This window comes from Kocuria soli, from assembly GCF_003797835.1.
GTDB classification, from domain to species: domain Bacteria; phylum Actinomycetota; class Actinomycetes; order Actinomycetales; family Micrococcaceae; genus Kocuria; species Kocuria soli.
Genome location: NZ_RKMF01000005.1, coordinates 56181 through 113851, shown reverse-complemented (window position 1 = coordinate 113851; position 57671 = coordinate 56181). Strand labels below are relative to the sequence as shown.

42 protein-coding genes and 1 tRNA gene (2 of these 43 cut by a window edge) are annotated in these 57671 nt (G+C 65.9%); 29 read left to right on the top strand and 14 right to left on the bottom strand.

The genetic code is table 11. From position 1 onward, the window contains the following. From EDL96_RS05310 to EDL96_RS05260, 11 genes are all read left to right on the top strand, one after another. A protein-coding gene (locus EDL96_RS05310; protein ID WP_233568704.1) for an LCP family protein crosses the window boundary here: on the top strand, positions 1–911 show its 3' portion. Its footprint begins 172 nt before the window's first position; the window shows 911 of its 1083 coding nt (coding positions 173–1083); its start codon lies beyond the left edge, outside the window; the stop codon is at positions 909–911. Positions 912–966: 55 nt separating this feature from the next. After that, positions 967–2238: a glycosyltransferase family 4 protein gene (locus EDL96_RS05305; RefSeq protein WP_123824764.1), complete on the top strand. Its 1272-nt coding sequence runs from the start codon at positions 967–969 to the stop codon at positions 2236–2238. Further along, positions 2235–4112, top strand: coding sequence for a glycosyltransferase family 4 protein (locus tag EDL96_RS05300; protein ID WP_123824763.1), 1878 nt, complete (start codon positions 2235–2237; stop codon positions 4110–4112). The genes EDL96_RS05305 and EDL96_RS05300 overlap by 4 nt, the downstream gene beginning before the upstream one ends. Then, positions 4093–5088, top strand: a complete 996-nt coding sequence (locus EDL96_RS05295; protein WP_233568703.1) for an ABC transporter permease — start codon at positions 4093–4095, stop codon at positions 5086–5088. Before EDL96_RS05300 ends, EDL96_RS05295 begins: the two co-directional genes overlap by 20 nt. Next, positions 5075–6043, top strand: a complete 969-nt coding sequence (locus EDL96_RS05290) for an ABC transporter ATP-binding protein (protein ID WP_233568702.1) — start codon at positions 5075–5077, stop codon at positions 6041–6043. Before EDL96_RS05295 ends, EDL96_RS05290 begins: the two co-directional genes overlap by 14 nt. Then, positions 6040–8019 (top strand): glycosyltransferase family protein, encoded by a 1980-nt coding sequence (locus EDL96_RS05285; RefSeq protein WP_325049534.1) that lies wholly within the window; start codon positions 6040–6042, stop codon positions 8017–8019. The genes EDL96_RS05290 and EDL96_RS05285 overlap by 4 nt, the downstream gene beginning before the upstream one ends. Positions 8020–8144: 125 nt before the next feature. Beyond that, positions 8145–9407 (top strand): UDP-N-acetyl-D-mannosamine dehydrogenase, encoded by a 1263-nt coding sequence (gene wecC / locus EDL96_RS05280; RefSeq protein WP_123824762.1) that lies wholly within the window; start codon positions 8145–8147, stop codon positions 9405–9407. Between the two features lie 94 nt (positions 9408–9501). Then, positions 9502–11754 (top strand): glycosyltransferase, encoded by a 2253-nt coding sequence (locus EDL96_RS05275; protein WP_123824761.1) that lies wholly within the window; start codon positions 9502–9504, stop codon positions 11752–11754. A gap of 7 nt (positions 11755–11761) precedes the next feature. Continuing rightward, positions 11762–17218 carry a heparinase II/III family protein gene (locus tag EDL96_RS05270; protein WP_158609510.1) on the top strand — a complete coding sequence of 1819 codons (5457 nt, stop codon included), beginning with the start codon at positions 11762–11764 and terminating at the stop codon, positions 17216–17218. Next, on the top strand, positions 17218–18108 hold the full coding sequence (locus EDL96_RS05265; RefSeq protein ID WP_123824759.1) for a hypothetical protein: 891 nt from the start codon (positions 17218–17220) through the stop codon (positions 18106–18108). Before EDL96_RS05270 ends, EDL96_RS05265 begins: the two co-directional genes overlap by 1 nt. A 50-nt stretch (positions 18109–18158) precedes the next feature. Beyond that, entirely contained in the window at positions 18159–21041 is a 2883-nt protein-coding gene (locus EDL96_RS05260; protein WP_325049533.1) for a heparinase II/III domain-containing protein, read from the top strand. A 78-nt stretch (positions 21042–21119) separates the two neighbouring features. On the opposite strand, the gene EDL96_RS05255 is transcribed toward EDL96_RS05260, so the two are convergent. The 4 genes from EDL96_RS05255 to EDL96_RS05240 all read right to left on the bottom strand — a co-directional run bounded on the left by EDL96_RS05255 (position 21120) and on the right by EDL96_RS05240 (position 25986). After that, complete coding sequence (locus tag EDL96_RS05255) at positions 21120–21950, bottom strand: hypothetical protein (RefSeq protein WP_123824757.1); 831 nt, start codon at positions 21948–21950, stop codon at positions 21120–21122. A gap of 1 nt (position 21951) precedes the next feature. Beyond that, entirely contained in the window at positions 21952–23946 is a 1995-nt protein-coding gene (locus tag EDL96_RS05250; RefSeq protein ID WP_123824756.1) for a hypothetical protein, read from the bottom strand. A 96-nt stretch (positions 23947–24042) separates the two neighbouring features. Beyond that, complete coding sequence (gene wecB / locus EDL96_RS05245) at positions 24043–25200, bottom strand: non-hydrolyzing UDP-N-acetylglucosamine 2-epimerase (protein ID WP_123824755.1); 1158 nt, start codon at positions 25198–25200, stop codon at positions 24043–24045. Positions 25201–25299: 99 nt separating this feature from the next. Continuing rightward, the gene (locus EDL96_RS05240) at positions 25300–25986 is read right to left on the bottom strand and encodes a response regulator (RefSeq protein WP_123824754.1); all 687 of its coding nucleotides are present in this window, start codon (positions 25984–25986) and stop codon (positions 25300–25302) included. A 185-nt stretch (positions 25987–26171) separates the two neighbouring features. On the opposite strand from EDL96_RS05240, the gene EDL96_RS05235 reads away from it, so the two are divergent. The 3 genes from EDL96_RS05235 (at position 26172) to EDL96_RS05225 (ending at position 28480) form a co-directional block, all read left to right on the top strand. Next, positions 26172–26378, top strand: coding sequence for a hypothetical protein (locus EDL96_RS05235; protein ID WP_123824753.1), 207 nt, complete (start codon positions 26172–26174; stop codon positions 26376–26378). A 106-nt stretch (positions 26379–26484) separates the two neighbouring features. Then, positions 26485–27699 carry a sensor histidine kinase gene (locus tag EDL96_RS05230; protein WP_123824752.1) on the top strand — a complete coding sequence of 405 codons (1215 nt, stop codon included), beginning with the start codon at positions 26485–26487 and terminating at the stop codon, positions 27697–27699. A gap of 109 nt (positions 27700–27808) precedes the next feature. Beyond that, positions 27809–28480, top strand: a complete 672-nt coding sequence (locus EDL96_RS05225) for a hypothetical protein (protein ID WP_123824751.1) — start codon at positions 27809–27811, stop codon at positions 28478–28480. On the opposite strand, the gene EDL96_RS05220 is transcribed toward EDL96_RS05225, so the two are convergent. The 5 genes from EDL96_RS05220 to glgC form a co-directional block, all read right to left on the bottom strand. Then, positions 28477–29256, bottom strand: a complete 780-nt coding sequence (locus EDL96_RS05220; protein WP_123824750.1) for a hypothetical protein — start codon at positions 29254–29256, stop codon at positions 28477–28479. The genes EDL96_RS05225 and EDL96_RS05220 overlap by 4 nt on opposite strands. A 184-nt stretch (positions 29257–29440) precedes the next feature. Further along, positions 29441–31093 (bottom strand): ABC1 kinase family protein, encoded by a 1653-nt coding sequence (locus EDL96_RS05215; RefSeq protein ID WP_233568701.1) that lies wholly within the window; start codon positions 31091–31093, stop codon positions 29441–29443. Between the two features lie 84 nt (positions 31094–31177). Beyond that, entirely contained in the window at positions 31178–32440 is a 1263-nt protein-coding gene (locus EDL96_RS05210; RefSeq protein WP_199732538.1) for a hypothetical protein, read from the bottom strand. Positions 32441–32594: 154 nt separating this feature from the next. Then, on the bottom strand, positions 32595–35276 hold the full coding sequence (gene pepN / locus EDL96_RS05205) for an aminopeptidase N (RefSeq protein WP_123824748.1): 2682 nt from the start codon (positions 35274–35276) through the stop codon (positions 32595–32597). A gap of 111 nt (positions 35277–35387) precedes the next feature. After that, a complete protein-coding gene (glgC, locus tag EDL96_RS05200; RefSeq protein ID WP_456073101.1) occupies positions 35388–36632 on the bottom strand; it encodes a glucose-1-phosphate adenylyltransferase in 1245 nt (414 codons plus the stop codon). A 210-nt stretch (positions 36633–36842) separates the two neighbouring features. Between glgC and glgA the strand changes: the two genes are divergently transcribed. Then, entirely contained in the window at positions 36843–38039 is a 1197-nt protein-coding gene (glgA, locus tag EDL96_RS05195; RefSeq protein ID WP_123824746.1) for a glycogen synthase, read from the top strand. 151 nt (positions 38040–38190) lie between these two features. Then, positions 38191–38276, top strand: a tRNA-Leu gene (locus EDL96_RS05190). A 141-nt stretch (positions 38277–38417) separates the two neighbouring features. Here EDL96_RS05190 and EDL96_RS05185 read toward each other — a convergent pair. Beyond that, on the bottom strand, positions 38418–39524 hold the full coding sequence (locus EDL96_RS05185; RefSeq protein WP_123824745.1) for a hypothetical protein: 1107 nt from the start codon (positions 39522–39524) through the stop codon (positions 38418–38420). 114 nt (positions 39525–39638) lie between these two features. Between EDL96_RS05185 and EDL96_RS05180 the strand changes: the two genes are divergently transcribed. Next, the gene (locus tag EDL96_RS05180) at positions 39639–40106 is read left to right on the top strand and encodes a DUF3237 domain-containing protein (RefSeq protein WP_123824744.1); all 468 of its coding nucleotides are present in this window, start codon (positions 39639–39641) and stop codon (positions 40104–40106) included. Between the two features lie 49 nt (positions 40107–40155). Here EDL96_RS05180 and EDL96_RS05175 read toward each other — a convergent pair whose 3' ends face one another. Beyond that, positions 40156–41364, bottom strand: coding sequence for an MFS transporter (locus EDL96_RS05175; protein WP_233568700.1), 1209 nt, complete (start codon positions 41362–41364; stop codon positions 40156–40158). A 178-nt stretch (positions 41365–41542) separates the two neighbouring features. On the opposite strand from EDL96_RS05175, the gene arc reads away from it, so the two are divergent. Genes arc through pafA form a run of 4 tightly spaced genes read left to right on the top strand, consistent with a single transcriptional unit; the run spans position 41543 to position 46619 of the window. Next, a complete protein-coding gene (gene arc, locus EDL96_RS05170) occupies positions 41543–43303 on the top strand; it encodes a proteasome ATPase (RefSeq protein WP_123824742.1) in 1761 nt (586 codons plus the stop codon). Next, the gene (dop, locus tag EDL96_RS05165; RefSeq protein WP_123824741.1) at positions 43300–44946 is read left to right on the top strand and encodes a depupylase/deamidase Dop; all 1647 of its coding nucleotides are present in this window, start codon (positions 43300–43302) and stop codon (positions 44944–44946) included. Before arc ends, dop begins: the two co-directional genes overlap by 4 nt. 2 nt (positions 44947–44948) lie before the next feature. After that, positions 44949–45161: a ubiquitin-like protein Pup gene (locus EDL96_RS05160; RefSeq protein WP_123824740.1), complete on the top strand. Its 213-nt coding sequence runs from the start codon at positions 44949–44951 to the stop codon at positions 45159–45161. Positions 45162–45164: 3 nt separating this feature from the next. Further along, positions 45165–46619, top strand: coding sequence for a Pup--protein ligase (gene pafA, locus EDL96_RS05155; protein WP_123824739.1), 1455 nt, complete (start codon positions 45165–45167; stop codon positions 46617–46619). A gap of 136 nt (positions 46620–46755) precedes the next feature. On the opposite strand, the gene EDL96_RS05150 is transcribed toward pafA, so the two are convergent. Next, the gene (locus EDL96_RS05150) at positions 46756–47052 is read right to left on the bottom strand and encodes a hypothetical protein (protein WP_123824738.1); all 297 of its coding nucleotides are present in this window, start codon (positions 47050–47052) and stop codon (positions 46756–46758) included. A gap of 206 nt (positions 47053–47258) precedes the next feature. Between EDL96_RS05150 and EDL96_RS05145 the strand changes: the two genes are divergently transcribed. Beyond that, complete coding sequence (locus EDL96_RS05145) at positions 47259–48572, top strand: M20/M25/M40 family metallo-hydrolase (RefSeq protein ID WP_123824737.1); 1314 nt, start codon at positions 47259–47261, stop codon at positions 48570–48572. A 13-nt stretch (positions 48573–48585) separates the two neighbouring features. Here the strand turns inward: EDL96_RS05145 and EDL96_RS05140 are convergent, their stop codons facing one another. Continuing rightward, positions 48586–48819 (bottom strand): DUF5703 family protein, encoded by a 234-nt coding sequence (locus EDL96_RS05140; RefSeq protein ID WP_123824736.1) that lies wholly within the window; start codon positions 48817–48819, stop codon positions 48586–48588. A gap of 51 nt (positions 48820–48870) precedes the next feature. Between EDL96_RS05140 and EDL96_RS05135 the strand changes: the two genes are divergently transcribed. Genes EDL96_RS05135 through mshC form a run of 3 tightly spaced genes read left to right on the top strand, consistent with a single transcriptional unit; the run spans position 48871 to position 51542 of the window. Further along, entirely contained in the window at positions 48871–49227 is a 357-nt protein-coding gene (locus EDL96_RS05135) for a hypothetical protein (protein ID WP_123824735.1), read from the top strand. 57 nt (positions 49228–49284) lie between these two features. Further along, entirely contained in the window at positions 49285–50139 is an 855-nt protein-coding gene (locus EDL96_RS05130) for an undecaprenyl-diphosphate phosphatase (RefSeq protein ID WP_123824734.1), read from the top strand. A 59-nt stretch (positions 50140–50198) separates the two neighbouring features. Then, positions 50199–51542: a cysteine--1-D-myo-inosityl 2-amino-2-deoxy-alpha-D-glucopyranoside ligase gene (gene mshC, locus EDL96_RS05125; RefSeq protein ID WP_123824733.1), complete on the top strand. Its 1344-nt coding sequence runs from the start codon at positions 50199–50201 to the stop codon at positions 51540–51542. 108 nt (positions 51543–51650) lie between these two features. Here the strand turns inward: mshC and EDL96_RS05120 are convergent, their stop codons facing one another. After that, positions 51651–52568 (bottom strand): PAC2 family protein, encoded by a 918-nt coding sequence (locus EDL96_RS05120; RefSeq protein ID WP_123824732.1) that lies wholly within the window; start codon positions 52566–52568, stop codon positions 51651–51653. A gap of 71 nt (positions 52569–52639) precedes the next feature. Between EDL96_RS05120 and EDL96_RS05115 the strand changes: the two genes are divergently transcribed. The 4 genes from EDL96_RS05115 to EDL96_RS05100 form a co-directional block, all read left to right on the top strand. After that, positions 52640–53497 (top strand): HAD family hydrolase, encoded by an 858-nt coding sequence (locus EDL96_RS05115; protein WP_158609508.1) that lies wholly within the window; start codon positions 52640–52642, stop codon positions 53495–53497. Beyond that, positions 53494–54699: a site-2 protease family protein gene (locus EDL96_RS05110; RefSeq protein ID WP_123824730.1), complete on the top strand. Its 1206-nt coding sequence runs from the start codon at positions 53494–53496 to the stop codon at positions 54697–54699. Before EDL96_RS05115 ends, EDL96_RS05110 begins: the two co-directional genes overlap by 4 nt. Before the next feature lie 127 nt (positions 54700–54826). Beyond that, positions 54827–55879 (top strand): tRNA (adenine-N1)-methyltransferase, encoded by a 1053-nt coding sequence (locus EDL96_RS05105; protein ID WP_123824729.1) that lies wholly within the window; start codon positions 54827–54829, stop codon positions 55877–55879. A 192-nt stretch (positions 55880–56071) separates the two neighbouring features. Continuing rightward, positions 56072–57671, top strand: the 5' portion of a protein-coding gene (locus EDL96_RS05100) for an FKBP-type peptidyl-prolyl cis-trans isomerase (RefSeq protein WP_123824728.1). 98 nt of this gene lie beyond the right edge of the window; 1600 of the gene's 1698 nt are visible here — the first part of the coding sequence; the start codon lies at positions 56072–56074; its stop codon lies off the right edge, out of view.

Genomic DNA, 57671 nt, shown 5'->3' with positions numbered 1-57671 from the left:
TGTACGTCAACAACCTCAGCCGCAGCTTCGATGACAATGTCACCGCCTTGCCCTCCGCTTCGGCTTTTCCCGAGGGTGACCGGCCGGCGGACTCGGACGGCACCACCATCCTCCTGCTCGGCTCCGACCAACGGCCCGAGGGCGGCGGTGAGCAAGGCCGTGCGGGTGAGCGCGCCGACTCCATCATGCTGTTGCACATCCCACCGGACGGCGGTGAGGTCTACGTCATGTCCATCATGCGTGACACCTGGGTGGACATTCCCGGGGTGGGTGAGTCCAAGATCAACTCCGCGTTCCAGAACGGCGGGATGCCGCTCATGGTCGAAACCGTCGAAGGGCTGTTCGGCACGCGCGTGGACGAAGTCATGTCGGTGGACTTCGAGGGCTTCGAGGGTCTGACCGACGCTCTGGGTGGCGTGACCGTGGACGTGCCGCAGACGTTCAGCACGGATGACGGCACCACCTTCACCCAGGGCCCCATGGATATGGACGGCGAGGAAGCGCTCAAGTTCGTGCGTGAGCGCCACGCCTTCACGGACAGCGACTACACGCGCGTGGAGAACCAGCGGGCCTACATCCGCGCGCTGCTGGACCGCTTCCTGGATTCCTCGACGTTGACCAACCCCAGCCGTATCCAGGACACCGTGGACGAGATCTCTCCGTACCTCACGGTTTCCGAAGGACTCGATTCCGGCTACATCCGCGGTCTGGTCCCGGAGATGGTCGGCACCAGCAGCTCCGACATCCACATGTTCACCGTCCACACCAACGGCGTCGGGACCTCGGACGACGGCCAGTCGGTCGTCCTGCCCGATTACGACGCCATGAAGGAGATCGGGGACGCCATGGACGACGGCACCCTGGACGAGTACTACGAACAGAACAAGGACAACGACGGGAGCGGCCTGTAAGGCTGCCGCGCGGTCCTCCGGGGCCGACGCGGGAGCCCCAGGACCATCTGCCCCCATGAACGTCCTCCTCCTCACCCACTCCTACTGGCCCGAGCATTCCCCTCCGCAGCGGCGCTGGCAGGCACTCACCCGCCATCTTCGGAATCGCGGGTGGGCACTCACCGTCGTCGCCCCCGTCGCGCATTACAGCTTCGGGCCCGATTACTCGCCGACGACGCGCGGCCGGGTGCTGCGTCGCCAGACTGGCCCGTTGGGTGAACGGATTCTCCGCGTTCCCTTCATCACGGGCCGTGACGACCGGCTCTCCAAACTCTTGGACCAGCTCTTCACCGCAGCGGGAAGCTGCGTGCGTGCCTTGACCTGCCCCAGGCCCGACGTCGTGGTGATCACCGCACCCTCGCTTCCCCTGATGGCAGCCGCCTGGGCCGCTGCCAAATTGCGCCGGGTACCGCTGGTCGTGGAAATGCGTGACGCCTGGCCGAACCTGGTCACGGATTCCGGGGTGGCGCTGGGCCTGGCCCAGTCGGTGATCAACTGGGCCGTGGAGTTCGTCCAGAATCACGCCGACCTGGTCGTGACCGTCACGGAGGGCTTTGCCGAAACCTTGCGGGAGCGTGGGGTCACGTCGGTTGCGACCGTGCGCAACGGCGTGATGCTCTCCCGTACCCCCGCTTTACCCCCCGTCCCGCTCCGGTCCCGCCTGGAGGTGCTCTACCTCGGCAACCACGGTGAGAGCCAGCGACTCGAACGACTCATCGACGCCGCCCGCCTGGTCGGAGAGGACATGCGACTGACCATGGTCGGTCAGGGGTCGCAGAAGGCGATCCTCAAGGCCTACGCACAATCGCGGGGAGTGGATGTGCGTTTCCTCGATCCCGTGTTCCGGGACGAGGTCTTCGCTCATTACGAGGCAGCAGACTCGCTGGTGATCTCGCTACGGGATGACTGGCGCTCCTTCGAGGCGACCATTCCGTCCAAGACGTACGAGGTCATGGCGGTCGGCCGCCACATCACAGGTGTGGTCAAGGGAGAGGCCGCCCGTATCCTCGAAGCGGCCGGCACGGGTCACATCGTCGGCGGGACAGCCGAGGAGATCGCCCAGCTCTGGCGTCGTCTGGCTGAGGACCGTGGGCTGTTGGCGGTTGATGACGCCGGCCGACGGTGGGTGAGTGCCCATGCCGATTACAAAGATCTGGCCGATCAGTACGACGACCTGTTGACCGACCTGCTCGGCGCCACGCCCGGCGACCACGATCTGCAGCCCGCCAACGAGGGCCGGAAGCCGAATGAGCAGAACCCCGACGAGCACCGCGAGTCCGCTTCATGACACTCTCCGCCGAGCCTGTCGGCAAGATCCACTGGGGCCGACACCTCCGCTTGGTCCTTTCGACCGCTTTGGAGCATGTCGGCACGGATCCCGTGGTCTTCGGTCTGCAGGTGTCCCGTCGGCTCCCGTCCTCCTTGTCCTACCGCCTGGCTCGGCCACTGGCCGCCGCGCACCCGTGGGCACCGGGAATGGGTGGCCTCGGTCTGCACATCAGAGGTCGTGACGACGAACTCGAGGAGCTCTTCGACCGGGCTGTGCGCGAACCCGCGGTGCTACGGCGCGACCACCAACGGCGTCGTCGGCTGGCAGAAGTCGCCCAGGCCGTGGACGCCGTGGACCACGCTTTCAGGCTCACCGCGGAACTTCCCGGGGGACTGCGCCGGTCGGCAGGAACGTTGGCGCGTCGGGACTGGTACCTGGGCGACATGGGGTCCGCGGTCGAGAATCTCCAACGTGGGTGGCTCTCCGGACGAGCCACTCGCGCCGAGAAACGACAACTTCTGCGCCTGGTGGACGAACGCGCGCAGTTCCACGGCACAGCCCCTGACCTCCGCAGTTTCCTGGGCTCGGACGAGAATCAGTTGGCCGGCACGTACCAGCCACAACCGCAGACCGTGCTGCACGTGCTGACCAATTCCGTCCCGCACACCTCCAGCGGGTACGCCCTACGATCCCACGCGTTGCTTTCCGCTCAAGCGCGCGCCGGATGGGACGTACATGCGATGACCCGCCCGGGTTACCCGGTACAGGTGGGTCGGATCCAGGCTCGCGACCAGGACGTGATCGACGGTGTCACGTACCACCGGATCAACCCCGGTCGGTTGCCGGAGACCGCCACCGGGCGGCTGGACCTGTTCGCTCGGGAGCTCATGGTCCGTTGCCTGCTCACGCGCCCGGCTGTCCTGCACACCACAACGCATTTCGTCAATGCCATGGTGGTCGGCGAGGTCGCACGGGTGCTCGGCATCCCGTGGGTCTATGAAGTCCGCGGGCAACTGGCCGACACCTGGGCCTCCCGGCGTCCGGCGGCCGCGGAGGCCTCCGAACGGTACCTGAGCTTCACCGGTCGTGAGGCGCAGGTGCTGCGCCAGGCGGACGACGTCGCCGCCCTGGGTGGTGCCATGGCCGAACGCATCGAGGAGATCACCCATGGCGCCGTGCGCGTCGGTGACGTCCGACTGGCGCCCAATGCCGTGGGTCCCGAATACGAGGCGGAGCCCGAGCCGGTGGCCGATGTGCGACGTCGCCTGAGCACCGACCGCTGGTCCGTTCCGGACGCGGGATTCCTGGTCGGAACAGTGACCAGCGTGGTCGACTACGAGGGACTGGATGACCTGATCCGCGCCACCGCGCGATGGCCCGAGGGCATCACAACGGTGATCGTGGGGGAGGGCACGGCCCGTCCGGGCCTCCAGGAACTGGCCCGTCAACTCGGCGTTGCCGACCGGGTGGTCTTCACCGGCCGAGTGACCAAGGCCGAAGCCAAGGACTGGCAGCGTGCCCTGGACGTGTTCGTCGTGCCTCGACGCGACCGAGCAGTCACCAGGGCCGTCACCCCGCTCAAGATCGTGGAAGCCGGAGCCAGCGCGATTCCCGTGGTCGCCTCCCGACTGCCGGCCATCCAGGAGACCGTCCGCCACGGCGTCACGGGACTGCTGGTGCCCCCGGAGAACCCGGCCGAGCTGGCCGACGCGGTCCTGCAATTGTGGGCGGATCGGGGGCTGGCGCATAGACTCGGTCGGGCTGGTCGGGATGCGGTGCTCCGCGATCGGACCTGGTCGGCCGTGGCTGCGGGCACCATCGGACGGTACGACCAACTGACATCGGCAGCATCTCGCGAACGAGGAGGACACCGTGAGCACCCAACAGGATGACGCTTCCTCCGCGTACGCCGGTGAGACGCGACGTTCCCGGCCCACCAAGGCCAAGACCAAGTTCACCGCTCCGGACGCACCGCCCTGGGAGGGCCTGACCCAGGCGGTCGCCCACAGCTCCAACCAGCGGGTCAGTTTTGACACCTCCCGCCTCGTGGCCGTCGGTGCCCGCCCGCCCCTGCTCGAGTACCTGGTGAGCCTGTGGGGATCACGCCACTTCGTGCTCTACGACGCGCGTGTGCGACTGGCCGTGAGCCAGGACCACACCCTGCTGGGGAAGATGTGGCTGGTCCTCAACCCGATTCTGTTCGGCTTGACGTTCTACCTCATCTTCGGCCTGCTGCTGCAGACCAGCCGCGGGATCGAGAACTTCACCGGCTATGTGGTCATCGGCTTCATGATGTTCTTCTACACGACACGCTCGTTCGTGACGGGAGCTCGTTCGATCGCCACGGGACAGAACCTGATCCGGGGATTCTCCTTCCCCCGGGCAGCACTTCCCCTGGCCATCACGGTGCGTCAGGCCCTGAGCCAGGTGTACGTCCTGATTGCCATGGTGCTTCTGGTCCTGGCGATTCCGCCGAGCGAACCCGTGGGCCTGCACTGGTTGTTGATCATTCCCATCTTCATTCTTCAATCAGTGTTCAACTGGGGCTTGGGAATGCTTTTCGCTCCGTTGGTCCACAAGATTCCCGACGTCGGAAACATCCTCTCGGTGGTCACCCGGCTGTGGATGTACGGTTCCGGGCTGTTCTACGACCCTTCACGGTTCACGGACGACCCGACCATCCTGGCCCTGTTCCACCTCAACCCGCTGTACCAAATTCTCCAGATGACCCGCGACATCCTGCTGTACGACGTCGTTCCGTCTCTCGGCCAGTGGGCACTGCTGGTGGTGTGGGCCGGAGGCGTCTGGCTGATCGGGCTGATCGTGTTTTGGACCAACGAAGAAAGCTATGCCAATGAGCGCCGCTGAACCGCTCCCGCTCGACCCTCTGCAGGGGACGGGCGAGGTGCCCGACGTCACCGAGACGGCGGCGCTGCCCGTCGTCGCGGAGAACGGCACGCAGCAGATGCCGGCGATCACCGACGTCCGACCGGCCGTGGTCATCGACGACGTCACCATGGTCTACACGGTCACCAGCACGGGTTCCGACGCGGAGGACCAGGTCAGTGGGCCCCGTAGGGTGCTCCGCAAGGCCTTGGGTCGACCGCCCATCGTGAACAACCAGGCACTCACGGACGTGCGCCTGCTGATCGAACAGGGCGAGTTCGTCGGCTTCATCGGCAGGAACGGTTCGGGCAAGTCGACGCTGATGAACATCGTCGCCGGGCAGATGAACGCAACCCGCGGCCGCGTGTGGGCCGTGGACCGCCCGGCCAAGCTCGGCGTCAACGTGGCCCTGGTCCCGGCACTGTCCGGTGACCGCAACATCCGCCTGGGCTGCCTGGCCCAGGGCATGAATCCGCGGCAGGTGGACGAGGTCTTCGACGACTTGGTGGAGATCGCGGCCCTGGGCAAGGCTCTGCACTGGCCGATGAAGGCCTACTCCTCCGGCATGGCGGCCCGTCTGCGTTTCGCCGTGGCCACCGCCACCAACCCGCACGTGCTGATCCTGGACGAAGCGCTCAGCACGGGTGACGCCCAGTTCCAAGCCCGGGGCCAGGCGCGAATGCACGAGATCCGTGAGAACGCCGGCTGCGTCCTCTTCGTCTCCCACTCGATGAGCGAAATCCGCCAACTCTGCACCCGGGTCGTCTGGCTCGACGACGGCGAGGTGGTCATGGACGGCGACACCGACGAAGTCGTGGACCGCTACGACGAGTACATGAAGATGCTGGCCGCCGGGAACCTGCTGAGCGCCCGCTCCTACCGCGACGAACGCGCCGCCGAGTACCAGCCGCCGACCTGGGTGGGGGCGCACCGGTGACCCTGGAACCGGTCGATTCCTCATCCTCCCCGAACACGCCGGGCAGACCCGCTGCCGGGCTCGGCGGCAAGGCCCAGGGGCTGACTCAGGGCGCTCGCACCGCCATGTGGCACCTGCGCGAAGGCGGCGTGCAACAGTTACGCAAGCACTTGCGCCGTCGTCGTCTTCCGAACACCACGGCCCAGGCCACCGCCTCCGGCGGCACCGGGCTCAGCTTCCCGGAGGCACCGCTTCCGGAAGCGTGGCGGCGACCCTATGAGGACGTCGTCGTGGCCACCATCCTGGACGGGTTCTCCGCGCAGGCCTTCGGGTACGAATGGCAGCAGGTGCCGTTGACCCGCACGGGCTGGCGCACTCAGCTGGAGGAAACCCAACCGGACCTACTGTTTGTGGAGTCGGCCTGGCACGGCAACAACGACCAGTGGCAGTACCAGCTCACCGGCGCCAGTGGGGTCAAGGAACCGTTCAAGGAACTGGTGGCCGAGTTCCGGCGCCGTGGAATCCCCACGGTGTTCTGGAACAAGGAAGATCCGCCGCACTACGAGGACTTCCTGGAATGTGCCAATCTCTTCGACCACGTGTTCACCTCCGACGTCAACCTGATCCCCGCCTACCGGGAGGCCCTTGGCCACGACCGGGTGGCCGTACTCCCGTTCGCCGCGCAGCCGGCCATCCACTCACCGGCCCGCCCGGCGCACGGGTTCCACGAGCGGGACGTTGCCTTCGGCGGCATGTACTTCGCCCACAAGTACCCTGAACGCCGCGAGCAGATGGACCTGCTGCTGGGTGGGGCCGACGACGTCTCCTTCCGCATGAACCGCGGGCTGGAGATCTTCTCCCGCTACCTCGGCGACGACGAGAGGTACCAGTTCCCCCCGCCCCTGGACCGTCGGGTCGTGGGTTCCCTGAACTACCGCCAGATGCTGACGGCCTATCAGGCGTACAAGGTGTTCCTGAACGTGAACTCCGTGGTGGATTCGCCGTCGATGTGCGCGCGTCGGATCTTCGAGATCATCTCCCGCGGGACTCCCGTGGTGTCCACCCCCTCCGCAGCCGTGGGGGAGTACTTCCCCCAGGAGGAACTCCCCGTGGTGACCGACCGGTCCTCCGCGGCAGACGTCATCCGGACCCTCGTCCGCAGTCCCGAGTTGGCCGCGCGGACCGTTCGGCTGGGGCAGAGGCGGATCTGGGCGCACCACACCTACACGCATCGCGCCGCCGAGGTGCTGAGCGCGGCGCTGGGAACCCGACCCGACGGCAAGCCCTGGCTGCCGTCCGACCCCACGGTTTCCGCGGTCCTGTGCACCAACCGTCCCAAGAACCTCCCTGTTGCGCTGCAGACCATCGGCGCGCAGATCGGCGTTGATCTTGAACTCGTGGTGGTCTGCCACGGATTCGGTGCGGACACCGGCGCCGGCGAGCAGTCGCTGACGGACATGGCCACGGCCTACGGGATCGAGAAGCTCAGGATCGTCGACGCCCCGGAAGACTGGACGCTGGGGGAGTGCTTCAACGCGGGAGTGGCCGCCGCCACCGGCGAGGTCATAACGAAGATGGACGACGACGACTGGTACGGACCGAACTACCTCCGCGACCAGTTGGCCATGCTCCGGGTCACGGGTGCAGACGTCGTGGGCAAACAGGCGAGCTTCATGTACGTCGAGTCTTACAACGTGACGTTGCTGCGATTTGCCGAGCGGGAGCACCGGTGGACGGATTTCGTCCTGGGACCCACGCTGATGGCCCGCCGCGAAGTCTTCGAACAACACCCGTTCGAATCCAGAACGACGGGCGAGGACAGCGCTTTCCTGGACTCCGTGGCCAATTCCGGGCTCCGGATCTATGCAACCGATCGATTCAATTTCCGCCAGTTCCGCGGAGGGCACGGTCACACCTGGAATGTTACGGACCAACACGTCGTCTCAACCGGGGTGGTCGTTTCCATGGGGGATTGGCAGGAGCACGTGAGATTATGACGACAAAGCGTTCTGCATTCATTGCTATTGCTTTCTGCCTTCAATAGCTTCCCCGGCAACCCGCCCGTGATCTCGGCCGCCGGTCAAGATCAGTCATGAACGTCTACCCCTAAGGAAAACCTTCCATGGCGCAGAATCTCCAGACAGTCGTTTTCGTCGGCCTCGGTTACATCGGCCTTCCCACGGCCGTGACCCTGGCCAACAGTGGCGTGCAGGTCCGCGGCGTCGACGTGAATCAATCCGTCGTGGACCGTGTGTCTCGCGGTGAGGTCACCATCGTGGAGCCGGGTTTGGAGGAGGAACTCAAGAAGGCCGTCGATTCCGGGAGCCTCACCGCGCACACGGACATGCAGTCGGGGGACGCCTACGTGATCGCGGTTCCCACTCCGTTCAAGGAGAACTACGAGGGCGACACCTCCTTCATCGAGGCCGCAGCCGCCAACATCGCTCCGTTGCTGCAGGGCGATGAACTCGTGATCCTGGAGTCGACCTCGCCTCCGCTGACCACCCGGAAGCTCGCCGAGGTGCTCACCAGCGCCCGCCCCGATCTCACGGTCGATCCGGAGGAAGCGGCGCAGGGCGACAAGAAGCTCATCCACCTGGCCTACTGCCCGGAGCGCATCCTTCCGGGGCGCGCGATGGAGGAACTGATCACCAACGACCGCATCATCGGCGGCATGACCCCGGAAGCCGCCAAGCGCGGACGGGCGGTGTACGAGACGTTCTGCAAGGGCGAGCTCCTGGAGACCGACGACGTCACGGCCGAGATGGCCAAACTCACGGAGAACTCCTTCCGCGATGTCAACATCGCCTTCGCCAACGAGCTCTCCCTGATTTCGGACAAGCTCGGGATCGACGTCTGGGAGCTCATAGAGCTAGCCAACCACCACCCCCGGGTGAACATCCTGCAGCCGGGCCCCGGCGTGGGTGGCCACTGCATCGCCGTCGACCCGTGGTTCATCGTCTCCTCCGACCGCGAGAACTCGAACCTCATCCGGACCGCCCGTGAAGTCAACGACGGCAAGCCCCACTGGGTGATCAACAAAGTCAGGGACGCTGTGTCCCACAAGGCTTCGCCCGTGGTCGCGGCCCTCGGACTCGCGTTCAAGGCCAACATCGACGACCTGCGCGAGTCTCCGGCACTGGACATCACCAAGGAGCTTGCCGGCTCCACGCCCGATGCCACCGTGCTCGCCGTCGAGCCCAATGTCCAGGCCCTCCCGAAGGCACTCGAGGGACTGGCCAACGTCGAGTTCGCGGAATACCGCGACGCAATCGAACGCGCCGACGTCGTGCTGTTGCTCGTGGACCACGACGAGTTCAAGGATCTTCCCGCGACGGCCCTGGCAGGCAAGGCCGTCGTCGACACGAAGGGCCTCTGGCGCTGAGCCCGTGGGGTGCGGGCACCAAGCCCGCACCCCACCGCCTTTCTTTGCCCCTCCGTACCACCCCCTCCCCGCCGGTTAGGACAAGGACCCCACCATGGCACCCCCCATGTACGACGACGCACGACGTCGACTCTGGCACCTGCGTCGGACCACGGCTCAGTGGTTGACCCCCTCCGGACTCGAGGTGCAGGCTACTTCCGCCCCCGACGCCGACGCGAGCCTGGCGGCCGAGACGCTCGCCGAACGGGTGGCCGCAGAGCTCGAGGCCGACCGTGAACGGGAGGCCGAACGCGCGGCTAGTGTGCGGGCACAAGCCCTCGGACGTTCCGCGGAGGCCCGTGACGGTGGAAACTCTGCCGAGGCGGTCGACCATCTCCGTCGGTTGCTGTTGGATCAGCCGCACGATTCGACGGCCTGGCAACTGTACGCACTCCGGCTCATGGAGTCGCGCAACTACGGGGCAGCCTTCGAAGCCCTCAAGAACGCGTTGGCGGAGGACCCGGCCAACCTGGACGCCCTGGAGTTGTTGGTCGACGCCGGCACCGGCGACAAGGAACGTATGCCGGCCGTTCTCGAGGCGTATGACGCACTGGTGGCAGCACTTGAGCAGCGTCCGGACCAGCACCGGCGTTCACTGGACTTCGTCATCCCGTCGTCATTGGACGCGGCCTTGCCGATCCTTGCCGAAAGCCCCGACCGCATCACCCGCGCCGTCGTGGAACAGGCCCTTGAGCCGGAGGCCGCCTGGGACTATCCCAAGCCCGCGTGGTTGTCGGAGGACGAGTACGTCCTTGCCAAGCTGCTGTTCAGTCTGCAACGAGGGCGGCGGACCCGGGCCATCGAACTCATGCACCAGTTGCCGGACCGGGCCGTGTCCCGTTGGTCCCTACGTCTGGCGATCCGTCGTGATCTGAGGGACAACCGGTTGCCAGGTGCCCGGCGGTTGCTGGCGGAGTACCGTCGTCTGGAGCCGGAGGACGGTTGGGCACGGCAGCACGACGAACGGTTGCGGAAGAACTCGACCCCGTCCAACTATCAGCTGGCCAAGCAAGGTTTTCCGTTCCCGCATCGTCGGGACCGCAGTGCATACGACGCGGTGGGGGATCGGATCTTCTACCTGCTGCACAACTCCTTGCCGTATCACTCCGCCGGCTACAGCACCCGAACGCACGGTCTTCTGACCGGACTGCGGGACCAGGGCTGGGACGTTCGCGGCGTGACCCGACTCGGGTATCCGTACGACATGCCGGGCATGGCCGAACTCGGTCCCATTCCGGAGACCGACGTGGTGGACGGTGTCCCGTACCACCGGCTCAGCATCACCGCGGGAATCGAGAAGAAGAGCCCCATCACCTCCTACGTGGAGCGCTACTCCCGCGCTCTGGAGAGGACGGCGCGGTCCGAGCGCCCCGCGATCCTGCACGCGGCCTCCAACCACTGGAACGGACTGGCCGCCGTGGCCACCGCCAATCGCCTGGGGATTCCGTCCATTTACGAAGTGCGCGGGCTCTGGGAAGTCACCCGAGGATCACGCGATCCCGAGTGGGCACAGGGTGGCATGTACAAGTTCATGGCCCGTATGGAGGCCGACGCCGCAGCCGAGGCCACCCACGTCCTGGCCATCACCCAGGCGCTCAAGGACGAACTCATCAGCCGCGGGGTGGACGGCGACAAGATCACGGTGGTGCCCAACGCCGTCAACGGAGACCGGTTCCAGCCTCAGGACCGCGACTCCGGTCTGGAGGCTGAGCTGGGTCTGCAGGGCAAGACAGTGATCGGCTACGTGGGATCGGTTCTGGACTACGAGGGTCTCGGTCTGCTGATCGACGCCGCGGAGATCCTGGGCCGAAACCGCGACGACTTCGCCGTGCTGATCGTGGGCGACGGTGCGGAGTTGGAGAAGTTCCAGGGGATCGTCCAGGAGCGAGGACTGGAGGGCTTGGTGCGGTTCACAGGCCGGGTACCTCACCAGGACGTCGAGCGGTATTACTCGCTGGTGGACATTGCCCCGTTCCCGCGACTCCCGCTTCCGGTCTGCGAGATGGTCTCGCCACTCAAGCCGTTTGAGGCCCTGGCCATGCAGAAGGCCGTGGTCGCCTCGGACGTCGCGGCCCTGGCCGAAATCATCACACCCGGTGTCAACGGCCTGTTGCACCGCAAGGGTGACACCGACGACCTGGTACGGGTCCTGGAGCAGCTGCTGAATGACCCGCAGCAACGCCAGGATCTCGCCGAACGCGGCCGCACCTGGGTGGTTGAAAACCGCCAATGGTCCGGCGTGGCAGGCATCGTGTCCGATATCTACGATCAGCTCGGAGGCCGACGCGCGTCGACCCCTGCGGGATAGGTTCTCCATGACAGACACCGACAGCGGCACGATCCAGGATCTGCTACAGCGCTACGACGTCAACGAGGACGTCTGCACGCGGCAGTGTGTGGGAGCCGGGTTCGAACGCCGGGACAACAACGACGATCGGGCTGCCAAGGTCATGTCCGGCTCCTTGCAGCTGGCCCCGCACGCTGTGTGGAAGACCGATGGCTACGACGACTGGTCGGCCGACCCCTTCGGCTCACGCAACTGGCAGTTCCAGTTCCACGCTCTGCGCTGGCTCTCACCCGTACGCCATTCCGCGACAGACGGTTCGGAGGAGGCCCGCCAGTTCTGGCTTGCCACGGTGCGGTCCTGGATCGAGCACAACCATCCCGATGCGCCGGCCTCCCAGTTTTCTTGGGTGGACATGGCAGACGGCCTGCGGGCCCAGGAACTGGTGTTTGGCTGGCCGCTGGCCAAGACCGACGAGGAACGGGGCGTGCTCCTCGGTGCGCTCGAGACCCACGGCGAATGGCTGGCCGACGAGGAGCACCAGTCCCACGCCAATCACGCCCTGCACCAGAACATTGGACTGTTCGTGCTCTCGAGCTTTCTGCGACATGACAAGTGGCGCGACCTGAGCATCGGTCGATTGGCCCGTCTCTTCGAGGTGTCTTTCGACGAGAACGGTGCCAACGACGAAGGCTCGATCGACTACCACCGGATGAACATCTCGTGGTGGCAGAAGACGTGGGACCGTGTCGCCCAGGAAGGGGGAAGGGTTCCTGAGTCCGTTGCCGCCCAACTCGCTCAGGCCGCTACGTTCCTGGCGCACGCCACGAGACCCGATGGAACGATGGTGCCGATCGGGGACACTCACCTCCGTGAGGTCACGGATATGGGGTTCCCGGAACTCGAGTACGTGGCCAGCCAGGGAACTGCAGGCATGCCACCGGCCGCTACTGCCGTTGCCGCCTCAAATGGCTACGTCATGGGACGCTCGGGCTGGGGTGAGCAGGACGGATCCTTCGCAGAACACAGTCACTACAGCCTTCGGTTCGGCAGGGCCTATTCGGCCCACCACCACGAGGACAGGGGCGGTCTGACCTTCTTCGCCAACGGCTTCGACTGGATCACCGATCCCGGGTCGTACATGTACGAGCCCAAGGACCCGTTCCGCCGGTATCTCCGTTCCCGGGCAGGCCACAACCTCGTCGTGATCGACGGCAAGGACTACGACCGCGAAGGGCACGTGACCCTGCAATCGGTGGACTTCACGGACACCGTGCACGACATGACCGTGGTGGACTCGAACTACGACGGCGTGCGACTCACCCGCCGGATCGTCTATCTGCCGGCTCTGGACCTCATGGTGGTCACGGATGTCTTCGACAGCACTGACGAGGTGGTGGCCAGACAGCTCTGGCACACGGACTCAGGGGTCAAACCACGCTATCGAGACCAAGCGTTGGAACTGCAGACCGCTGACGGCCGCCGGTTCACGGTCAACTGGCTGGCCGGTGGTGCCCGACCCAAGGTGTCCTATGCGGAGGACGGCCGACCCGAGAATTGGGTCTCGGGCCGCTGGGGCAAGAAGAACAAGGCCGCAGGCTTCCACGTGGAGCAGAAGGCCCGCCGGGGCTTCTTCACCACGGTGCTCGGTGAGTCGACCCAGGATCCTTGGTCGGTGGTTTCGAGCCGGGTGAAGGCCGATACCGCCTGGCTCAGGGTCCAGCGGGCCGGTCAGATCTGGGGCATCACCATCGACCAGGACGGTGTGACCGTCGAACAGGACCCTGTCTACAAGGGGGTTGAAGTGCCCGAAATCAAATCCGACTTCGAGGCGGCGGTGCTACGGACACGGCTGGACGCACTCGAGCAGAGACTCGCGCTCGTGAGCGCCCGTCAGGCCGAGGCCACCGCTGTCGAGAACAGGGGTGTCGAAGACGTCGAGCAGAAACTGGCGTCGACCTCCAAGAAGGTCAAGCAACTGGCCAAGGTCCACCAGGACGATCTGGAACGTGAACTCAAGCTGGTCGCCGCCATCCTGCCGCTGTTGCCGCCCGATGTCCCACGTCGCACGATCCTCGGGGGAGCAGACTTCGCCCAGTACCTGCCGTACATCCAGGATCCGCTGTACGTCTACGAGCAGTGGCGCCACAAGACCGACGCGATCCCGCTGACGCTCGCCCAGCGACGTCACCTGGCCAAGGACCTCTACTCACGCGGTTACTGGCTCCGCAGCCTGGAATTGCTCAACAGCGTGCTCACGGTGACGGGCAGCGACAAGGACCGCCGGACCATCGAGATCCGAACCTCGGAAATCGCCATGATGCGCGGTGAGATCACTCTGAACTGTGAGCCCCCGGAATCTTTCGAGCCTGTGGCCGGTCGTGTGCTGCACGTCGTCGGAAAGGCCATTCCGGAGACTCAAACCGGCTACACCCTACGCACGCACTACCTTGCCCAAGCGCAGGTGCAGAAGGGTTACGACGTCCACGCCTTCCGGCAGGCCGGGGGTGTCCCCGAGGCCGTCGAAGAACCCGAAGTGCTTCTGGACGGGGTGACCTATCACCTACCCGAAGGGCAACCGCGCGGAACCCTGCCGTGGGACGAATGGTTGGAACTGAACGTCCGAGAATTGTCCGAGTTGGTGGCGCGCGTGCGCCCAAGCGTGCTGCACTGCCATTCGGATTTCGTGAATCACATGATCGCCCACCCGGTGGCCCAGGCCTTCGGACTCCCTGTGGTCTACGAGAGCCGCGGGTTCTGGGAAGAATCGTGGCTCTCCCGCATCGAGACCAAGTCGGGCCGAGACCTGACTCGCGACTACGACCGCTACGGTCTGCCCGAGGCCTACACGCTGCGCCGCGCGCGGGAGGATGCTGCTCGGGCGCTTTCGGACCGGGTGACCACGCTCGCCGAGGTCATGAAGGACCACATCGTCGAGCGCGGTGAGGAAGCCGCCAAGGTCTCCGTGACCCCCAACGGCGTCCAGCCGGACGAGTTCCCGGTTATCGAACCGGACCTGACACTCAAGGCCGAACTGGGGATTCCGCCTGAGGCCCCGGTGATCGGGTACATCACGTCCGTGGTCGAGTACGAGGGCATTGACACGCTGCTCACTGCATTCCGAACCGTCCTACAAGAACAACCGGAGACATGGTTACTGCTCGTCGGAGACGGACCGGTGCGGTCTTCACTGGAGCACCTGGCCAAGAACCTGGGCGTCGCGGATCGTGTGATCTTCACGGGACGGGTCCCGCACGAGAGCGTTCTCAACTACTACAGCTTGATCGACCTCTTCGTGGTGCCACGCAAGGACCGGACCGTGTGCCGCCTGGTCACACCCCTCAAACCCTTCGAAGCCTTTTCCACGGGCCGGGCCGTTGTGGTCTCCGACGTCGATGCCCTACGGGAAATCGCCGACCAGAGCGGAGCTGCCGCAACTTTCACTGCAGGTGACCCGGCCGACCTGGCGCAGGTGCTCAACGAACTGCTGAATGATCCTGAAAGGCGCCTGGCCATGTCGGTCAAGGGGGCGGAGTGGGTACGCCAAGCACGGTCCTGGGCGGCCATTGCAGACCTCTACGACGCTCCGTACGAGAACGTCGGGTTTCTGCCGTTCAGGCCCGCCGATGATCCACTCTCCGAGCCATACGATGCGCTTGCGCTGCGCAATGATCTGCGCAATCTCAGCCGTCATGAGGCACTTCGGTATCTCACCGTCCATACGGGCCAGCCGCAGTACGACCCCGTCCGGACCGCCGACGAGATCATTGCGGACGGCTGGTCCAATCACGGATTCCCGGCCATTGCCATCCCGGAAGACTTCGACTGGCTCCAGGTCGAGGAACTTGACCGGACGTTGCAGATGTACCTGCACAGCTGGGAGTTCCTCACACCAGTCCTTGAAGCCTGGGAAGAGACTGGCAGCGCACACTATCTCGAGTGGGCGGTTCAACGGGCTTTGCGGTGGGCAACGTACTTCCCGGTCATCGATCCATCCACCATGGCGTGGTACGACATGGCCTTGGCGTACCGATCCGTGGCTTTGCAGGGGCTGATCCGCGCCGTGGCAGGGTCCTCTGCGGTCTCCGATTCCGACTTCAACACATTGGTGGCGTCGACACTGCGTCAGCGCGATGCCCATTGGCGTCCCGATTCCTTCAACCCCCGGAACAATCACGGGTACTACTCGGCCGTCAGCCAGGTGGTCCTGTCCCGGGCATTTCCGCAACTTCCGGGAATGAAAGCCCTCAAGGCTCAGGGCGATTCCCGACTTCGCATCATGACGGCCACACAGTTCCTGTCCGACGGCGGCCACGCCGAGCATTCCCCGGAGTACCACCGGATGCTCTTGAACTCCTTCGAGGGCGCCATAAGCCTCGGTGCCGTACAGGATCCCGAGGTTGTGAGCCGCATTGGGAAGGCCGCCGACGCTCTGGGCTGGATGATCCTGCCGCAAGGCCAGGTGCTTCAGTTGGGGGACTCTGCCCAAGGCCGTCTGGACGCCACCGACACGTCCTCGTCGGCAACAACGGACTGGGTCCTGTCCAAGGGTGCCCGCGGTGTCGCCCCGACCGACGACGCCTTGGTCCTCCCGGAGACGGGCTATGCGATCGTGCGTCGGCTCAATGCCGATGAGCAGGAGGGGAGAAATGCGAGCTACCTGGCTGTCACGGCGGGATTCCACTCCCGGACGCATAAGCACTGTGACGATCAAAGCCTGGTGTGGTTCGAAGACGGCCAGGAAATTCTGGTGGACGGGGGCCGATACCGCTATGGCGATCTGCTGCCGCAGGACTCGCCATTGCGCAGCAACGGCTTCTATTACTCAGATCCTATTCGCCAGTACATGGAATCCTGCGCTGCCCATTCAACCGTGAGTGTCGACTCGAGGCTCCATGACCGCCGTCGTGCGCCGTACGGATCCGGGCTGGTCTCCTTCGATCGTCTTGACGACGGCGGATACCGGATCGTGACTGCGGTGCCCCACGACGGATGGGAATCTGAACGAACCGTCACGTACCATCCGGGCCGTCGGCTCGTCATCGAGGACCACGTCGTGACACAGGACGATGAGCGCCACACGCTGCATTCCTGGTTCTTGCTCGACGGCGGCCTCGAGATCACGGACGAGCAGGGGATGCAAGGCGAGGACGCGCAAGGGAAGGGTCTCGGAATCAGGTCCATGAAGTGGGGTGGACCATTGCACCTCAAGCGCATATCTGGTCTTGACGAAGAACTCACCGTCCGCACCAACCGCATAGGCGACACCTGGGAAGAGGTGGAAGGGGTCCGATCCCGCGAGGACCGAAGAACTGAACCGGCATGGTCCGTCCGTTGGACGGGTGAGTTCCAAGGGGAGGCACGTACTCGCACCGAGTTCGTCTTCGAAAGCGAGGAAGGCCACCAGAATCCTGCGCATGTTTCATACGACCAGAACCATTCCTTGACGGACGACACGCGGCCCGACCTTGGAAGCAGTGACGTCTGATGGTTGCCCTGGACCCGCACCACGAACCCGATGTGATCTACGGCAGCCTGGAGGAATTCCTTGCCCGGGATGATCGACAGTCCAGGGTGATCCGAATCAACCTGCAGCCCGTTCCGCTCGACTTCCGCTACATCGCACGCGGTAGCGAGAACCTCACGGTGTTCTTCACTGCGGCGGTACCCAAGGATTCTTTGGCACCAAGGTTCACCGGGTTCGGTATCAGTCGAACCTTGAACACGAACGGCCTGCACTTCTCCGACCCGTCGACGGCGTTGGCGCCGGAAGTCTTTCTTGCCCGGTACACGGGAAGCGTGCGACAACCGTTGGCCGAGGTGCTGCCCCGCATCATCGCCCACTACCAAAGCGCCGCACCGCGTGCCCGCACGGTCTTGTACGGCGGGTCCGCACGGGCCTTCGCGAGCCTGGTCAACGGACACCGTCTCCCCGGAAGCATCGCGGTTGTTTCCAACCCGCAGACCGATCTGCGGAACTACAACACCGGATTGGTCCGCCGCTGGTTGAAAATCTGCTGGAAAACCTCAGGTGTGGACATCCCAGCGGACCTGGCGCGCGTCCCGCCCTGCACCGACCTCGTGTCCCTCTATGCGCAAGGGTCGCCCAACCGAGTGGTGTACATGCAGAACGCCGGCGACGCCGACCACGTTGCACCGCACTTCGTACCTTTCATCGAAGCCACCCGCGAGAATCCAGATGTGCGATTCATGCTGGGCGACTGGGGAGATGGCCACAAGGCCCCACCCAAGGAACTCATCGTGCACACTCTGGACATGGCCTTGACCGAGTCCTGGGACTCACCGGCCTGGAGCGAAGCCGGATTTCGGACCGCGCATGAGTATCGTCGTCCGTTCCAGGACCTTGAGCGCGGATAACCGACCCCGCCACCGGTCAATGACCGGGCGGGCAATGAAAGGTGTGACAGTTGGCATTGGACATCGCTGCGATTTCGCAGCAGATCACGGCTCCGGCCAGGAAGAACCAATTCTCCAGTGCCCTGCTGCGTGGCGAACTGACTCTCAGGCCCCACCCGACCTGGTCAATGCCGAAGCACCTGACATGGACCGAAGACCCGTTCAACGACAAGAACTGGATCCATCAGTTGCACATGCTGCGCTGGATGGCGCCCCTTGCCCAAGCGGGACGGGCCGGCGACGTCCCCGCTGCCGAGCTGTGGCTCCGCCATGCGACCGACTGGGCACGGAACAATCCGCCTGGAAGGTCCAAATGCATAGCGGCTTGGGCCAACATGGTCGACGGGATCCGCGCCACGCATCTCGTCCTCGGCGTGCCCATGATCAGTGAGCTGTTTCCGGACTCCCTCCCCGTTCTGGAGAAGACGATCACCGAACACGGAGCCTGGATCGCCGACCCCAGGCATCTGGGCCATTCCAATCATGCCCTGCACCAACACGAAGGTCTGCTCCTGTGCGGCATCGCCCTGGGCCGACACGACTGGACAGAGTTGGCGGTCGAGCGGATCGGGCAACTCTTACGAGAACAATGGGATGCAGAAGGCATCAACGCAGAAGGTGCCATCGCATACCACCGCAACAACTACATCTGGTGGCAGCGGCTGCTCGCTCGGCTGGAGTTGGCCGGGCTGGATTACCCGGCGGGTGCCGAATCCCTGGAGGCCACGCCAGTGGCCCTTGCACATGCGACACGTCCCGACGGCTTGTTCGTCCCGATCGGGGACACCGATGGTGGTTCGGCCGACGGTGTGGACCACCCAGCATGTCGCTATGTGACATCTCAGGGCAGCGAGGGAGAACCACCCCAGGAATTGTTCAAGCTCTACCGCGACGGGTATGCCTTCGGCCGCAGTGGGTGGGGGGAGTTTGAACGGGACATGGCAGAGGAGACGTTCTTCTCGATGCCGTTCGGACGCTTCAAGGTCCATGGCCACCCGGACGGCGGATCCCTGACATTCGCCGCCGGGGGAGTCAACTGGATCACGGATCCAGGGAAGTACTCCTACACGCACGAGGACCCGATCCGGAAGTACGTCATCGCGCACTCCAGTCACAGCCTGGTGTATCTCCCGGACGAGCACCGTGACCGGAACGCAGACGTGGCGCTCCTGGCCCATCAAGAGGCCGACAGCCACTGGGACATCACGGTCGCTGACCAGGGCTACGCAGACGTAGACCTGACGCGCAGAGTCTTGTTCTCCACCAGTGGGGAGTACCTCGTTGTGGTGGACACTGTGCGCGCTGATCGTGACGTCGTCGCAGTTCAGCGCTGGCAACTGGGTGCGGGCGTGGAGGCCGAGTCCACAAAGAATGTCGTGGCGTTGAGCAGCGGGGAGAAATCCGCCGCGCTCTATGCCTCTGGGACCAAGGCCGACACGTCCATCATTCGCAACACGGCACCGTGGCTACCGGAAGGTCGTATTGCAACCGCCTGGAAGCAGAGTGTGCCCGCGCCAGTTGTCGAGATGACCAAGCACGGAAAGTCCTTCCGATTCGTCACCGTCCTTTCAGCGGGTCAGAAGACGGCACCGAAGTTCTCTACTGTCAAAGGTCTACCGGCGGGAGTCCTCGGGCTGACCGTGGACAACGGATTCTCCGCGGAAACCATGGTGATTCGTGACCGCGACGTCCGTGTTCTCTCGGGCCCGGCCTCGACGGAGGACGCCGCGGCTGCGCTGGATCTAGCCCCTGCTCCAGCTTCTGCCGTTCCGGGCCGTCCCGCGTCAGCCGGACACGCCACTGGCCCCGCACGCCAGCTCACTCGTGAGGAACACGCCAGCGTGCTCGAGAGACTCGCACGGGCACGTGCGGACGCGGCCCACCTCGACTCCGCTGAGCGACAGGCCTTCGCAGACGAACTCGAATCCGAACTCCGGCCCGAGCTACCGGGCGGTGACTTCGACCTCGGCCTTGAAGCTTGCCTGAGTGATCTTCGGCAGGCCAGGAGCGGGCGGTCTGCCGCGATGGTTGCGAATCGGGCCCCGTTGATCAACTGGGCTCAGGACGAGACGTGGCGCCCCACCTACTACGACCTTCCGATCAAGACTCACCTCGGGGGTTGGAATCACACCACAACTTTGAATCAGGCCGGTCTCCACACCGTGGAATTCGGACCGCTGGTCCTTCCGACACTTGTGGAACCGTACCCGGGGAACACATTGACGGTCCTTTTCCACGGAGCCATAAACCGAACCAAGTCCAGATTGCCACTCTTTCAAAGAGTTGCCCTCCAACGGAGCCTGGCCATGGGCCCGATTCTTGGTTTCAGCGACGCAACGCTCGATCTCGACGCTCAAATGCGACTCGGGTGGTATCTGGGGGCCGGATTCTGGGACCTCACGACCGCGATGGTTGACGTGATCCGTGGGGCCGCCGCGACGTGGGGAACAGAGCACGTAGTCCTTCAGGGCAATTCCGGTGGGGGGTTCGCTGCTATGCAAGTGGCCGCTCAGATGCCCGAAGCGCACGCGGTCGTCTTCAACCCACAAACTGACATTCGACGCTACTCTGCTGCGCATGCGCGGCGGGCCTTTGAAGCAGCCTTCGGAGACCGGTCAGACCCAACGCGTGACGACGAGCTCGCGCGCGTGAGCGTGGCCCACCGGTGCCGGACGACCGGCACGTTGGGACAGTCCCTGACCTACGTGAGCAACTCCGGAGACCGAATCCACGTGGCCAACCATGAACTCCCACTCCTTGAGGCCCTGGAAGACATGGGCGTTGGCACGACAGTCAACCGGGTGGACTTGTACCTAGGAGACGGACACAAGCCCGTCGACAACGACAAGTACGCAGAGATCATGACCTCCGTGTATCAGCAACTCACGTCTTGAAAGGTTGCTCCTGTCAGTTCGCCTGGAGCCCTTCGAATTCAGATCTCCGGAATCACTTACGGGGCCACGTCGTCGGATTCACCCGTTCAGCAATTCGAGGGTCTTCTCCCGCGACAAGGGATTGTGACCGGACTCCTCATCAAAATACGTGTGCAATGTCGAGTTACCAGCCACCAATGGACTTTTCTTCAGGAAGTCCACCCAAATGGGCATTTGAATGTCCCGGTCGTACTGGCTCGCCAGGTTCACCCAAAAGTCGATCTGGAGCGGAACCCGCCCCCTCGACAAATGGCGAAGAACATTCGTCCGATAGGGCCATTTTCTCCGGACGTCAGCGGCCAGATGCCCCGGAAACCGCCGCGTCAGGACATCACGGACCTGGTGGGGGTACCACCGCGTCCAGTCGAACTGGGCGTTGTTCACGATTGCTCGGGCTCGGACGTCGTAGGCCAGGCAAGCCAAAGCGCCAAATCCACCGGCCGAAGACCCGAAGTAGGTCCGCTGCTCCGGCCGCGGGGCGCCGAGGGACTTGGCCAGCAAGAGGATGACCTTGGTGGTCAGGTGCGCAGGCCACACAGGGGGACCGGCCTGCAACCAGTTGAGCGAGATGGCTTCCGGTCCCACCGTACCGGGGTCACACACGAAGATCTGGCTGGCCTGGATGTCCGGCCACCAGGAAGAACGCTGGAAGATCGGCCGACCCTCGGAACGTTCCAGGTCGACCGCACCGTTGTGCAGGATCACGAGTCGAGGACTGTCCCGGCGCACGACGAGCAGGGGAAGTATTGACTCGGGTAAGGCGACATCCACCCTGACAGGCTCGTCCAAGGGGAAAGACTCGGCCGTCAGCGCTGCAACGTCGTCGAGCGCGACGGTTAGCGCGGATTCAACGGCCTTCAACCAGTTCATGTCAACCCATTTTATCGGTGGTTGGCATGGGAACCGTACCGAGCCCCTCGTCGTCCCTCAGCGAGTCGACATCGGGCAGGCAAGGTGCCGTGCCTGTGGGTGTTCCACCGCCGATACCTCCAGGGTCGAAGCGCAGGTGGGACAGTTGGATCCGGGTAGCGTTCTGCCAAGACAGCCTGTCCCGAGCTTTGTGAACCGTTATGCACAACCGGATCCGTTGGCCGCATCGAACATCGTGTACCGCGATGGGAATTCGCCCGACGCGGTACGCCCCGGGGAGGGTCAGCACCACGCGGTCATCGACCGTCACGCTGTAGGAGAAGGAGCGGTCCTTGCCGTCCCCGGACCAGGTCTTGTGCATGTCGAAGAAGAGGTCCCCGTTCTCCGTGCAAACATGCACGGTGCGGTGCACCTGGGTTCCGGCAATGAAGTTTTCCAAGGGGACGTACGCGGACCAGGATTTCATGTCCTCCGGCACCGCCACGGCATGCTCTCGCCCGGAGGGGTCACGGACGATCAACGGGTGATCCATGGGCCACGGCTCCTCCGTGACTGCCGCGCTGGGGACCACCGACGCCGCAGGACGGGCCGGTCCAGGGTGCTCGGTTGCCAAACTGCCGGCGGACAAGCGGGTGTCCCGCGCCACTTCGTAGAGGTTCCTGGTGTCACTCATGCCGAAGAAGTTCAGCACGGGGACAGTGGAATTGATCAGTTCCCCGAACGCGTACGACTCCGCGCGTTGCCGTCGGCTGAACGCCAACAAAGGCTCCAAGATTGCACGTGCACCGATCGGCACGTGCGTGTCGAACGCCAGATCGATTTCGTTGTAGACCTCGCTGGCCCAGCGACCGTTGCGGTATTCCCAGTGCGTCAGGTCGCTGGGAAGATACCCGTGCAGGTCAGAGGAGAGGAGATAGGTCTCCAAGGACCGGTCGAAGTGATCTGCAAGGCTCTCCTTCGGAATCTGGACGCCGGTCGCTGTCGCGCGTTTGACCAACCTCGACCTGACCGCGGCCACAACATCCGTGTCTTCGGGAGCAGCCCATTTGTGCTGCGCTATCTCGAAGGCATTGCCGCGCACGACCAGCAGGTCCGGTTCCGAAAAGTTGGTCAGGTAGTGCGGCAAGAGCCAGCGGCCGTGCACGCCGAGGCTGTTACGGTCGCAGGCCAGAGATTCTTCCGGAGTCAGCGGACGAACACTCTTGTCGGCACGGTAGATGACCCGATGATCCAATCCCAGTAGATCCACCAAGGGCCGGACCAATCGGACATCACCGTTGAGGGCATGGTCCTCGCCGTCATCTGCCGCAGGACTACCCCCGTAGGTGAAGCAGGGGATCGCCGACATCCAGGGCAGGGACAGCGCAAGGACACACCGGGAATCGGCACCTCCACTCAGCGCAAAGCGCAGGGGCGTCACCCCTCGCGCCACGAGTTCCATCTGACGTTGCCACAGCTGCTGCACCCGTACCAGGCGGTCTTCCTCGGAGCGGGCAATCCATGGGTTCGGTCGGAAGGGCCAATGGCGCTCAACCTGGCCGGACAGGACCTCGATCCGGTGGTTGGGAGGTAATGCTTTTCCACCCGTGAATGGGGAAAGATCCCAGGTGTGCGAGGCCTTTACCACTCCGGATGGTTTCAGACCGAAAGTGGATGCCAGGAGATGAGCATGAGAAGCTGCTCCGCCGCCTCCCGCCATGTAGTACACGGAACGGGACCCAACTGCATCGTGATAGATCCATAGTCCGGTCCGACTCACCACCAGGATCAGATGGCGGCCCGCCATCAGGTCCAAGCACTCGAGGAACGCCGATTCCGAATCGTTCAAGGCGTCGGCCAAACGAGCGGCTGCGTCTTTTGTGCGGCTCAGGTTCTCGTCGGTGTCCTCACCGAGGTAATACGCTCGCCCGTGGACCAGCACGATGGTGCCGTCCTCAGCTTCGGCTCGCTGAAGCGGGCGTCTGGAGTCGTAGTGCAGCTCGAACCCACGGCTCAAGGGCAGTCTTCGAAAGCTGGGCGGCAGGTTTTTCGCCAGACCGGCCGGCGCCAGACAGAACCCGTACGCGTAGGTCTTCGGATGCACGACTACCCCTTATCCACTGACCCCCGGGTTGAAGTCCTCCAACCGGTCGCCCAGGTCGAACATCTTCTCGATGGCTGCAATGGTACGCGCCGCCGCTTTGCCGTCGCCGTAGGGATTCACCGCATTGGCCATGGCGTCGTAGATCGCATGGTTGTGCAGGAGCGTGTCGACCTCCTCGACGATCCGCTCCTCGTCCGTTCCGATGAGCTTGACCGTTCCGGCGGTCACGGCCTCCGGACGTTCCGTGTTCTCGCGCATGACCAATACGGGCTTCCCCAGCGACGGCGCCTCCTCCTGCACCCCACCGGAGTCCGTGAGGACCACGTCGGCCACGGACAGCATGCGGGTGAACTCGCCGTAGGCCAGGGGTTCGGTGACGTGAACGTTGGGCTTGCCTTCAATGGCGGGAAGCACGGCTTCGCGAACGACCGGGTTCCGGTGGGCCGGCAGGACGATGGTCAGGTCCGGTTCGGCGTCGGCGATCCGCGCCAACGCCCGCCCCACGCCGCGCATGGCCTCTCCTTGGTTCTCACGACGGTGCGTGGTCACCAGGAGCGTCTTGCCCGACCGCTGGGCGATCTCCTCGAGCTGCGGATCGGTGAAAGGCAACGCTTTTGCCACCGTGTGATGCAGGGCGTCGATCACGGTGTTGCCCGTGACCACGACGTCGTCGCCGTTGATCGACTCCGCCTGGAGGTTTCGCTTGGAGATGTCCGTGGGCGCCAGGTGCAGGCTGGTGATCTGCGAGGTGATCCTCCGGTTGGCTTCCTCGGGGAAGGGGGAGAACAGATCGAAGGACCTCAACCCGGCTTCGGCGTGAATGACCGGGATACCCCGGTAGAAGGCGGCGATCGCGCCGGCCGTCGACGTCGTCGTGTCACCCTGAACGATCACCGCATCCGGTGCAGACTCTTCAAAGATCGCGTCAAGGCCTTCGACAGTCCGGGTGAGCACACCGTTGAGCGTCTGCCGTGGCTGGATGATGTTGAGGTCGTGATCGGGCGTGATGTCGAAGATCTCGTTGACCTGATCCAGCATTTCGCGGTGCTGCCCTGTCACGGTCACCACGCAATCGAACGAACTCGACTCCTGCAGGGCCTTCACGATCGGGGCCATTTTGATGGCTTCCGGTCGAGTTCCGTAGATGGGCATGATCGTCAAGGTCATGGAGATCTCTTTCCTCCGCTGAATTCAGCAAATCGGTCGAGAGACGGGGCTGTCATGAAGCACAAGCAACCCTACATGCCGCAGACTGCCGCGGGTTCGTCACAATTCGACCATGCCGGCCCTGTGGGCAGAAATAACCAACTGCAACCGGTCACGGACGCCAAACTTGTTGACCAGATGCGTTACGTGTAATTTCACGGACTTTTCCGTGATGCCCAAAGTTTCCGCAATCTCCTTGTTCCGGCAACCTGTGGCCAACTGCCGCAGGACTTCCGCCTCCCGTGCAGTCAGGGTGACGGCGGGCGGCAGTTCGTCGCGTTTGTCGGAGTCCCTCAGGTGCCCCACAACGGCGTCCAACGCGGTGGGGGAGAGTTCGGCCCGGCCCGAGACTGCGCGCCGCACGGTCGTCAGAATCCGCTCCGGGGGATCGGACTTGAGGACGTACCCCAGGGCGCCGGCGCGCAGAGCCGGCACGACGGCGTCGGCGGTCGTGAACGTGGTGATCATGACCACCCGGGTCCTGGGCAACACCCGCAGAAGTTCCGCCGTGGCCTCCACACCGTCCACACGGGGCATCTGGATGTCCATCAGGACAATGTCCGGGCGGAGGCTCTCGGCCATCTGCACCGCTCCGCGTCCATCCGAAGCGGTTCCCACCACCTCCATGTCATCGGCACTACCGACGTAGACCGACAGCGTCTCCCTGACCACCGCCTCGTCATCGGCGATCAGGACCCGGTACTGAGTCCTGGATGCCCGGGTCTGCCGCTCCAGATGTGCCTCCATTTTCACGCCCTCACCGACGGGTTTCGAGATATTTGCCTAGCCCGTGACACAAACGCAGGTCAAGCGGGTGTTTTTCTCCATCACCAGAATATCCTTAGGGCGTGCGCACAGGGTGCTGACCAGTAGGAACAGTCCCTGCGAGACCCGCACGCGAGTCAAGTCTCCCACTCGAGCAGGAGTTACCGATGTCCATTCTCAACCGTTCCCGGAAGGCCGCAGCCGCGGCCGCAGTTGCTGGATCGTTGTTCATCAGCGGTGGCCTGGCCACCGCTGCCATCGCACCGTCCATCGGTGCCACCCCGTCCCCTACAACCTCCTCGTCCGTGGTGGAGGCCGAGCCGGGGGTCTTTGTGAGCCTCCTGTGCCAGGCTTTCGGCCGCTGCAGCAGGTGACGTGAGGACAGTATCTGCCTCAACGGGTCCGTTGGCCGTAATTCATCGCCGTTGGCCTGAATTACGCGTCACGGACCCGTTGCCGGTCCCAGGCTTCCTACGCATCGTGGCCAGTGTTCTGGTCGGGATCCTCGGCCTCTTCGACCTGATGCGGTTGACCAGCGATCTGCAGTTCTTTTCCATGACCGGCGGCACCCCGTGGCTCGAACTGCTCGCAATCGTGGCAGGGTCCTACATTCCCCTGATCGCCACGCTCATCGGCCCACGGTTGGGGACGGCAACCATGACGTTCGCCTATGCTATGGCGCTGGTCACACAATCAACCTTCACGGTGATTGTCCCGGGCGTGGCCTGTACCCTGATTCTTTGCATGTGGCTCCGGTGGGGCGTTGGCACCACTGTCGTTGCCACTCAGTGGCTGGCTGCACTGGGTCTGGGAACGTTCGTCCGGGACCCGAACACGTGGGCCGAGGCCCTTGCTTTGTCGGTTTTAGTCGGCTTCGCGGCTCTCCTGGGTTTCACCATTCGCTTCTTCAGGTGCCGGACCCTCCTGTCCGCGCGCACCATCGCCCGCTTGGAGCATGAGGCCGCCATGGTCCGCACGGCCGAGCGCCAGGACCTTGCCCGCGAGCTTCACGACCTCGTGGCCCATGACGTGACGGCCACGGCCCTGCGTGCCAACGCCGGACTGCTCTCCGAGGACCCTGAACTCCAGCGCACGGCCCTGCGAGACATCGCCACCGGTGCCAGCGGAACCATCGCGGACCTGCGGCGCCTGGTGAGCATCCTGCGGGAAGAACCCGTGGGCATCTCCGCCACACGGGTTTCCGCGAACGACGACGGCGCCCAAGGCCCACGCTCCGGTGGCCTGGCCCCACCCACTCCCACCATGTCCTCTGTGCTCACCAGTAGTGTCCAGTCCCTCAAGGACTCCGGCTTCGAAGACATCGAGGTGCGGGAGGGCACGGGGTGGGAGCGCGTCGCGACCTCCGTGCGCTCCGCATGTCAGCGAGTGGTCCAGGAAGCGTGCGCGAACATCATCCGGCACGGATCCACGTCCGGGCCGGTGCGGATCCGCGTGGAGATCACGGGGGAATCCGGAACGGATGCCCGAGCGGAAGTCGAAGTGTCCAATGCCCTCGCCCGCACCCGTCGTCGTGAGAAGACCACCCCGGAGGCCGTGCTGAGCACCGGAGGATTCGGGCTTCTCGGTCTCCGTGAACGTGTGTCGGTCTTCGGCGGGGAGCTGATGAGTGGTCCGATAGACGGACGGTGGATCGTCCGGGCACGTCTGCCTCTTCAGGAGATCGACCTCCGATGATCGCAGGGGCAGGCACCTGCGCCGTCATACTGAGGTCACCTTGCGACCGTGCGCCGGACCGCCACGAGACCGCACAACCATCGATCCGTACAAGCCCAATGGTCACCTCATGAAGCTCAGTCAGTCCGTCGGTTACTCAACGATCCAGCTCAAGATCCAGGATGCCACCGGCCACAATGTGATGGTCAACCGGGACGTGTTGCGTCGTACGTACAGCTCCCTCAAGGTTCTCGTGGGTCACTTCTACGAGTCCTCGGTCTCCGCCGACGGTGCGCGTCCTCCCTTTGCGATCTCGTTCATCGAGTCCCAGAACGGCTCCGTCGTGTTCACGATCGAACCTCCCGACCTGCGCCGCGCGCGACACATATTGCCGACACTGGGACGGCTCTCCAGGTTCCCCGCCAGGCCGGCGAAAGCCGCATGGCCCGTGGCTGCCGGAACGGCCCTGCGCGACGCGGTACTCCTGGCCCACGCGGCATCGTTTGTGATCGAGAGCAAGTCGCCCCGCAGTGTTCCCACGTCCACGCCCGGACTGAGCGATCTGTTGAGTTCGCTTGGGCCGCAGCGTCTTCGCTTGCCCAATGCAGTTGCCGAAGCCTTGGGCGACCCCTACATCCAACGGGTACTGCGGGAGTTGTTCGTGGCCGTGCGAGAGGAGGGCGTGGCGTCGATCGTCATCGGCCTGGAGCCCAACGCACCCGAACGCAGGGTCGAATTCGTGGTGCCGGCCGCCGACGACGTGATCCGGTTCGTCGAGGGCGGCCCCCTGACATCGGCTTAGTTCGGCCGCCCCATCCCCGCAATACCCGTGCTGAAGGCCTGGCGCCGGGTTGTGCGAGTCAGCATCTCCCGCAGGGGGACGTCGTCCATCTCGATCATGGCATCGATGCTGTGGAAGTCTGCGGCCGCCAGAATGTGATGGAACCCTTCAGGCAGATCCACGACGGTCTCCATTCGCCTCGCTGGGTCCGACGGGTCATTCACGAGCACGAGTGAGCGCAACCCGGGGTCATACAACGTGGCCAGCAAGGCCCTATGGGTCGCGGCTGCCTCCGGCGTCCCGTCGAACAAGTTCGAGATGAACCCGGGGACCCGGACGGTACGGCGGTCGTCGATCACCATGGTGGAAAAGCCGTCCGCATCGGGCTCCGAACTGATGCGGACCTTGGTTGCCACCAGGATCAGCGGGAGGATCTGCACGGTCACGGACACCAATTCAGCACCCCACCGGACCCACCGGGCCATCTGGTCGCGTTTGGCTGCAGGCACGGGTGCGATCGCCCGGGTCAACGGGGGGCGGGGGTCCATGAGGTCCATGTCGATCATGTAGGTGCCCGGGGTCGTCGAACGGTAACTGATCCGGAGTTCGGGCAGATGGTCTTCGAGTCCGTCCTCCTTGGCAAGACGGACCAAACTGCGGTTCATCAACCCCAGCATTCCGTGGCGGGTCCTTTCCAGGACGGCGTCCTCCGGGGTGACGGGCCCGTCGGCCCCTTCAAACCGCACCTCGGCGTCGACACGGGCGAGCAGGGCTTCACCGCGCCGTAGTTGACTCATACGGCTCTCCTCGTCGGCCGGCGGGCAGTGCACGGCCGAGTCGCTTGAATAACGGACTGCGTGCCGTTGGGGCGGCAGGCAGCTACGCAGTGAGTTTACGGTCGTCACGGGAGAGATGTATTCATTAGACTGCAAATAATCGGTGTGTGACCCGCTCGAGATTGGCTTGCCGGGGCCTGTCGGCTCAGCTGGTTCGACGACGACGCGCACGCAGTCCTGCGACCAGTCGACGGGTGCGCGGAGCCGCCGTCGAAACCGCGAGGTAGCCGGAGAGCACCCCGATGGTGCCGGTTCCACCGACGAGCAGGGGAATGCGGAGCCCGCTGAATCGGTCCGGGTCGGAGGCGACCACGTGGGACATCCCGTTGACGGTGGCAGCGATCACGGCACCCGCAATGAGTTGATGTCCGATCTTCTCGGTCTGGTCGAGCAGCGGCTGCAGTTCGTCACCGCGCAGGTGGACGTCGAACCCTCCGTGTTCGAGCACCGTGAGCACGCGGCGCATCACGTCCGGCGCCTCGGCCCCCATCTGCACGGCGTCCTGCAAGAGGTCACGGACCCGGCCCACCAACGCGTCCGGGGACAGACGCTTGAGCACGAACCGTTGAGCGTACGGCTGCATGACCGCAACCAGGTCGAACTCCGGGTCCAGGCTTGTCCCGATGGCTTCCGCCGTCAGAACCATGCGCAGGAACAGTGCGGATTGGCGGGGCAACCGGAGCCGGTGGCGGCGCAGGGTGGCCACCAGATCCGTCATGAGGGCGCCGATCCGCACTTCCTGGAGCGGCCGGTTGGCGTATCGCCGCAGCATCGCTTCGATGTCGCGCTCGAGCTTGGCGCGGTCAAGCTGTTCCCCGGAAGTCTCCGTCAGGGCCAACAATCCGCTTGCAGCCCGGCGGACGTTGCCCTGGACCACACCCATCATCAGTGTGACCAGTGAGTCACGGAACTCCTCGGACAGCGTTCCCACCATGCCGAAATCGATCATGGCGATCGACCCGTCCGGTTGGACGAACAGGTTGCCCGGATGCGGATCGGCGTGGAAGAACCCGTCCTCGAAGATCATCTTGCACAACGCGTCCGTGGCGGTCACGGCCACCTCGTGGCGGTCGAGTCCGGCGTCGTCGAGCGCTGCGATGTCGCTGATCTTGAGCCCGGTCATGCGCTCGGTGGTCAGGATGCGCGTGGACGTCGCCTCCCAGAACACCTCCGGGACGATCACGGAAGGGTGGGCGCCGAAGATCTCCCGCATGCGCTCCGTGTTGCGGGCTTCCGTGAGGTAGTCCATCTCGTCACGCATGGAGGCCGCGAACTCGTCGACCAGCCCGATGAGGTCCTGGTACTGGACTCCCGGCCAGTACCTGGTGAGCAGGACGGCAAGCTCACGCAGGATCTCCAGATCCCGGTTCACCTCGCCGACGATGTTCGGCCGCCGAATCTTGACCACGACCTCGGCGCCGCGGAAGGTAGCCAGGTGCGCCTGACCGATCGAACCCGTCGCCAACGGCACCGGGTCGATGTGTTGCAGGATCTCCTCGGCCGCTGATTCGGGTTCCTCGCCCAGCATCTCGCGGATCACGTCGGGTGGGATGGGAGGGGAGGAATCCTGCAGGAGCGCCAGTTCTGCGGCGTACGCCGGCGGGAGCAGGTCGGGACGGGTGGAGGCCAACTGCCCCAACTTGACGAACGTCGGGCCGAGTTCCTCCAGAGCCAACCGCAGGTGCTCCGGCTGAGGCTGGATCTTCTGAGGATCGATCAGACGAACCTTGCCCAGGTACGAACGCCACTCGGGCTTGAGCCCACCCAGCGCGAACCCGAAGCCGTGCTTCGAGAGCACTTCGAGGATCTGAAGAAGTCGTTCTCGCCTGGAGATCATCCGTCTCTGTCAGTCATCCGTGTCAGCCCTGTCTGTCGGTCGGGGTCAGGAATCGTCGCGCTCGGCGGGGATCTCCGCCGGAGTGGAGGTGGTGTTCGCCGAGGTGGAGGTAGTGTTCCCCGGTGTGGAGACCTTGGTCGTGGGGGACTTGAGGGGCCCGAACAAAGAGCGCAGGTACGCCGCCATCCCGCCCGTGGCGGCGGCCACGATCAGCGCCAGGGCGGACACCAGCGGCTCACGCCCCAGGAAGAGCACGGCCGCCAGCACCAACAGCACGGTGGCTGCCAGAAGCACCCACACCGTTGCCCGGCTGCGTCGGGTCCAGGTCGCGTCCGATGCCGCCCACGCACTTGACCCGGCCGTGGACGTCGACCCCGTGTGGGTGTTGCCGGTCGACCGGGCGGGGGCCACGGGATGCCCGGAGGCAGCCATGCCCTTGCGCCACTTCCGGGAGTTCTTCCCGCGCTCGGCGTCGGTCGGCACGTAGGCATTGGGAATCTCGTAGTCATCCGCTTCGGGCACCAACTCGTCGCCCACCCGCGGCAGCTCTTCGAACCAGGCCGCGTCGATCGCCTCGGGGCGAGCCGCCTGAACGGTCAGCGAGACCTCGTAAGCCGATCCCCGGATGGTGCCCCAGGCCGCTGTCAGCAGGTTGTGTTCGAAGGCATGGCGGATGACCGGAATGAACTGTTCCGAGAGCTGAGTGGAGAAGCGCCCGACCACCTGACGTTCGTGCAGCACCTCCACGATGTCCACGTGTTCACCGTGGGCGGTCCGGACCTGGTTGACCTCAAGGGTCAGGAACAGCCGGGCTTCTCCGGACTTGGGCAGAATCGCGTGGAGGTAGGCGGCGTGGTCCTGTTCGTCGAGCACCTTGATCGAAGGGCCCTGGGGGAGCACGGTCGAGCGCTGCGGGGGTGAGTTGACGGGAAACAGCAGGTCCGGAGGGGAAAGCTGCACGCGTGCCGACGCATCGACTTCCGGAGTCCCGTCGGCATCCACCAGCGATGCCTTGATGATCACGGGCGCCGTCGCGGCGTATCCGGATGCCACCACGCGAGTCACGGCCGGCCAGTACCGGACGGCGTCGTCCTTGGCGAGGTGCCCCACCTGGTTGTCGTCCACGCGCACGGAAATGGTCTGTGAATCGAACGGATTGTCAGGTTCGGGAACCAGGGTTGCGGTCCCGGCAAAAGTCTCCACCATCCCGTACGGCAACGAACCGAACACGCGCAGGATCTCCGCGTCGTAGAAGTTCTCCGTCACGATCTCCAGAGAACCGCGGTCGTTCAGGGCATAGGTGGTCATGGTCTCCCTTAGGCCTGAGAGATGGGGAAGCGTGGCCCGCTGGCCAGCCACGGGACGTTGGTGTCCGGACGAGTCCGGACGCAGAACAGTCTTTCACGGATTACATGCATTTCCGCGGATTGTGGCCGCGGTGGGCCGGGTGGGCGACGGCCCGTTACGCGGGCCTTGCGCGCGCCTGGATGGTGAGTCGACGTCGGCGTTCGTCGGCTTGCTCTCGGACCACACGCAGGAGCGCTGCTGGTGCGTCCGAGTGGGTGGTGAGCCATTCCTCCGTGGCTTGCAGAACGGCATCGTTCTCGACGCCCGCGGCAGGGTCCGGTGCGGTCCGGGGATACAGGCCCGCGACCACTCGGGTGGCCATGCCGATCGACCGACTTGCCCACTGCTCCTGGATGACTTCGAAGTACCGAGCGCGGAAGGGAGCCAGAAGGTCGTCGTCGCCCAGCTGGAATCCCGCCGCGGTGGCGCTGAGCAGGTCGTTGGTGAGGTCCGGGCCCAGGACACGGTCCCATGCCTCCTGTTTGGCTTCGGCCGTGGGCCTGGCCGCTTCCGCGCGGGCCCGCCCGATCTGCGCGGGCCTGGAACTGTCGCGATCCGACTCCGAGCGGATACAGGTGTCATCGGCGTGGCCCGAGGCCACCAGCCCCGTGAGCAGACGCCAACGGAGGGTGGGCCCGAGCCGCAGATCCGGAAGTGCCACGGAGCCGGCCAGCAGATCACCGGCCCAGGCGGAGAAGGTCCGATCATGAACCAGGAGGTGCCCGAACACTCGGGCCAGAGCGCTCTGCCGGTCGGATCCGGGCGGGGCGGACTCCAGCTGGGTGACGACGGCTCGCGTCAGGTCGGTGCTGTGACGGGCTCGACGGGTCACAGGGAGATGGTCGTCCAGGACTTCCAGTGCACGGTCCAGGACGGTCTCGAAGACCACCGATTCCTCTTCCTGGAAGATGTGCTGCAGGACAGCGGTGAGGAAGTCTCCGGGGTCCACCTCCCCGGAGCGCACGGCCGACCACAGCTGTGCCCAGGCCACGGAGCGCGCCATGGGATCCGGGAGGTGTCCCAGGTGCTCCATCAAGTGCTCTGCCTGCCCGGCATCCAGCCGGTACTCGGCGTAGTCCAGGTCGTCGTCGTTGACCAGGACCAGGCCGTGCGCGCCGGTCAACGCCGGGACCGGCAGCGGGTCGCCCGGCTGATGACCCGCCGGTATCTCCACCAGGACCCGCCGGGTGCGCGCCCAGGCAGTCGCCAAGGACGCGACGGCATCGCTCGCTGAATCCGAGGGCGTGGAAATGCGATCGGTGCCGTAGAGGCCGATGGCCAGCTGGTGTGGTCGGGCGGAGGCCGGGTCCTGCGGGGTCCCGCGAGGCACCAGCACGACCGATTCGATCGGAGAGTCCAAACCTGTGTCCCCTCGGGTGACCGTGACGTCGACCCGGGTGGCGCCCGTCGTGTCTAGCCAGTGCCGGGCCCAGGCCCGTGTGTCCTGGTGGGAGGCCTCCTCGAGCGCGGCCAGGAAGTCGGACAGATCGGCTGATCCCCAGGCGTGCCGTCGGAAGTACGCCCGGCACGCCGCGAAGAATGCGTCCTGCCCGACGAAGGCCACCAGCTGCTTGAGCGCTGCGGCACCCTTGGCGTAGGTGATGCCGTCGAAGTTCTGCCGGGCGGCGGCCACGTCCGGAATGTCGGCGAGGATCGGGTGAGTCGTGCTCAGCGCGTCCTGCCGGTAGGCCCAGGCCTTGCGGCGCACCGCGAATCCCGCCCAGGCGCTCGTGAACTCCGTGGCCTCGGCCGAGGCGTATGCCCCCATGTACTCCGCGAAGGACTCCTTGAGCCACAGGTCCTCCCACCAGCGGATGGTCACCAGATCGCCGAAGTACATGTGCGCCATCTCGTGCAGGACCGTGTTGGCCCGGGCCGCGCGCTGTTGGTGGGTGGGGCCGTCGGGGAACAGGTAGTCCTCGGTGAAGGTGACCAACCCGGGGTTCTCCATGGCACCCAGGTTGTACTCGGGGACGAATGCCTGTTCGTAGGAGTCGAACGGGAAGTCGAGGTCGAACAGGCCGGTGTAGAAGTCCAGTCCTTGCCTGGTCAGCTCGAACAGTTCCTCGGCCGGAAGGTGCGGCGCCATGCTGGCCCGGCACCACAGGGTCAACGGCAGCCGCTGATCGCGTCCAGGCACCGAAGATTCCCACGTGCCCGTGACCCGGTGGTAGGGCCCGGCCAGGACAGTGGTCAGGTAGCTCGGGATGGCGGCCGTGGCGGAGAACTCGTGACGCGCCGCTGCCGCGTGACCCGACGCGGCCGGAAGGGGACTGATGCGTACATCTGCCGCGTTGGACGAAACCGACCACCCGGCCGGGGCGTCGACCGTGAACCGCCAGGGGGCACGCAGATCGGGCTGGTCGAAGCAGGGGACCACACGACGCGCGTCGGTCGGTTCGTACTGCGTGTAGAGGTAGGTGGCACCGTCCTCCGGGTCCACGTACCGATGCATTCCCTCACCGGACCGCGAGTACCGGCCGCGACCACGGACGGTCACGGTGTTCGTCGGTTGAAGACCCGAGAGCTCGATCCGCCCCTCCGACACGCACTGTTTCAGGTCGGCCCCGGTCCGCGGCTGGCCGTTGACCTCCAGGGAGTCCACCTCGCCGATGAAGTCCAGGAACGTGGCCTCGACTCCGTTGGCGACTTCGAACTCCCATCGAGCGGTCACCGGGAAGGTCGACATGTCGGGGTCGGAGGCGCCCGTGAGGTCCAGTTGGACTTCGGCACCCAGCAGGGTCAGGTCACGGGAGCGACGGGCTGCGTCAACGCGGGTCAGGTCGTAGTGAGGCACGCGCACAGTCTACGAACGACCAGCGACGACGACGGAAGGGCCCGTCCACCGCCGTGGACCGGGCCCTTCCGCGTTGCACACCGCCGCCCCATAGTGCGTGGGGTCGCGTGCCTACTCGAACTTGTAGTTCTTGGGGATCACCGTGATGCCCGAGTCGGTCACGTGGAGACCACGGGCACGGTCCTCTTCGGCGCTGACGCCCACCCGGACTCCGGGCGGAACCACGACGTTCTTGTCCACGATGCAGCGTTCCACGACGGCGTCCTCCTCCACCCGCACACCCTGCAGGAGCACGGACTTGTCCACCCGGGCGTGGTTGCCCACGAAGACGTTGGGGGAGAGCACCGACTCCTGGACCCGGCTGCCCGCCACGATCACACCGGGGGACAGGATCGAGTCCGTTGCCACGCCACCCTCCTGGTACGGGCCGCGGACCAGCTTGGCGGGCGGTGCGGTGACCTGGTGGGTGTAGAGCGGCCAGGCCTCGTTGTAGAGGTTGAACACGGGCATGGGGCGCAACAGGTCCATGTGGGAGTCGTAGTACGAATCCAAGGTGCCGACGTCGCGCCAGTATTGGCGGTCACGATCGGTGGACCCGGGCACGTCGTTGTTCGTGAAGTCGTAGACCACGGCTTCACCGCGGTCGGCGAAGTACGGCATGATGTCGCCGCCCATGTCGTGGTCGGTGTCCTCGCGGGCCTCGTCCTGACGCAGCGCCTCGACCAGGGCGTCGGTGGAGAACACGTAGTTGCCCATGGACGCCAGGAACTGGGTCGGGTCATCCTCCAGGGGACGGGTCGAGTCCGGCTTCTCCACGAACTGGGTGATCTTGGTGGGATCGTTCGGGTCCGTTTCGATCACACCGAAGGACTTGACCAGCTCGAGCGGCTGGCGAACACCGGCCACCGTCGCCTTGGCGCCGGAGGCGATGTGGAAGTCGACCATCTGGGAAAAGTCCATGCGGTAGACGTGATCGGCGCCCACGACCACCACGATGTCCGGACGGGCGTCGTCGATCAGGTTCATCGACTGGAAGATCGCGTTGGCCGACCCCAGGAACCAGTCCTTGCCGTGGCGCTGCTGCGCGGGCACCGAGGCGATGTAGTTGCCCAGCAGCGTCGACAACCGCCAGGTTTCGGACAGGTGCCGGTCCAGGGAGTGGGACTTGTACTGGGTCAGGACCACGATCTGCAGGTACCTGGAGTTCACCAGGTTCGAGAGTGCAAAGTCGATCAACCGGTAGGTGCCACCGAAGGGGACGGCGGGCTTGGCACGGTCCTCGGTCAGGGGCATCAGGCGCTTGCCTTCGCCACCGGCCAGAACAATTGCCAGCACCTTTTCGCGTGCCATGTTCAACCTCTCCAGACGTCGTCGTCTTGAATCCGGGCGGGGGCCCGATGCCGTCGGCGGCCGATTCGTCGGATCGCCACGATACAGAGTCCACTCAATCGTGAATCGGGCCGTTCTGGGAAGTTGGCGCGGTCAGATTTCGGCAAGCGTCGCAAAGGTTTCAGAAATTAGCGGCCGGAGTGGGTGCCAGAGAGCCCGGACTGTAGTCTCGATCACGTGCGTATCGACATCGTGTCCAAGGAGTTCCCACCGGCGATCTACGGGGGTGCCGGCGTTCACGTCGCCGAGCTCTCGCGTGTCCTGGCGCCGCTGGTCGAGCTGAATGTCCGCTGCTTCGGGGAACCCCGTGAACCGGATTTCCACGGAGCCCATGTCCAGGCCTACCGGGTCCCCGGAGACCTTCGCGGTCAGAACGCGACGATCGAGACCTTGGGCACGGACCTGGGCATGGTGGGCGACATCGGGGGAGCGGATCTGGTGCATTCGCACACGTGGTACGCCAACATGGCCGGTCACCTGGCCTCCCTCATGCACGGCATCCCGCACGTGATCTCCGCCCACTCGCTTGAACCGTTGCGGCCGTGGAAGGCCGAGCAGCTCGGCGGCGGGTACGCCATCTCCTCGTTCGTGGAGAAGACCGCGTACCTCAACGCCGCTGCGGTCATCGCCGTCTCGGACGGAATGCGCAACGACATCCTGCGCTGCTACCCGGAGATCGACCCGGCCAAGGTCCAGGTCGTGCACAACGGCATCGACGTCGCGCAGTGGAATCGGGACGAAGGTACCGACGTCCTGGAAGCCCACGGCATTGACCCCGCCAAGCCGTCCGTGGTCTTCGTGGGCCGCGTGACCCGGCAGAAGGGTGTGCCGTTCCTGCTGCGTGCCGCACTGCAGCTGCCGCCGGAGGTCCAACTCGTGCTGTGCGCCGGTGCGGCAGACACCCCCGAGCTGGCCGCCGAGGTCAACGGTCTGATCGACGAGCTCAAGGCCACCCGTGACGGCGTGGTCCTCATCGAGCAGATGCTCCCGCGCCGGGAGGTCATCCAGATCCTGTCCCACGCCACGGCCTTCGCCTGCCCCTCGATCTACGAACCCCTCGGGATCGTCAACCTGGAGGCCATGGCGTGCGGGGCCGCCGTGGTGGCCACCGCCACCGGTGGCATCCCGGAGGTCGTGGTCGACGGCGAGACGGGCCGGTTGGTGGAGATCGAGCAGGTCGACGACGGATCCGGCACCCCGCTGGATCCCGACAAGTTCGTCAACGACTTCGCCGCCGCCCTGACCGAGGTGATTTCCGACCCGGAGCGCGCGCGCCGCATGGGTGAAGCGGGCAGACAGCGGGCCGAGGAACACTTCTCCTGGGAGTCCATCGCCGAACGCACCCTTGAGGTGTATCGCTCGGTCCTTCCCTGACCGTCCTGACCGCGGGGGAACGGACACCGGCACTGCCGCTCAGCCCACCCTCGCGGTGAACACCTGGACGGCCGGTCTGTGCTAAAGTCGTCGTCGTTGCTCGGCGGCTGACGCGGTTATTTGATGCCCGTGAAGGTCCGTCCGGTCACCTGCGCGGGTGGCGGAATAGGCAGACGCGCTAGCTTGAGGTGCTAGTCCTCGTATTAGAGGGTGGGGGTTCAAGTCCCCCTCCGCGCACACTTGTGATGTCTCACGACATGTGAAACCCCCGAACCCTCATGGGTTCGGGGGTTTTGTCATGCGCGGCAGGGTTGTCGACCACTCGGCTCAGCCGGACTACGCATCCGGCACCGACGACACCGCTTGGCGTCGATCGGGTCAGGCTTCCTGCGGGTCGTCGTCGGTCGCGTAGCGGCGCTGTCTCTCACGCTGCCCGTGGGTGAGCTTCTTCAGATCCGTCCGACTGTCGAAGCTGGACCCCAGGCCACCCGCCACGACCCCCATGGCCGCACTGAGCCACGCGATGTCCAGGTAGTTGGTCAGCTGCACGTCCGAACTGGCCAACAGCGTCGACATGAATCCCGGATCGATGATGATCAGGCCGCCGGCGAAGATCATCACCACCAACGCCAGGTAGAGCGCGACCACGCAGACCAGCAAGGTCAGCACGGTGGAGAAGTTGTACAGCACCACCACGCGGGTCAGCCGTTCGTGGACCGGCTTGTCCCACAGGCCGTTGCTGACGATCAACCACGTGATCATGACGGCGACCGCCACGGCGCCGATGGACAGCAGACGTGCCGTGGACAGGTACTCGGCCATCTGCCAGATCGAGCTGTAGAAGATTCCGAAGGCACCCGTGGCGGCTGCGGCCGCGAGCGCGCTCGACAGCCGGGGAGCGGTCCGCCACGGGTCGTTGGCCACGGTCATGCCCATGACGGTCCGCGCGGAGCCCAGGAGCCGGTCTGCGCGCAGTGCGAGGTGGCCTCCGGAATCCTGGCGCCAGCGGGTCCACCGCAAGCCGACTTTGCGACCGGGACCGAGTCCGGCCGCCACCGTCGACCCGTCCTTCGGATGGTCGAGTGGCATGAGCCGGGTGAGGCAGTCCAGCAGGACCGTCAGAATCCGACTCTTGGTGGCCACCGCCCCCAAAGTGGGGCAGGAGATCACCCCGACGTTGTACTCGGGAACGACTTCTGCCACCAGCGGGTCTTCGCCCGAATGCCGTGGGATCTCAGTCAGCAGGAGCACGGCGTCCACGGCGTCGTACTCGTCGGCAAGGCGCCCGGCAGCCGTGACGTCCAACGTGTTGTCGGGACGCAGTCGGATGGTCTCGGTCCTGGTGATCACGTGGACGTCGCAGTGGTACAGGATGCCCAGACGGGATTCCAAGCGACCCTGGAGTCTCTCGAGTCTGCGGGTGGGGAGCCCAGGATCGCTGATGACCAGGACGGTGCGAGGCCCGGCGCCGACATTCTGACTCATACCGCTAAAGCTACTTAGTGTCTCTGAGTACGCCGTGCCGGACAGCCCTAGATCCCCTGTGCCGTTCGGAACACCGCACGGCCGATCCCTGAGCGGCAGTGGTAGAACCGGTACATGAGTACGCCACAGGCACCCGCACTGTCCTTCCTGACCACGCTGTCCGTGTCCGTCGGCATGCCGCTCGAGGTGGGCCCCACGGCGGAGGGGTACCGGAGGGTCATCCCCATCACCGGGGGCACGGCCACCGGTCCGGAGTTGAACGGCGTCATCGACCCGGTGGGGGCTGATTTCCAGCTCCTGATCGACGAGACCACCACCCACCTCGAGGCCAAGTACGTCTTGAAGTCCGACGCCGGTGAGCGGCTCTACATCACGAACTGGGGCATCCGTACCGGCAGTGCCGAGGACATCGCCCGTTTGGTTCGTGGCGAGGCCGTGGATCCCGAACGGATCTACTTCCGCTGCACGCCGCGTCTGGAATCCCCGGGACCACGCTGGGGATGGCTGGCGGAACGAATCCTGGTCGGCACCGGACGTCGACTCCAGGACCGCGTGGAGATCGACGTCTTCGTTCTCGAGTGATCCCCAGAGGTGCGATGTCGTAGCTCCCGGCGGGATGCCTCAGTGACGTTCAGCCGCGCCGTTGGAGCAGCATGACGCTGACCGCGCACAGCAGGCCGGCCACGACGACGCCCGCCGACCACACCACCACGGACCCCCATCCGAACGCACTCCACAGGTGCGTGGACAGGGTCCCGGACAGGCTGGATCCGGCGTAGTAGAACACCAGGTAGGCACTCGAGGCCTTGGCCGCGCTCAGTCCCAGGCGGTGCGCACGGTCCACGACCCACCCGCTCAGAATCGCGTGGGTGCCCATGAACGCGAACGTCAACATACCCAGTCCGATCAGCACCCCGGCCACGGACACGGGGGTGGTCACCCCGACGACGGCCCCCATGGCCACCAGACCCAGGACCACGACGAGCGCCCGCCCCACCCGGTCCGCGACCCGTCGGAACACCGCCGGGGCGAGAATGCCGACGGGATAGGCCAGGTACACCACGGCGGATTCGCTGCCCATCGAGAACGGGGGCGCTTCCAGGCGCAGAGACACCGCGTTGTAGGCCCCCACGAACACTGCCATCGCGGCCAAGCCCAGGGCGCACAGCAACGCCACCTGCGTGTTCCTGAGCACCCCGAAGGTCCCGAACAGCACGTCGTGCAGACGAATGTCCGTGCCACCCGGTCGGTCCAGGGGGAGCGCGAAGGCCACCACTGCGCCGATCACCACGGACAGGACGCCGAGCACGTACGCGGAAACCTGCCACCCTCCCAGCTCGGACAGTGGCCCTGGCGCCAGCCGTCCCAGTGCGCCTCCCATGGCCGTGCCCGCGATGTAGAGCGCATTGGCCTTGGGGTGGGCGGCGTTGTCCAGCTTCTCGCGCAGGTAGGCGAGTGCCATGGCAGGAAGGCCGGCCAGCGCCAGGCCTGAGACGGCGCGGAAGGTCAGGAAGACCTCCCAGGTGGGCGCCATGGCGCAGGCGATGGTGAACACACCGGAGACCGCCAAGGATCCGGCCATGACCCAGACCCTGCCGATCACGTCTCCCAAGGGTCCGGCCAGCAGCAGCCCAACCATCATCGCCACCGTCGCCGCGGACAGCGCCGCCCCCGTTACCCCCTCGGGCACCTCGAAGGACCTGGCGAACTGGGGAAGCAACGGCTGGACGAAGTAGATCAGGGCGAAGTTGGCCAACCCCCCGAGCGCCAACACCGACAGAATGCGGCGGTACTGAGCGGAACCGGCGGCAAAGCCCCCGGCAGGCACTCGCGTCGTCACCCTTCTATGGCTCCTTTCGGCTGCTTCCACCGGCCATTGTGCACACCCGACGCACGTCGTCGCCCCGACCCTGCGCGGGTCCTGCGAGCGCCTCAGAGGTGACATCGCCCACCGCGGGCATACAGTGGGAGGGTACGCGAGTGCCCCACGCCGGGCGGGATCAGGATTGACGACGACGATGACCGACACCACATCCAGCGGCCAGAACACACCTTCAGAGGCAGGGACGAACCCCGGGCCCGCACAGGGATCGGACCACTTCACGCAGCAGTTGGCGACCGCCCATCGCCAGGTGGCCATCGTGCGCGACGAGAAGCGCAACCTGGACCGGCAGCTCTCCTCCGCCGGGCAGCAGAACCAGAAGCTGCGCACCGCACTCGAAGGAGCCCGCGACCAGATCACCCGGCTCAAGAAGGCCCTGGAGCACGACCTCGAGCTCCCGTTGTCGGTCGCCACGCTCATTCGCACGATCCCCGCCGGGGACTCTGCCGGGACCAAGGACCTCAGTGCAGACGTCGTGGTCTCCGGCCGCAACGTCCGCTGCCCCGTCTCCCCGTTGGTTCCACAGGGCGCCCTGGAACCGGGGCGCCAGATCCTGGTGGACGAACGCTCCGTCGTCGTCTCCGTCCTGGGCTACGAACCCACCGGAGAACTGGCCACGGTGCGCGAGGTCGTCGACGCCGCCCGCGTGGTCACCGTGGGGCGCTCGGACGAAGAACGCGTGCTGCGCCTGTCCGGGGCCCTGCGCAAGAACCCGCCGCAGCCGGGCCAGACGGTCACCATCGACCACCGCAACGGGTTCGCCCTGGAAATCGTGAACCGGACCGGCATGGAGGAACTCGTCCTCGAGGAAGTCCCCAACGTCCGGTACCAGGACATCGGCGGACTCGGGGAGGAGATCGAGCAGATCCAGGACGCCGTCGAACTCCCGTTCGTCCACCCCGAGCTGTACCGCCAGCACAAGCTGGCCCCGCCCAAGGGCATCCTGCTGTACGGCCCTCCCGGCAACGGCAAGACCATGATCGCCAAGGCCGTGGCGCGCTCGCTGGCCGAACGTGCCGCGGAGAAGTCGGGGCGTGACCAGGCCAAGGGGTACTTCCTCAACATCAAGGGCCCCGAACTGCTCGACAAGTTCGTGGGGGAGACGGAACGCCAGATCCGCCAGATCTTCACCCGCGCCCGCGAGCAGGCAGCCGCCGGCATTCCGGTCGTGGTCTTCTTCGACGAGATGGATTCCCTGTTCCGTACCCGCGGCTCGGGACTCTCCTCCGACGTGGAGACCACGATCGTCCCGCAGCTGCTCACGGAGATCGACGGAGTGGAGAAGCTCGACAACGTGATCATCGTGGGGGCGACCAACCGCGAGGACATGATCGACCCCGCCGTGCTGCGCCCGGGTCGTCTGGACGTCAAGATCCGCATCGACCGCCCGGATGCCGAGGGCGCCCGACAGATCTTCGCCCTGTACCTCACGCCCGACCTGCCCCTGCACCAGGAGGAGATCATCAGTGCCGGGTCGCGTGAAGCCGCGATCGAAGCCCTGATCGACGACGGGGTCGAGGCGATGTACGCGCAGACCGACGCCACGCGCTTCCTGGAGATCACGTACAAGGACGGCAAGCGCGAAACCTTGTGGTTCTCGGACTTCGTCTCCGGTGCGGTGATCCGCAACATCGTGGACCGCGCCAAGAAACAGGCCATCAAGGACCTCCTGACCAAGCAGGTCCGCGGTATCACCCGGCAGCACGTGCGCAACGCCGTCGCCCAGGAGTTCATGGAGCAGCAGGACCTCCCGGACACCTCGGACCCGGACGACTGGGCACGCATTTCGGGGCGCCGGGGCGACACCATCGCGGACCTGCGCATCGTCATGCACCGCGGCCCCCGTCCCGACGACGCCGTCGTGACCTCCGCCACGGACGATCGGACCGATTCGTGAGCGTCCGCCGGGTCATGGGCGCCGAAACGGAGTTCGGCGTCCTCGAACCCAACAACCCGAAGGCCAACGCCACGGTCCTGTCCACCCGCGTGGTCACCGCCTACGCCGCACTGGTGCGACGAGAGCTGGGAGCCACGGGGGACTCCGTCCCGGACTTCGACTACAGCTCGGAAGCACCGCTGCAGGACGCCCGCGGCTTCACCATGGACCGTGCCCAGGCCCATCCCACCCAGCTGACGGACTCCGCTCCGGTGCTGACCAGTGAGGAGATTGCGGCCGAGGCGCTGGCGGAGCAGGGGCTGTGGGAGGACTACGCGGCCCGGATCGTGATGAACACGGTGCTGCCCAACGGCGCACGGTTGTACGTGGACCACTCCCACCCGGAGTACTCCTCACCCGAGGTCATGACGCCCCGGGACGCCGTGCTCTACGACCTGGCCGGTGACGCCGTGGCAGCCACCGTGGTGAAGACCCTCCAGGACTCCGTGGAGAACACCGGCCTGGCACCGATCCATCTCTACAAGAACAACACGGACGGGAAGTCGGCCTCCTACGGTTCCCACGAGAACTACCTCATCCCACGGGAGACCAACCTGGACCGGCTGAACTCGGCCCTGCTGCCGTTCTTCGCCTCCCGCCAGGTCGTGTGCGGCGCGGGTCGCGTGGGCATCGGGCAGGACGGCAGGACACCGGGGTTCCAGATCAGTCAGCGGGCCGACTTCTTCGAGCGGCTGGTCGGGCTCGAGACCACGGTGCGACGCCCCATCGTCAACACCCGCGACGAGCCACACGCCGATGAGTCCCGGTACCGTCGCCTACACGTGATCGTCGGCGACGCCAACCTTTCGCACGTGTCCGAATTGCTCAAGTTCGGCACGACGTCGCTGGTCCTGCGGCTCGTGGAGAACAAGGCGGTTCCCGCGATCGAGCTCTACGACCCCGTGGCCGCCATGCACACCATCAGCCACGATCCGAGCCTGCAGGCCACCGTGCCGCTCAAGGACGGAGGATCCCTCACCGGCGTGCAGATCCAGCGGCTGTTCCTGGAAGCATCCGAGGAACTCGAAGGGCCGTCTCCGGACCAGGACACGGCCGAGATTCTCCAGCTGTGGCGAGAGGTCCTGGACGCCCTCGAGACCGATCCCGGTTCTCTGGCCGACCGACTGGACTGGGTGGCCAAGCTCCAGGTCCTGGAGTCCTACCGGCAACGGGGCAACCTCGGCTGGACCGCACCCCAGCTCGCGGCGATCGACCTGCAGTACCACGACGTCAACCCCGACAAGGGTCTTTACCACCGGCTGGCCGCCGCCGGACGCATCCGGACCTTGTTCTCCGCGGACCAGATCGCCGCCGCGGCCTGGGCACCGCCACCGGACACCCGGGCGGACTTCCGTGGACGGCTGGTGGCCGCGTTCCCCGACGACGTGATCGCCGCCGGATGGGACACCGCGGCGGTTCAGTTCCCGGGCGTACGCCGGGGAGCCCGCATGATCTGGCCCGAACCCACCGCGCTCACGCGGGAGGAGACCCGGGACTGGTGGGCGGCCGACTCCGTGGAGGACTTCATCCGCCGCTTCGAACACGTTCATCCCGAATGGGTGGTTGCCTCCGGCGCCGCCACAGACGACACATCAGGAGATTGACCATGGCCCAGGAACGCATTTCCTCCTCCGGATCCAAGCGGGAAGAGGACGCCCCGCTTCCCGATTCCGCCCCCACTCCCGCGCCGAGCGGCCCGTCCGCTGCGGCCCAGGCGCAGGCCACCCAGGCTGACGACCTGTTGGCCGACATCGACGCCGTCCTGGAGGCCAACGCCGAGGAGTTCGTCAAGGGCTTCGTGCAGAAGGGCGGCCAGTAACCCATGGATCGCAGGATCATGGGTCTAGAGACCGAGTTCGGGATCGTTCACCGCGTTCCCGACGGCACCCCCATGACCCCGGACGACACCGCGCGTCTGCTCTTTCGCCCCATCGTCGAGTGGGGACGGTCCTCCAACGTGTTCCTCCCCAACGGGGCCCGGCTCTACCTGGACGTCGGCTCACACCCCGAGTACGCGACGGCGGAGTGTGCCTCGATCGACGACGCCGTGGCCCACGACCGCGCCGGTGAGCTGATCGTGGACGACATGCGCCGGAAGCTCAAAGCGAAGCTCGCGGCGGAGCGCACCGGGGGATCGGTCTACCTGTTCAAGAACAACGTGGATTCGGCGGGCAACTCCTTTGGTTCCCACGAGAACTACATGATCGCCCGGACCACCCGGTTCGCACGGCTGATCGCCCACCTCATCCCGTTCCTGGTCACCCGCCAGCTCATCGCGGGCGCCGGACGGGTCCATCCCACGGGCCCCGTGGCCTTCGGTCAGCGCAGCTTCACGCAGAACGCGGGGGAGCCGTCCTATTCGTTCTCCCAGCGCGCCGATCACATCTGGGAGGACTCGTCGTCGTCGACCACCCGTGCCCGTCCGCTGATCAACACACGCGACGAACCGCACGCGGACTCGGAACGCTTCCGACGCCTGCACGTGATCGTGGGCGATTCCACGATGTCCACGACAACGACCGCCCTGCGGCTGGGCGCCACGGATCTCATGCTGCGCATGGTCGAAGCCGGCAACGCCATGAACGACCGCACGCTTGTGGACCCTGCACTGGCCCTGCGGCAGATCTCCCACGATCTGACGGGCACCACTCCGATCGAGCTATCCGACGGTTCCAAACGCTCCGCGCTGGACCTGCAGCGGGAGTACCTGGAGACGGTGCAGCGGTTCGTGCAGGCCAACGGCGCACATCATGACCGCGTGGAGTGGGTCCTGGATCTCTGGGAACGCACCCTGACCGCCGTCGAGTCCCAGGACCTGACTGCGATCGACACGGAGATCGACTGGGCGATCAAGAAGAAGCTGTTGGATTCTTGGGTGGCCCGCAACGGCGCGGACTATTCCGCGCCGCGGGTGGCCCAGATGGACCTGGCCTATCACGACATCGCACCGGGCCGCGGACTGTTCCGCATCCTGGAGGAGCGGGGGATGGCCGCCAGGCTTCCCGGCACCGACGGGTCGGAGGCCGAGCAGGCCACCGATCAACCGCCCGAGACCCGGGCCAAGATCCGTGGCGCACTGGTGCGAGCGGCCATCGAGGCGGGAAAGCATTCGACGATCGACTGGGTCAACGTGAAGATCAACGGGCCCACCCAGCAGATCGTCACGCTGCGTGACCCGTTCCTCACCCAGGACGACGGGGCGGATGCCATGTTGGCCGATCTCCAGGCCGTGGCCGCGTCACGTCAGGAGGAGCCCCCGGCGCCGCCCATCATCTGATGGTTCTCTCCACCCGAGGTCCGATGATCTGTGATCCGATGATCTGTGGTCCGATGATCTGAGGTCCGATGATCTGTGGGGAAAGTTCGGGGGGCCCGTCCGCGGACGGGCCCCCGAACATGTTGGGTGTCGGGGTTCAGGCGGCGAGCCCGTGCACGGAGGATCCGTACCCGAGGTCGCGGCACACGGTGAATGCGGCGTCCAGGGCTTCCCGGTAACTGGGGTGGCACTGTCGGGTGACCAGGGCGCCGTCGGCGTCGTGCACGGTCATGCTCCAGCGGGGACGACGGCGCAGGCCCGCGAACCAACCCGTGGTGATCTCCACGGTGGGCAACGCGTCAGTGGTGTCCACAGCGACGGTGCCACGGCGATGCGGCACCTGCCCGGTCTGTGCGTACTGACCCGGGTCGGGGGATTCAAGGCGGTCGTTCACGGTTTCTCCTGGGGGCCAGGCGGGGCTGGCTTGTTACCGGGGTCCGTGCTCTCATCTGCGTCGATGCGAGGCACGCTCGTGTCAGCATAACGGTTTTATCCCCCATAGTGCCTACAGTTACGTGCTATGTCCCCAAGATGGGGTTCGGGCCGACCGCGTTAGCATGGCCGGACCCGTGACCCGACATCCGCGACGAGGAGCAGCGCATGAGCACCGAGGCAAACCCCACCGCCCACGACGAGGCCGTGGAGATCGCCCGAAACCTCATTCGCATCGACACCTCCAACTACGGCAGCGGGGATTCCAAGGGCGAGCGCCGCGCCGCGGAGTACGCCGCGGGGCTACTGGAAGAGGTCGGGCTGGAGACCACGCTCCTGGAATCCGCTCCCGGGCGCGCCAACGTCTTCGCTCGGATCCCGGGCACTGATCCGAGCGCGAACGGGCTCCTGGTCCACGGCCATCTCGACGTCGTCCCGGCCATGGCGGAGGACTGGTCCGTGGACCCGTTCGCCGCCGAGCTCAAGGACGGCATGATCTGGGGCCGCGGGGCCGTGGACATGAAGGACATGGACGCGATGATGCTGTCCACGGTCCGGCACATGCAACGCACCGGTCAGCGGCCCCGCCGCGACATCGTGATCGGGTTCTTCGCCGACGAGGAAGCGGGGATGGAGTACGGGTCCAAGTGGGTCGTCGAGAACCATCCCGAACTCTTCGACGGCGTGACGGACGCGATCAGTGAAGTGGGCGGGTACTCCGCATCGATCGGCGGGCGCCGCGCGTACCTGCTGCAGACCGCGGAGAAGGGCCTCATGTGGCTGCGGCTGCACGCCGAGGGGACCGCCGGCCACGGGTCCCAGGTCAACACCGACAACCCCGTCACCACGTTGTCCCGCGCCATGGCCAACATCGGCGAGCACCAGTGGCCGATCGAACTCACCAAGACCACGCGTCAGTTCCTCGACGCGGTCACGGAGCTGACCGGGGTGGAATTCGATCCGCAGAACCCGCAGCGGCTCTTGAAGGAACTCGGCTCCGTGGCGCGGTTCGTCGGGGCGACGCTGCAGAACACGGCCAACCCGACCATGCTCACGGGCGGGTACAAGACCAACGTGATCCCCGGTTCGGCCGAGGCCGGGCTGGACGTCCGGTACCTGCCGGAGCAACGCGAGCTGGTCCTGACCAAGCTGCAGGAGTTGGCGGGGGAGAAGGTCCGTATCGAATTCGAGTCCGACCAGATCGGCCTGGAGGTCCCGTTCTCCGGGACGGTCGTGGACGCCATGGTCGACGCCTTGGAGGTTCACGACCCGGAGGCCGTCGTCCTGCCCTACATGCTGTCGGCCGGGACTGACAACAAGTCACTGGATCCTCTGGGAATCACGGGGTACGGGTTCGTCCCGTTGCGTCTGCCGGAGGAACTCGACTTCCCGGCCATGTTCCACGGTGTCGACGAGCGCGTCCCCGTGGACTCCTTGGAGTTCGGTGCGGACGTCCTCCACACCTTGCTGACGAACTACTGACGGGACCGCGCGCTCACAACGTCCGCTGAACGCGCATCACGCGCCGGCGCATCCAGTACTTGCGGGTCCCTCCGTAGAGGTGGACGGAACGCGTGAGTTCCCACTTCCCGTACTCCGCGTGCTCGACCAACCGGGCCCGCGCGTCGGACACACGTTCGCCGGCGGCCACGGTCAGAACCAGGTATTCGAAGCGCTGGTCCGGGTCCACGCTGATCCGGGCGGTGCTCTGGGCGATTTGCTCTCTCATCTCACTCCCTGGTTCTGTCCATTCTGACCGCGGACGGGTAACGTCAGGACCATGAGCACCGATCCGCGCGTCGCACTGCAGTCCCTCGTCTCCGCCCTTGAAGAGCACCTCGCTGCACTCTCCAACCGTCGCAGCGACCAGGACCCCGCCGTCGACAGCGCCTACGTGGCGATTGCCGACGCCTTCGACGTCTATGAAGAGGCACTGTACGACAACTTCGACGAGGTCACGCCGCTCACGGTGTTCGCCGAGGACGATGAGGACGCCGCGTTCGAAGACCTCGACGAGGACGACGACGACACCTCGCTGTTGGACGAGGACGACTACGACGACCTGGACGACCAGGACTCCGAGGATTCGGACGACGACTCGGATGATTCTCGGGGCAACTTGTCGGCCCAACTGTGAGGCACCACGCAGGACGTGCACGGCCGTCGCTCTGACTTCGTGCTCTAAGGTGGCCGGGTGGACTGGCTATCAACAATCATTCTTGGCCTGGTGCAAGGTCTGACGGAGTTCCTTCCGGTTTCTTCGTCTGCCCACCTGCGCATCGTCGGTGAATTCCTACCCGGAAGCGGCGACCCCGGCGCGGCGTTCACCGCGATCACGCAGCTGGGTACGGAGACCGCCGTGGTGATCTACTTCTGGCGCGACATCGTGCGGATCATCAAGCACTGGGCCCTGTCCCTGGTCGGCAAGGTGGACCGCTCGGACCCCGACGCGCGCATGGGCTGGTTGATCATCGTCGGTTCACTGCCGATCTCCGTGCTGGGCCTCCTGCTCGAGGACTGGATCGACACGTCGTTCCGCAGCCTCTGGGTCACGGCCACCATGTTGATCGTCTTCGGTGTCTTCCTGGGCATCGCGGACAAGGTCGGCAAGCAGGTCCGGACGCTGGAGAACCTGTCCGTGAAGCACGGTCTGATCTACGGTTTCGCCCAGGCGTTGGCCCTGATCCCGGGTGTCTCACGCTCGGGCGGCACCATCACCGCGGGACTGCTCATGGGCTACAAGCGTGAAGACGCCGCCCGTTACGCCTTCCTGCTGGCCATTCCCGCCGTGTTCGCCTCCGGGCTCTACAAGCTAGCCTCCGAGATCACCGACCCCTCGCCGGCGGCGTACTCGATGCCTCAGACGCTGGTGGCCACGGTCGTCGCGTTCGTCATCGCCTACGTGATCATCGGCTGGTTCATGGGCTACATCTCCAGTCGGTCCTATGCCCTGTTCGTCTGGTACCGGATCGGGCTGGGTATCGTGCTGTTCGTCCTGCTGGGCTTCGGCGTGATCTCCGCCGTGCCCGCGGCCGTCGGCGCAGCCTGACGTCGTCCCTCTCCATCCCCCCGCAGCCAGAAGAGCTTCCCTTTCGATCCGAGGTGCCCATGCAGTCCTGGTCCGCACGCCCTGCCCCCGAACTTCCGGGCCGTGCCCCCGTTCCCACAGTTTTCGACACGCGCACCCAGCGGGTCGAGCAGTTGCCCCGGCAGGAGCGCGCGAGTCTTTACGTCTGCGGCATCACCCCGTACGACGCCACGCACATGGGACACGCGGCCACCTACGTCGCGTTCGACGTCCTCCACCGCGCCTGGTTGGACGCCGACATGCCGGTCGACTACGTGCAGAACGTGACCGACGTTGACGACCCCCTCCTCGAGCGGGCTGAACGTGACGGGATCGACTGGCGGGACCTCGCCGCCGACCAGATCCAGCTGTTCCGCACCGACATGACGGCCTTGAACGTGCTTCCGCCGGCGCACTACGTGGGGGCCACGGAGTCCGTCGAGTGGATCGTGCCCGCCGTCGAAGACCTTCTGGCCCGTGGGCTTGCATATCGTGTTCCGGGCGCGGCGGGGGAGCCGGACGGTGACGTCTACTTCGACGTCGCCGCCGCGAGCGCCCTGACGGAGGACCAGAACACCCCTGACACCCCGCTCTCGGAGCTGGCCGCACCGTGCGGTCCCGACGACGGCGGAACCGGTGCCTGCCCCGGGTCGTGGCACCTGGGCCAGATTTCGAACCTGAGCCGGGAAGACATGCTTCACCTGTTCGCTGAACGCGGGGGCGACCCGCAGCGGGACGGCAAGCGGGACCCCCTGGACCCCCTGTTGTGGCGAGTCGAACGACCCGGGGAACCGTCATGGGACGGTGGCGACCTCGGCCGGGGGCGCCCGGGCTGGCACATCGAGTGCTCGTTGATCTCGCTGCGCCACCTTCCCGCTCCGTTCACGGTGCAGGGCGGCGGGTCCGACCTGGTCTTCCCGCATCACGAAATGGGGGCCGGACACAGCTGGTCCATCTCCGGGCACCCCATGGCGCGCAGCTTCATGCACACCGGCATGGTGGGCCTGGACGGGGAGAAGATGTCCAAGTCGCTGGGTAATCTGGTGCTGGTCTCCAAGCTACGCGCGCAGGGTGAGGACCCCAACGCGATCCGCCTGGCCATCATGTCCCAGCACTACCGCACCGACTGGTTCTGGACGGACGAACTCTTGGAGACGGCGCGCAAGCGTCTGGCACTGTGGCGGCAGGCCGCCGATCTGGCGCCCGCCAGGTCCTTCGACGTCGCGCTGGAGAAGCTGCGGACCGCGCTGGCCACCGATCTGGACACCCCCGCCGCGCTCGCAGCGGTCGACGAATGGGCGCAGGCAGCCATCGCCGGTGCCCCCGGCAACGGCGACGCCCTGGCACGGGCGGCGGTCGAAGCTCGTCTGGGCATCACGCTCTGATCCCCACCCGGGCCCCTCGTTCGTGGAAGGCCCTGTTCTGGAAGGCCCTGCCCTGGAAAGCGCGGTCCTGAAAGCCGCCCGGCACCCCTCTTTGGTGCCGGGCGGTTCTCAATCCTGCTCGCGACGTCGCAGGAAGCGTTCGAACTCCTGCGCGATGGCGTCGCCACTGGCTTCCGGGAGGTCCGTCGTGTCCTTGGCCTCCTCGAGTTTGGCGACGTACGCCGCAATCTCGGGGTCGTCCTCGGCCAGTTCGTTGACACCGCGCTCCCAGGCCTCGGCGTCCTCCTCGAGCTCCTCGAGCGGGAAGCTGAGGGTCAGCAGGTCTTCGAGGCGCCGCATGAGAGCCAACTGGGCCTTGGGGGAGGGGGGCTGCGCCACGTAGTGCGGAACGGCGGCCCACAGACTCACGGTCGGAATGCCGGACACGGCCGCCAGGTGGGACAGCACACCCACGATGCCGCTGGGGCCCTCGTACTCCGAACCGGTCACGTCCAGTTCGTCCTGCAGCTCCTCCGTGTCCGAAGTGATCGACACGGGAATGGGCCGGGTGTGGGGGACATCGGCGAGCAGGGCACCGACCATGACGATGAAGTCCACGTCCATCCGCGCCGCCTGCTCCAGAATCTCTGCGCAGAACCCGCGCCACCGGTAGGACGGCTCCCACCCGTGCAGCAGGACCAGGTCGAGATTCGTGCCCTCCACGGAGGCTGCCGAGAGCTTGGTGCTGGGCCACACGAGCTTGGGTTCACCCGTGGCCGAGCGGGTCATCTGCGGGCGGGAGTACTGATAGTCGTAGTACTCGTCCGGAGAGACCTCGAAGATTTCCCGCGCCGAGTAGTTCTCCCGCAGGAACTTGACGGTGTCCGTGGCGGCGTCCCCGGCGTCGTTCCAGCCTTCGAATGCGGCCACGAGGACGCGGACCCGTTCCGAGGAACCCCCCTCGCGGACGACGCCGAACGGCCCGGGCTGGGGTCCGCCGCCGGGGTCCGAGGCGGACGGTGTGTTGTTCTGATCGGATCCACTCACCTTTCTCACTCTACGCGGACCCGGCCGGGAGCACTGCCCGGGGCCGGGTCCGCACGGATAGGATCCCTGCCATGGCTACCTCCGGCCCCGAGCAGGGCACCCCCGGACCCACCGCTTCCTCGGTCGAGATCGGTTCCTCCGTCGGCACATCCTTGCCCGACGCCCTGCTGTGCGACATGGACGGGACCCTGGTGGACACCGAAGGACACTGGTTCACGGCGGAGGCTGCGCTCATGGCGGACCACGGGGTGCCGTGGTCCACGGAGGACTCCATGCACATGCTGGGCTTCGCCCTGCCGGAAACGGCCGCCTACATGCGCGGCAAGGGTTTGCAGCTCACCGCGGAGCAGATCGGCGCGGAGCTCGAATCCCGCGTCCTGGAGGCCATTGCAGCCGACCTCCCGGTACGGCCCGGTGCCCTGGAGCTGTTGGTCGAAGCCCGGTCCGCAGGAGTTCCGCTGGCTCTGGTCACCAACAGCAGCTCCGCGCTGGCCGGTGCCGTGAGCACGCGGCTGACCGCACTGGCCCAGGGCCACGGCATTTCGGAACCGTTGTTCGACGTGACCGTCACGGGCGACCTGGGACTGCCTGCAAAGCCGGATCCGGCCCCCTACGTCTTCGCAGCTCGGCGGCTGGCGGCCCTGTACTCCGAAAAGGGACGGCCGGGAGCCACCGTCCACAACATGATCGCGATCGAGGACTCCCTGACCGGATTGCGGTCGGCCCGGGCCGCCGGCGCCGTCGTGGTGGGGGTGCCCAACATGGCGCCCCTGTCGCCCGAAGCGGTGTCGGTCGCGCACGTCACTCCGGAATCGCTGGCCGGTGTCACGCTGTCCACCCTGAGCCGGTGGATCGGGGAGGTCCGGCACACCGACGCTCACCCGAAACCATCGGATCAGCTCGGTGACGATGGAGCACGGCACCGGTGACCCCTGCGGGCCCCCTACCCCGGGAGGACGATCCAGCCGCCCCCCGGACGGGTTCTCTGCGCCTCGGGCGCCTGGGCGGCTTCCCGGTCTTCCTGGACCGTTCCTGGTTCTTGATCGTGATCGTCGTGGTGCTCCTCTACACACCGGTCCTGCGACGCACCGTGCCGCAGATCGGTGCCTGGGCCTACGTGCTTGCCGGCGTCTTCTGCTTGCTGCTGGCGGTATCGGTCCTTCTGCACGAACTTGCCCACGCCTGGGCCGCGCGTGCCTTCGGTTGGCTGGTCTCCCACATTGTCCTGTCCCTGATGGGCGGCCACACGAGTTTCGGCACCACGCAGCAGTCCTGGGGCGCCTCCTTCGTGGTGTCGGTCCTGGGCCCGGTGGCCAACCTGGTGATCGGCTTCGGCGGATGGCTGGCACTTGGCCTGCTGCCCATGCAGGGCCTCTCAACCGTCGCCGAGGTCGGGATCGTCCTGATCGAGATGACCTCGTGGGCCAACCTGTTCGTCGGTGTGTTCAACCTGATCCCGGGCCTGCCCCTGGACGGTGGACGCGCCCTGGAGGCAGTGGCCTGGGGCCTCACGGGACGTCAACACGTGGGCACCACCGTCGCGGCCTGGGCCGGAAGGCTCATCGCGCTGGCGATTGTTGTCGCCGTGGCACTCACGGGCCTGTGGCAGTCGCTGCCCGTCGTCGTGCTCGCCGTGATGCTTGCGTGGATGCTGTTCTCCGGCGCTTCGGCTGGGCTGCGCCGGTCCCGCGCCGCCCAGGCCATGGAGGGGGTCCGGGCTGGCCAGCTCATGGAACCCGCCATCGCGGTGCCGGGCACGACGTCACTTGACAAGGTGGAGGCATTGCTGCGCGAATCCTTCGACAACCGTGCGGGGACCGCTGTGCCGCTGGGCCCGGTCGCCGTCGTTGCCCTGGACCATGCGGGCCTGCCCACGGGCGTTGCGACACCGGCGCAGGTCACGAGTGTGCCCCCCGCCGAACGCGCCGGAGCCGTCCTGTCCACGATCACGGATCCGCTACCGCGCTCGGCCTCGATCCGGCCGGGGCTCTCGGGGATCCACCTCCTGGAGGTCACGGCGGGAGCTCACCTGAGCACTTTCGTGGTCGTGGACGACGACGGGACGCCCCTGGGTGTGTTGAGGGCGGCGCGTCTGAACGATGTCCTGCGGGGTGCGGGACTCATCCCCTGAACCGGGCCGCGCGTGGTGAGGGCACCGATTCGTTCCCGTGCGGTGTCACAATGGTCTGCGTTCCGGCCCGGTGAGCGATGCGTTCTCCGCGCGCCGAGAATCCGGACCATTCGTGGAAAGCGAGCACATGACCCAACCCCAACCCTCACCGAACTCGACCACCCCGGCGGGCCCCACGGGTGCCGTCAACCGCCGCGGTGCCATGCGGGAAGGGGAGCGGATCCAGCTCACGGACGAGAAGGGCCGCCTCACCACGATCACGCTCACCGCCGGGGCCGAGTATCAGACCCACAAGGGAGTCCTCCCGCACGAGCTGTTGATCGGGCAGCCCGAGGGAACGGTGGTGCAGAACTCGGTGGGGATCCAGTACCTGGCACTGCGACCGCTCATGAAGGATTTCGTCCTGTCCATGCCACGGGGGGCTGCGGTCGTCTATCCCAAGGACGCCGGGCAGATCGTGACCATGGGGGACATCTTCCCGGGTGCACGCGTGGTCGAAGCCGGCGTCGGCTCGGGGGCCCTCACGATCGCCCTGTTGCGGGCCGTGGGCGACGGGGGCCACGTGCATTCCTTCGAACGACGCGACGAGTTCGCGGAGGTGGCCGCCGGGAACATCGCAACCATGTTCGGCGGTGAGCACCCCGCGTGGCAGTTGTCGATCGGTGATCTGGCGGAGGAACTGGGCCGCACCGAACAGCCCGGGACGGTGGACCGGGTGGTGCTGGACATGCTGGCCCCCTGGGAATGCCTGGATGCGGTGGCCGAAGCGCTCGCACCCGGCGGCGTGGTGATCTGCTACGTCGCGACCGTGACGCAGCTTTCCCGCACGGCCGAGGCCATGCGGGCCGACGGCCGCTACACCGAGCCCGACGCACACGAAACCATGGTCCGTGGCTGGCATGTGGAGGGGCTGGCCGTGCGCCCGGACCACCGCATGGTCGCGCACACGGGCTTCCTGATCACCGCCCGTCGGTTGGCAGACGGATCGCCCCGTCTGGCCCCCAAGCGACGCGCCTCGAAGTCCGATTACACGGAAGAGGACCTGCAGGCCTGGACCCCGGTGGCACTCGGGGAGCGCGAGGTGACCGCCAAGAAGGCGCGCCGTGCGAGCCGGGACGCCCAGCACCTTGCCGAACGCTCCGCCGTCGCCGACGCCGAGGCCCGCCGCAACGACAACTGACCACGGGTGGGCTTGCCGGTGGCTCGGAGCCACCTGGGAGCTCGCCCAATGATCGGCGGGGTCCGCGGTGCGCTTCAGCCAGCACCCAGGGCACGAGGCTACCCTTGCCACTGACACCCGCCGGTTGCTGCCCATCAGCCGCAGCGACCATCCATCGCAACCCCGCGCCGTTGGGCGCAACTGGAGGACCACGTGCGTAAGGCATTGCTGAGGACCGGCACCGCCATCGGAGCAGCCGTTCTGCTCACGGCCTGTACGAGCGGCGGATTCAACTCGGTCGAGCTCAGCAACGACCCCGCCGACGGCGAGGTCCCCGAAGTCACGTTCGACACGCCCGTCGAGGTGGACGAGAACCAGACGAAGGTCCTGCGCGAAGGTGACGGCGAGGAGATCGAGGACGGTTCGACCCTGCTGGTCCAGGCGGCCCTCTACCGGGGCTCCGACGGCGAAGAGCTGGGGGAGTCGTACTCCTCGGGTGCCGGTCAGGTGCTCAAGGTCAATTCCGAGATGAAGGACCAGCTGCCCGAGCTCTACGAAGCCCTGACGGGCGGTATGAAGGTCGGGGGGATCCTGGCCTACTCCTCCCCGTCGACAGCCGGCAACTCCGGGCAGGAGGGCGACGAGTCCACCTCCGTGGAGGTCTACGAGATCGTGGAGAAGATCCCCAGCGAGATCGACGGGGAGATGAAGGATTCCCCGGAGGGGCTGCCCGAGGTCACGGAGAACGACGAGGGCGTTCCCGAGATCGGTGACATGGACGAGGAGGCCCCGAAGGACCTGGTCGCGGAGAACCTCATCGACGGCGACGGTGCGGAGGTCAAGGAAGGCCAGACCGTGGTGGTCGACTACGTGGGCGCGCGGTGGGAGGACGGCAAGCCGTTCGAGTCCACGTGGGACTCCGGAACCCCCGCAGCGCTGCCCCTGGACACCTCGATCGAAGGGTGGTCCGAGGGGCTCGTGGGCAAGAAGGTCGGCTCGCGCGTGATCCTTTCCGTCCCCGCCGACAAGGCCTACGGCACGGAGGAGGAGCTGGGTGCGGACTCCGGATACCCGACCGGTGACCTCCTGTTCGTCGTCGACATCCTCGCAGCCGAAGACACGCCCGAGCCTGAGCCCCTTCCGGATCCCACTTCTTCCACGGTCAACGAGGGCGACGGGCAGGAGGTCAACGACGGCGACACCCTGCTCATGACAAGTGCCCCGGTCCAGGACGGGGAGGCGGCCGACGCCACTCCGTCCGTGGTCACCCTCGACGACTCCATGCGGGAGGAGGACTCCTTCCTCTACGACCAGCTCAGCAAGGCCCGTGTCGGCACCACCGTGGACGTCACCACAACCTCCGACGCCGGTGCCGGACAGACCACCGAGAGCACCACCCGCTACTCCGTGCGCGAGGTGATCCCGTCCGAGATCGAGGGGGAGATGCAGCCCACCCCAGAGGGCTTGCCGGCCGTGACGGAAACAGAGGACGGCACCCCGGAAATCGCCAAGCCTGAGGGGGACGCGCCCAAGGACGTGACCTCCGAATACCTGATCGAAGGTGACGGTGCCGAGGTCAAGGAAGGCCAGACGGTTGCGGTCAACTACGTCGGGGCCCGGTGGGAGGACGGCGAGGTCTTCGACTCGTCCTACGAACGCGGCCAACCGACGGCCTTCCCCCTGGACGGTGTGATCGAAGGTTGGTCCGAGGGTCTGGTCGGTAAGAAGGCCGGTTCGCGTGTGATCATCTCCGTCTCCTCCGACAAGGCGTACGGTTCCAAGGAAGAAATCGAGGAATCCGGGAATACCGGAG

What these genes read in the sequence shown, in the direction of transcription:
- EDL96_RS05305 (WP_123824764.1), top strand. Translation starts at nt 967, where the DNA reads ATGAACGTCCTCCTCCTCACCCACTCCTACTGGCCCGAGCATTCCCCT.
- EDL96_RS05300 (WP_123824763.1), top strand. Translation starts at nt 2,235, where the DNA reads ATGACACTCTCCGCCGAGCCTGTCGGCAAGATCCACTGGGGCCGACAC.
- EDL96_RS05290 (WP_233568702.1), top strand. Translation starts at nt 5,075, where the DNA reads ATGAGCGCCGCTGAACCGCTCCCGCTCGACCCTCTGCAGGGGACGGGC.
- wecC (WP_123824762.1), top strand. Translation starts at nt 8,145, where the DNA reads ATGGCGCAGAATCTCCAGACAGTCGTTTTCGTCGGCCTCGGTTACATC.
- EDL96_RS05275 (WP_123824761.1), top strand. Translation starts at nt 9,502, where the DNA reads ATGGCACCCCCCATGTACGACGACGCACGACGTCGACTCTGGCACCTG.
- EDL96_RS05270 (WP_158609510.1), top strand. Translation starts at nt 11,762, where the DNA reads ATGACAGACACCGACAGCGGCACGATCCAGGATCTGCTACAGCGCTAC.
- EDL96_RS05265 (WP_123824759.1), top strand. Translation starts at nt 17,218, where the DNA reads ATGGTTGCCCTGGACCCGCACCACGAACCCGATGTGATCTACGGCAGC.
- EDL96_RS05255 (WP_123824757.1), bottom strand. Translation starts at nt 21,950, where the DNA reads ATGAACTGGTTGAAGGCCGTTGAATCCGCGCTAACCGTCGCGCTCGAC.
- wecB (WP_123824755.1), bottom strand. Translation starts at nt 25,200, where the DNA reads ATGACCTTGACGATCATGCCCATCTACGGAACTCGACCGGAAGCCATC.
- EDL96_RS05240 (WP_123824754.1), bottom strand. Translation starts at nt 25,986, where the DNA reads ATGGAGGCACATCTGGAGCGGCAGACCCGGGCATCCAGGACTCAGTAC.
- EDL96_RS05235 (WP_123824753.1), top strand. Translation starts at nt 26,172, where the DNA reads ATGTCCATTCTCAACCGTTCCCGGAAGGCCGCAGCCGCGGCCGCAGTT.
- EDL96_RS05225 (WP_123824751.1), top strand. Translation starts at nt 27,809, where the DNA reads ATGAAGCTCAGTCAGTCCGTCGGTTACTCAACGATCCAGCTCAAGATC.
- EDL96_RS05220 (WP_123824750.1), bottom strand. Translation starts at nt 29,256, where the DNA reads ATGAGTCAACTACGGCGCGGTGAAGCCCTGCTCGCCCGTGTCGACGCC.
- EDL96_RS05210 (WP_199732538.1), bottom strand. Translation starts at nt 32,440, where the DNA reads ATGACCACCTATGCCCTGAACGACCGCGGTTCTCTGGAGATCGTGACG.
- EDL96_RS05185 (WP_123824745.1), bottom strand. Translation starts at nt 39,524, where the DNA reads ATGAGTCAGAATGTCGGCGCCGGGCCTCGCACCGTCCTGGTCATCAGC.
- EDL96_RS05180 (WP_123824744.1), top strand. Translation starts at nt 39,639, where the DNA reads ATGAGTACGCCACAGGCACCCGCACTGTCCTTCCTGACCACGCTGTCC.
- arc (WP_123824742.1), top strand. Translation starts at nt 41,543, where the DNA reads ATGACCGACACCACATCCAGCGGCCAGAACACACCTTCAGAGGCAGGG.
- EDL96_RS05160 (WP_123824740.1), top strand. Translation starts at nt 44,949, where the DNA reads ATGGCCCAGGAACGCATTTCCTCCTCCGGATCCAAGCGGGAAGAGGAC.
- pafA (WP_123824739.1), top strand. Translation starts at nt 45,165, where the DNA reads ATGGATCGCAGGATCATGGGTCTAGAGACCGAGTTCGGGATCGTTCAC.
- EDL96_RS05145 (WP_123824737.1), top strand. Translation starts at nt 47,259, where the DNA reads ATGAGCACCGAGGCAAACCCCACCGCCCACGACGAGGCCGTGGAGATC.
- EDL96_RS05140 (WP_123824736.1), bottom strand. Translation starts at nt 48,819, where the DNA reads ATGAGAGAGCAAATCGCCCAGAGCACCGCCCGGATCAGCGTGGACCCG.
- EDL96_RS05135 (WP_123824735.1), top strand. Translation starts at nt 48,871, where the DNA reads ATGAGCACCGATCCGCGCGTCGCACTGCAGTCCCTCGTCTCCGCCCTT.
- mshC (WP_123824733.1), top strand. Translation starts at nt 50,199, where the DNA reads ATGCAGTCCTGGTCCGCACGCCCTGCCCCCGAACTTCCGGGCCGTGCC.
- EDL96_RS05115 (WP_158609508.1), top strand. Translation starts at nt 52,640, where the DNA reads ATGGCTACCTCCGGCCCCGAGCAGGGCACCCCCGGACCCACCGCTTCC.
- EDL96_RS05105 (WP_123824729.1), top strand. Translation starts at nt 54,827, where the DNA reads ATGACCCAACCCCAACCCTCACCGAACTCGACCACCCCGGCGGGCCCC.